Source organism: Gottfriedia luciferensis (assembly GCF_002156865.1).
Taxonomy (GTDB): Bacteria; Bacillota; Bacilli; order Bacillales; family Bacillaceae_G; genus Gottfriedia; species Gottfriedia luciferensis.
In genome coordinates this window covers 57,672-115,342 of the sequence record NZ_NCTA01000006.1, presented here as the reverse complement: position 1 = coordinate 115,342, position 57,671 = coordinate 57,672, and the positions used below count along the sequence as shown (strand labels likewise).

The window sequence follows — 57,671 nt, the reverse complement described above, 5'->3', positions numbered from 1 at the left end:
TTGAGTAATTAAAGCTATATAAATTGCAGGTGTTAAAAAAGCGATAAAAAAAGCTATAATTCTTAAGGTCCGTAGCAATGTACCTATTTCATATTTTTCAAAATAGTCTTCTGGTGATTGAAAGAACTGAAAAAAAGTAGTAGGTACTGTTAAAGCAAAGGGCGTACCATTTACTAATATGGCAACCCTACCTTCAAGAAGATTAGCAGATACTACATCTGGTCTTTCCGTGTTTAAAATCGTTGGAAATATTGAAAATTTTTTATCTTGAATAAATGACTCAATATATCCAGATTCAAGTACTCCATCTATTGAAATTGATTGTAATTTATTTTTTACATTTTGTACGGTTTCATTTTTCGCTATATTTTCTATGTAAAGAATGGCAATACTAGTATTAGATATTTCACCAATTGTAAGTGCATCGATTCGTAGTGATGGACTCGCAATTCGAGCCCTAATTAGTGAGGTATTCGTTCTAAGCGATTCTGTAAAAGAATCTTTTGGCCCTCTTATTAAGGTTTGTGTTGTTGGTTCAGTTACTGAGCGAGATTCCAAACTACGAGTACTTGCTACTAATGCCTTTAAGCTCCCATCAAGTAAAATAACTGTATCTCCAAATAATAGTGCCTGTACTAATTCATTCCAATCATCAACTTCATTTATATCTGAAATAGCAACATGTTTTTTAAACGTATTAGTCATTACTTCTAAATCTGTATTATTTTTTACCTCTTCAAATGAAATAGATTGAAGAGGACTTAGAATAAACTGAGATACAATTTTAGTATCTGATATCCCATCAATGTGAGCAATCACCCCTTTTTTTGGGGCAATTTTAAATTCACGTATTACTAAATCAGAACAATTTCCTAATTCTTGTTTTAATCGATCAACGTTAATTGTTATTCGTTTACTTATTAATTGGCTATCATTATTAATTTTTTCTTTATTTCTTCTATAACTTTTAAGATAACTAGTCTGCTTTTTGAAGCGCATTATCGATCATCACCTTTATAAAAAACAATTTTACCAATTTTTAATGGAAAACCTTTCTAATTATTATGATATTATCAACTAATTATTATGTATTTGATAATATTTGGTTGATAACAAGTGTCAGTTGCGTTAAAGATGATTTTCAACGAACAAGTACCTTTTTTATAATGACTCCAACCCACATAATAAAAAAAGAATAGTTGCTAGAAAACGACCATTGATAAGATCAAAATAAAAAAACTGGTGAGTATCTTTCACCAGTTTTTTTATCCATTTTATATACAGCATTATTTCAACAATTGATAAATCACTAGAAACTAAATCGTCCTTTTCATTAAATTCTCCCATAACTTTAAACATTTCTCCCAATGTTCTTGCTGGCTATCTTGTTTATACAAGTATTGCTCATAATACTTAGTTAATTCGGTCATTTCGTTTGTAGTAAAAATAGAATCAATGTATTTTGCATAGTTTCTTAGTGTATCGTTTTCGTTCCTTTTTAATCCATAACGAGCTAATTGGCTTAATAATGTAAGGTAGGCTGATTCAAGCTTATTTTCTTTTTTACTAAAACGGTAAATTAATATGAAATAGTATGGGAGCCATTTTCTACGATATAGATAAATGATACTTATAAGAGTTAGGGCAAATCCTAGATAAAGAAAAATCTTTACCCAAACACTTCTAATTGCCAGTTTAATTTTATTCCAGATACTAGCAAAGTAATTTGTTTTTTCGGTTTTCTTTGTCTCTTTACTTGTTACTTCTAGGTCAGGCTTCTGTTTATTTTTTATACCATTTATAGGTAAATCTTGTTGTTTGGTCGTTTGTGAATTTGCTGTGGTTGATGATTTTTCGCTTCTATTATTGATCGTTAGTTCATTTGAAAAGCCTTTAGTAGGTTCAAATGAAACCCAACCTTGATTTGGTAAAAATACCTCAACCCATGAGTGAGCATTGTTAACAGTTACTTCGTAAATTTGTTTTGATGAGTCTCCTTTACTGTTATTAACAAAATCACCGCCGTTGAATCCTTTAACCCAGCGTGTCGGTATGCCTAGCGTTCGAAGCATGACTGCCATTGATGTTGAAAAATTATTACAATAACCAGTTTTCGTTTCAAATAAAAATTGGTCTACATAATCAACATTCTGACCAGGAAAAGCAACATTTTTTTGACTATAAATGTAATCTTCCTTATCAAAGTAATTCTCTATTGCTTTCGCTTTGTCATACCAATTTGTTTTTCCTTTTGTTATTTGCTGCGCCAACTTAACAATTCTCTCAGGTAAATTTGCAGGTAATTGAGTATATTTTTGGTAAAAGTCACCATCAATTCTATTCGAATCAGGTTTTTCAGTTTTTCTTAAATCTTTTGCATCATATCTAGGTAACTCATATTCTACTTCAAAGCTAGTTGGAATTTCTGGAATACTACCTTTATTAAAATAGCTAATTCTGTTAATTGTTGTATCAACTTTGAAAGCATTAAGAGCGGATTTATAATGTAGAATGTTTATTATTTTATGAATTCCTTGAGGATACATAATATAGTTATATTGGTAGTTATCATCAATTTTAATTCTTGCTGTTTCAATTTTCGTTTCTATCGCATCTGGATAAGTATTTAACATGACAAAATCTTCTTTTTTCAAAGGAAGCTGTGTCGAACCAGAAGCTACCCAACCATGACCTGTATAGGTGTCTTTCGTTTCCATTATCCAATATGTACTTTGATTTGCTTCATATTGAAAAACAGGGTCATCATTATTTTTTATCGGACCACCTAATCTTGAATCATCTGTGTCGAACCCGACAGTTTTTGTTCCTCCACCGGAACCACTATTGTTAACATGTTTTGATCCTTGGAATGGCCAATTCTCGAAAGTCCAGATTGGTGAAGGTTTAGGGGCAAAAGATCCAATTAGAACAAATAGAATAATCATACTAACGAGCGGAATCATCCACTTTTTTACATATTCTGAATAATAATTTACTCTTCCCTTTTCTAGTAGATTGTCAAAAGTTAATAAACTCATGGCAATAAAAGAAAAAATAACGGTTCGAACAATAGCATATTTGGCACTGTAGTCGGTAAACGAATCTAATAGAGAAAGAAATAGAACAGTCAAAAGTAATAAGAAAAATAACCAATTACGGTTTAAAAAGTAATTAATCAAATAAACGAATACAGAAAGTGAAAGTAAGAATAAAAATGTCTTGAAATCATTCGTTAATTCATTTAAATGTCCAGTTAAAAGCCAAATCATGTTTTCAACTATATGCTTAATAAAAATGAATAGCCATTTAATATGAAAGAAACCTAATTCATAGTAGAAGCGATTTATGAAGACTAAAACTAAAAATATGTTAATAAGCCATTGTAGGACTCTTTTTGCTTTAAAAAAAGCTAGTGTAAAAACAATTAACATGTAAAACATGAAAACTTTCATATGATCGATAGTGTTCAAATGACCAATGGGTCTTACCCATTCCAATAACAATATACAGCTATATGTATATAACAAAAATAAGGTGAAATTACTTTTTTTCATCGTAGATTTCCCCCTGTAAAGGCTGCATTAAAATTACCTTCACGTACAATGATTGTTTTCACTCCGCGTGCATTGGCGGTTGAAATGAGTGATTTTTCACTTTCTGATACGACCATAGACTTTGCCTTAATAACAAATATTGTAAAAGAGCCTTCTCTATTTTTCATCAAACTAGCTTTTTCGAGCAAATTTTTTGATAAATCGGTGGTGATTAAGTTATAAGATACATTTTGTTGAATCAATCGAAGTTCATTTTCTAAAACCAGTTCAATTGGTGAAGTATGATTTGCTTCTATTTTCGCAAGATGGTATAAAAGCTCTTGAAAATGCCCCTCTCCCCCTCTAATAGGAAAAGAATCTCGGTTTTTGTTATTTGTTAAAAAGCCAACTTGAATACCACTTTTCAGTACAGTATGCAGAAAAGATGCTGTAAACGAGACAATTGATTCAAACAAATCATTTTGAGCACAATTCATTATGACAAATTGGTCATTTGATTGGATTACTTCAAATTCTTTTGTCATCATCTCATTTCGTTTTGCTGAAGCTTTCCAATTAATCCAGGAAAACCGATCTCCAGAGCGATATTCTCTTATACCAACAGCCATTGATCTATCTCGATGAAAGTGATGACTTGAAACTGTCGATCCGTGATTATTCTGATGCTCAAGTACACGATAAGAAAGTTCCGAATACTGAGGAAATACTACAAACCTATTCGTCATGTTGAACTTTCTTTTCGATTCAAAAATACCCAGTGGATCACCAATCTTTATTGTTAAGGGATTAATAAAGTACTCCCCTCGTGGTAATTTTGGAATGACATAGTCAAAGGAACATTCCTTTTTAAAGCCAGCTAATATAAGCTCCTTTGTAAATGTTTGCTTGTCAGTACTATGTAAATTATTTGAGAAATTTTCTTCAATTAAAAAATAAAATACTGGTAAAAAAAATGACTTTTTTACGGTTATAATAACTTTTATCGGATCACCGACCTTGAAAACGTTTTTAGGAAGCTCTCTAGTCACTTTAAGATTTTCCAAAGGATAAAATGATAATGCCGCACAGTATAAGATGATCGGTAAACAACTATAGAATAAAAACCAACTAACAAATCCTCCTTGAAACAAGGCATAAAAAAATAGTATTGGTATTAGACATAACAATAGGTATTTCCTGGCTTTATTGAGGATACGTAATTGCCTTTTCATTATAATTTCACTTTCCTTTGAACAGGTACTGAAATAGTTTTAACAATATTTTTAATAATTCTTTCAGCGGTAATTCCTTCAAATTTTGATTCTGAATTTAAGATAATTCGGTGGGACAGTACAAATGGTGCTAAATATTGAATATCATCCGGTAAAACATAATCACGTCCGTATATGAATGCATATGCTTGTCCCGCTTTCATTAGTGCGAGTGAACCTCTTGGGCTTGCACCCAAATAGACATTCTCGTCTTGTCTCGTACGATTTACGATACTAACGATATAATGTTTAATCGATTCATCGATAAAGACATTCTTCATTTCACTTTGAAGAAATAATAAACCGTCAATATCAATAACAGGTTTTAACTGATCAATTGGAGGGATCTTTTGGAACCTATTTAATATTTCTAATTCTTCATCGATAGTCGGATAACCCATTGAAATCTTTAACAAAAATCGATCTAGCTGTGCTTCAGGAAGTGGATATGTTCCTTCATATTCAATTGGATTTTGTGTCGCCATTACAAAAAATGGTTTTGGTAGTTCATAGGTTTTCCCATCAATCGTTATACTTGCTTCCTCCAAACCTTCTAATAGTGCAGACTGTGTTTTTGGAGATGTTCGGTTAATTTCATCAGCTAGGATAATATTTCCCATTAAAGGTCCTGGATGGAACTGAAACTCCATCTCTTTTTGATTATAAATAGATACTCCTGTTACATCTGAAGGCAACAAGTCTGGGGTGAATTGAATTCTACGAAAAGTTGCATTAACAGATTTGGCAAGTGATTTTACCATCATTGTCTTCCCTACACCCGGAACATCTTCCAATAAAACATGTCCCCCTGTAAGAAGGGCTACTAAACTTAGTTCGACTACGTTTCTCTTTCCAATCATTACATTTTCGATATTTTTAATGATATTTTCGATATCAGGATGCATTTTTTCGTTTCTCATTTTTTTAATCTCCTTAAACTCTATTAGTTTATTAAAATAATCATTAGATGTTTAAAAGCAAAATAATGACTTAACTTAATATTTTAATCGTTTCATTCTCAAAAACTGATCATGCTAACTATAGGAATCGTTATCAAAAGTATAGTATAATTTTAAAAAGATTTCGATAATTAAAAATACTTTTATGACAAATACTTCCAATTTAAATACTTTTAAAGTAGTAAAATGATTCAAATTCAAACAAAAAGAGCCAATTAAGGCTCATTTAAGATAAAGTCATTATTTAATTTTGCGAAAAGATTCCTTCGACGAATAAAGATTTTATTGATGTTCCAAAAATTCCTTTCCATATTCCCCATGCTCATTAATCGATGGGTGTTCAACCTGTATTGTTGCGTGTAAAAGGCCATATTTCTCTTTCAATAACTGGTTAATCGATGCAACAGTTAGAAAGGATTGGCAATCTTTACTTAAAAATATATGAGCTGTTATACAATAATGTTCTGTTGTAATACTCCATAGATGCATTTCGTGAACATCTTCGACACCTTCAATCAGTTTTATATCTTGTCGAATTAAATCAAGATCAAATTGATTTGGAACAGATTCCATTAAAATTTGATAGGATTCACGTGTAATTTTTAAACCACCAATAAAGATAACAACACTAATGACCATACTGATAATCGGATCAATAATTGTAAAGTTTGTATAATAAATGATTACTCCAGATATGATAACACCGATTGAGTTTAATAAATCACCAATAAAATGCCAAAGTGCACTTTTAACATTCAAATTGTTTTCTACTCTCATACTCCGAATTAGGATATAAGTAAGTATAATATTTATAAGTAACCCTATTGATGAAACAATTAACATGATATGTAAATCAATGTCAGTTGGATTGATTATTCGTTTGATTCCTTCAATACAAATTCCAATCGCAATAATGATTAAGGCAAGTCCATTTAGAAAGGACGCTATTATTTCAAATCTTAGATAACCATATGTATATTTCTTATTTGGGTTTTTCGTTGCTAAATAGATAGCAGTAATACTTAACCCTAAGGCGATTACGTCAGATAACATATGAGCAGAATCTGATAAAAGAGCCAAAGAATGCGACTTGATTCCCCCAACAATTTCAACAACTGTAAAAAATATGGTTAGAAAAAAAGTAGTCCATAGTGTTTTCTTTGATTTAAGTTGTTCCTTAACATGATTTAAATGGTGATAATCATAATTTTTCATTTAGTTTCGATCCTCGCTAAAATCTTTATAAAGTATTTTTTTCTATTCTTTCCAACATTCGTTTTATAATGATAAAATCCAATCGGCAATATCATTTATAACTTCTTTATCTACATGTTGAGCAACCTTATACACTTTTTTTGCTTTTAATAGTTCTCCATAAATAGAAGGCATAAACATATGATTCAAGTTAGAATAAAGTTTAAAAGTTGAATTAGGCTTATCATCCATTATTTTTTTGTATTCATTAAAATCTTTTTCTACTGTTGCTTGGAAATCTTTTTCACCTTGTAGGAATAAGATTGGTTTTTCGAATGAATTAAGATAATTTGTTGCTGGATGTTCACCCATTTCTTTAAAGTAATAAGCTTTTATGTTTCTCCCTAAAACTGATTTTAATTTTGCCTCTTCATCACTTAAGTTATAGATGTTTTCAAATTTTGATGATAAGGCTGCTATTTGTTTTTTAGCAATCCATCTTAAAAACTTGTTTAATGAGTTTAATATCATTTCATTTTGATCCATTATTATTTCTTCTAATTTACGAGGTGATCCAGCCATTATTACTAATCCTGCAAAATTTCCCCCTTCAGCATCAATTCTTGGAGCTAACATACCTCCTAAACTATGACCGATAATAAATATTTTGTTTGGATCGATACGCAAATCGTTTCGTAAGAAATTTGCAGCAAGAATTGCATCTTCAATGGTTTCTTCTTTTACAGATATACCTGCGTCCTTTTTCATTTCTTTACCATATACTAACGTTCTCTTATCATATCGTAGAACGGCAATTCCTTTGTCTGACAATCCATTAGAAATGTCTTTGTATGGGTGATTATTAAAAACTTTTCCATCCATATTACTTGGACCAGACCCATGAACTATTACTACAGCAGGAACTAATTCGCCAGTTAAACTTGGAAGGCTCAATACCCCTTTAAGTGGATAGTTTGTATTAGCACCTATCACAATTTTTTCATCTTTCAATGTTCTTTCCTCCATAACAATATCAAATAAATGTTTTATGCATTCTTTTCAACTAGTAATATATTACTATCCTAATTACTTTCGACAATAATTAACAATACCCTGCAAAATAACCGATCATGCTTTTCGCAAAACTGTAATAAAAAGAACCATCTCTACCAAAGATGGTTCTTTTCACGTTGTTAAAAAATAATCTTGTCAACTAATGACCAAATTTTTGTAAAGGAAGTTGAGTGTTGTTCATTTCCACTACAGGATTCTCGCTTTCCATGGGGCGAAACCTGAGCCTCCTCGGCAAGCCTGCGGGGTCTCAGCCTTTCCGCATCTCCCATAGGAGTCGAGCATCCTTTCGTTCCAATAAACTTATCCTTCAAAAAAATATTCATTTTAAAGGATCTAACCATCTTTTACTTAAAACAAATTATGAATCAGTTTGAACAACAAATTCAAAAAAAGCTTCATCTTTAAGAATATAATTCATTTTTCTAATGTTCTCTTAATGAGCTTTTTTCATATTGACCGATATATATTTCAACACTCTGAAAAGAACCATCTTAGTAAAGAGATGGTTCTTTAGTTTTATTACTTATAAGTTAATTAGAGGTATAGACAGTTGGCAAACAATTATTCTAACTCATTAATCATTTGTGCTAACTCAATAAAAAACGTCAATGATTCAGGATTAGCCATTGATCCTTGATTAACTACTTTTTCAGGTGAAAAGCCTAGTAGTATTTTTCGAATTGGTACTTCTAATTTCTTTCCGCTCAATGTTTTCGGAATTTGCTCTACTTCGTAAATTTCGTTTGGTACAAATCTTGGAGATACTTTTTGTTTAATTTCAGTTTTTATTTTTTCTTTTAATTCATTCGTCAAACTAAATCCTTCTTTTAACACGACAAAGATTGGCATAAATGATTTTCGTCCAAGAAGCTCTAAATCAATTACTAAGCTTTCCATTATTTCATCCAGTGATTCAACAACACGATAGATTTCACTGGTCCCTAGGCGAACTCCAAATCGATTGATTGTCGAGTCTGATCGTCCAAATATAATACAACTTCCTTTTTTATCAATTTTAATCCAATCTCCATGTCTCCAAATGCCTGGATATACTTCAAAATAACTTTCTAGATACCTTTCATTATTCGTATCTCCCCAGAAATAAAGCGGCATTGATGGCATAGGAGCAGTTATGACTAGTTCACCTACTTCATCAGTTACAGGTTTTCCTTCGTCATCAAAAGATTGAACATACGCACCTAAAGAACGTGCTTGAATCTCCCCAGCATATACAGGTAAGATCGGTGAACCACCAACGAATGCTGTACAAACATCTGTACCTCCACTTGTTGAAACAAGCCATATATCATCTCTTATATTTTCATACACCCACGAAAAACCTTCTACAGAAAGCGGTGAACCAGTAGAACAGATCGCTTTTAATTTCAAAAAATTATTTTTATCCTTTGGTTTTATCCCATATTTCTCACATGCACTCAAGAAACCTGCACTTGTACCAAAGAATGTCACACCTACAGCCTCGGCGAGATCCCATAATACATGTAAGCTAGGAAATGATGGACTACCATCATAAAGTAAGATTGTACTTCCAGATAAAAGACCACCGACTAACTGATTCCACATCATCCAGCCTGTAGTAGTAAACCAAAATATGACATCATCTTGATTAATTCCTTGTTCAATTACTAAGGTCTTAAGTTGTTCAATTAAAATCCCACCTTGACTTTGAACAATTGGCTTTGGTAATCCCGTTGTCCCAGAAGAGAACAATATCCAAAGTGGATGATCAAATGAAACACATTCAAAGGTTAACTCACTACTTCCCTCAAATAATCCGCTCCAAAGCATTGTTTGATCATCTAATTCGAATTCACAATCATCGCTAATATAAGGTACCAAAATTGTTTTCTTTAATGTAGGGAGTTCAGATTTCAGTTCATCTACACTTGTTAATTTATTTTGAACTTTTCCGTTATACGAATATCCATCAATAGCAAATAAAATCGTCGGTTCAATTTGCTTAAATCGATCAATTACACTACTTGTTCCAAAATCAGGAGAACAGCTTGACCAAATCGCACCTATACTTGCACAAGCTAAAAAGGCAATGATTGTTTCAGGGATATTAGGCATACAAGCAACTACACGATCACCAGGTTTTACACCTAATTTTTTTAATGAATTTGCAACATAGCCAGTTTTTTCCTTTAGTTCATCCCAACTAATTTCTGTTTTCGGAGTAATTTCTGATTGAAAAATTAACGCAGACTTATTGCTATTAAAATTTCGAAATACATGTTCAGCATAATTAATTTTGGATCCAGTGAACCATTTAGCACCAGGCATCTTTCTTGATTCAAGAACTTGCTCATATGGTGCATGAGAAATCACATTACAATAATTCCAAACACTTTCCCAGAAGGATTCAAGTTCTTCAACAGACCACTTCCATAATTCATTCTGCGTGGTCAAGACTAGATTTTTTTCTTTTTCTAGCCATTTAATAAACTGACTAACACCTGCGCTTTCAATTTGCTGTAAAGTCGGCTCCCATAATAATGCCCCTTCAGTAATCGCTTTCATTTTTACTCCTCCTAAACTAACATTCTCTATATTTTTAATAAACAGGAAATATGTATAGCTCAAGCCTTTAGATGAAAACTACTTAAAAAACTTTCTCTCTTATTATCACTCTTTTTAATAGACTAGCAGATAATATCTAAAAATACTTAATATTTGAAATTTATTTTTTATACTATAGCACGCGAAAATAACTGTCAATAAGGAAAATGAATATTGATTCATTTCGAAAGCTCTTTTTGATCTGTAAATAAAAAAACTTGAATTATTATTTCTTCTTCAAATGGATTCAATACTGAGTTGTTTTCAGTTTGTTTGAAATTCAATATTTTATATGTTGATAAAATAAGGGAATTAACAAAAAGAGGCCATCTTCTCCCATAGAAATTAGATGTATTTATTCAACGTTCCAAACGCTGACCTGGTTTGTCGTATCTTACTTTCAATACTATTTTTTAAGAATTTTTATAATTTTATAAGGTATTTGAATGTCTAGGTCATAAAAATACCCGAATAATAGATGCTTTTTTCAGTGTCTATTATTCGGGTACAATTTATTATTAGCTAGGTTTTCTTTTTTTATCTTTATATCTCCAAACATAGTAAACAATCCAAGCAAGGATTATAGGTAAATACAAAAAACGTCTATACTCATTGTCTAATATAAAAAGTAAACTGAAAACAATAATAGCTGTCGGCAACATAACGATTAAATACTTTTTATCTTTCACTTGTTTCACTCCAATCCATTTTATCAACTAAATGACAAGTAAATATCTCTTTTTTTTAGTAAATTTTATTCCAGACTCATGATCGAATTTTGTAATTCGAGTTTAATTAAAAAAATCCATTTTAATACTTTCCCTTTTCTACTTACAATAATCTTTAATGTTAATACTTATTATTACAATAAAATAATCAAGTAAAAAATTTGTATCAATATTAAATTTTTAAATTTCATTTTTGAAACTAAAATAGTTTATGAAATTAACATGATTATCCATATCAATGTTTTTAGGGTTTCTTTTTTACCTTTATATCTTCAAACCTTTCACGAATACCACTCACTTTTATTTCATGAATTAAATGACTAGTAAATTTTAAAAAATCATGATTATTTCTGACTTTTCCATTTTTAAATAAAATATAAAAGATTGAGCCTTGTTTTTTTCAAAAAAAAAAAGACCTAACTATTTTATTAATTAGGTCTTTTACTTTTATATCGTATACATTAAAGCATTAATTCAATTTAAATTTCTTAATCTCATTTTCTAGTTGTTCAGAAAGTGTTTGTAATCCACTAGCGTGACGACTAAATTCTTCCATTGTAGCTGATATTTCTTCAGCACTTGCAGAAACTTGTTCAGAACCAGCGGCAGCTTCTTGAGAAACGTCGGTAATACTTTCGATTGCATTCATTACCATTTCTTTGTTTTGTTGACTCTCTAAAACGGAATCCTTCACTTGATCTGACTTCATTACCATTTCTTTAATTGACTCAATAATTTCGTTAAAGATTACTTTCGTTTCATTTACAACTACCTCTTGTTCACCTACAACATGGTGAGTTTGTTCCATTGCGATTACTGCTTGTTTTACAACTGATTTGATATTATCAATTAGTTGTTTTATCTCTATAGCAGATGCTTTTGATTGCTCAGCTAACTTACGTACTTCATTTGCAACAACTGCAAATCCTCTTCCATGCTCACCAGCTCTAGCAGATTCAATTGAAGCGTTAAGAGATAGTAAATTTGTTTGATCCGTAATACCGGAAATTGTCTCAAGAATCGTATTAATATCTTCCATACGACTTTCAACTTCTTTAACGATGCTGTCAACTTTACTTGTTGAAACTTTTGTCTCAGACGATTTTTCAGTCAATAATTGTACTTGTTCTAAACCTTTATGACTTAATTCCGTTGATTGCTTAGACATTTCAAACATTTCATTTACTGAATTAGAAATACCATCTAATCGTTCTGATAATTGGCTTGTTTCAGCTTGAGAAGTTTGTGCATAATCTGCTTGTTGTGTTGCACCATTAGCGATTTCACTGATTGCTTGGGTAACCTCATAAACTGCTGTTGTCGTTTCAGAAGTCATCGCTGCAAGTGAACTAGATGTTTTTAATACAGTCATAGAAGATTTTTCAACTTCACCTAATGAAGTTGAAAGTTGTTCCATCATGTGATTGAAATCTGATTCTAAATCTTTGAATTCATCATTTGTTTTCACATGAACACGAGTTGTTAAATCACCTTCTGAAGCTTTTTTAAATGCTTTTTGAATTTGATTTACCTTATTTGCTATACTTCTTCCAAATAAATAAGCAACGCCAATTGAAAGTAAAGCAAAAATAATCATTAGAATACTAGAAATATAGGTAATAGGCTTTGTACTATCTTTAATCTCTTGTTCTTTTAAAGTCGAGACAATTTTCCATCCAGTACGTTTATTTGTTAAGAATGTAGAAAACTTCCCTTCGCCTTTATATGTATATTCACTATGTCCTTTCGTTTTATTTTTCATGTCTTGCCAAAGTTTGAGTTTAGTTTGCTCCTTTGTTCCGATAACTTTAGGATCGTTATATGTAAGTGCAGTACCATCTCTAGCTAATATAAACGCATAGCCCTTTTTACCGATAACAATCTTATTTATATCTTCAGTTAACTTAGAAATATCTAAATCAATCCCAATAACACCAGTAATGACACCATTATGAATAACTGCCTTTGATGCAGTTATAACCATCTTCTTTGTAGTTGCATCTTGATACGGTTCGGAAATTGTAACCTTTCCGTTAGCAGATACAGCATCTGTAAACCAAGGTCTTACTGTTGGATCATAACCAGCAGGTAATTCTTGTTTAGGTGATAAAAGAAAATCTTTTTGAGCTGAAGCAAAGTAGACAGATTGATAATTTTGCCTTGATTTTAAAGTTCCTTCAAGAAGATAAGACCCATATTCCGCGTTGTTAGGATTTTCCTTAAATTCTGTAAAATTTATATTGTCCGCTAATAGGTTAATTTGAGATTCTACCCCAAGAAAGAAATTATCAATCCCATGACTAACTTCTTCAGTAACTTGCAAAGTGTTTGCAGCTATATCTTTCTTCATTGCTTTTTGGGTGTATTGATTTGTAACAACTCCTAAGCTTGCCATTGGAACGATCGCCAATACAGTCATTGTCGCAATCAATTTCGTTTTAACACTATTAAACCGTTTTCTTGACTTTTGATATTCTTGTTGATTTCCCATTCATATCCCCTTACTCTCTCTATATTTAATCCTAACTAGTTTATTTTTCGGATAGTTTAGAGGATTATTGATGGTTAATTTGTACTAAGAATAATGGTAATTTTTGTATAAACTAACTAATTTGTATCATTTCAAAGGTCATTATAGAATGGATCGTAATGTTCATTCGAATAGCATGACTAATTTACATATTTTTATAATTGTGGATTACAAAAAAATGGCCGACAATCATGTCGAACCTATGATTTATACTAAACTTTACTGTTAACAATCACTTATGTTTTCCTGAACCGTCCCATTACTTCAAGGGTTTGTGATATGTTTACAAAAGCATTCCGATCAATCATTCTGATGGCATGTTTTGTTTCATTCAATTCGAATCTTGTAATGACAGTTGTTAGGACTTTTTTTGGCTTATGTGAATAGGCCCCTTCAGCATTATGTACTGTAATCCCTCTTAGATGTAAATGAATAAGCGCATCTATTAATTCGTCCCCCTTCTCAGTGACGATTCTTAAGGTTAATTTGTTTTGTGTTGTATATACCATATCGACTGCACGACCAGCTACATAGATAGTGATAATGGTATATAAAGTGATATTCCATCCAAATAGTAACCCAGAAGCACAGACTACCAATAGGTTCATGCATGCACTCAAAAATCCCACCTGCATATTCTTTTTTTTAGAAAGAGTTAAGCTAACGATATCTGTTCCCCCTGTTGAGCCGCCAATCCTTATAATGAGTCCGACAGATATTCCGTAAAGAGCGCCACCAATTATAGCAGAAAGAAGAATATCATTCGTTATTGCATGGATGGGAATTATTTTTAAACTAAAAGATAAAACAGCAACTGAATAAATGGTGAACAGGATAAATCTTTTTCCTAGATTTTTAATACCTAAAATGAATAAAGGAATATTGATAATGAAAACAATCACACCTGTATTTACTTGTATATAATGATGAATCAAAACTGCAATTCCGGTAACTCCACCGGATGCCAATTTATGAGGGATAAGAAAAGTGTTATAGCCAAATCCAAAAAGCATGGAACACAAACCAATTAAAATAACTTGATATATTATTCGAAACAAAATAAGCACCTCTAATAGTTTTTCTTATAATTAGTATGGTTAATTTAACTTTTTTAATTTTAGGTCTGTTAAAAAAGAATGTTAATGATTTCGGATATTTACAATAACAGAGCCAATTTAAAAAAACAGTAAGCATGTGCTTATTTTTTTCTTCTTATTAAATTAAATTGCTAAATACTTTAATAAAAAATAGCAACCATTGGATGCTATTTTTTTTAACTAAATCTATCTGTAAAGTTTCTATATGGTTGCGTAAGTCAATCTGATCCATATGAAAGAATGTTGAATGAAGTGACAATTGAATCAAATTAAATAATTTCTTTTACTTTTACTTTTCTTTTAGTACCTGTATATCTTTTATGAATAAAATTAGCGATTAACCGAGCTAAAAGGTTAAATAATAGGACCATAACGATCAATACCGCAGCCGACTTTGCAGCAATTTCTTTAGCATCTGGGACAATTCCTTCCGAATTTAGTTTCCATATATGAACTGCTAATGTTTCTGCAGGCCGAAAAATATTATACGGATTCATTTGGCTGTTAATTGGAGCAACAGAATTTAAAATTGGTGTTGTTAATCCCGCTGTATAGATTAGAGCAGCAGCTTCGCCAAAGATTCTGCCAGCTGAGAGAATAATCCCTGTGATAAGTTGTGGAATTGCAGTAGGAATACTAATTTTAACAATCGTTTGCCATTTTGTAGCTCCTAATCCAAAACTACCTTCTTTAATATTTTTCGGAACATCTAGAAGTGCTGTTTCAGATACACGGGTAAGACTAGGTAGATTTAGAATTGTAATCGCGAGAGAACCTCCAATTAAAGAATAGCCCCAACCAGTCATTGTCACAAATACAAGTAACCCGAATAATCCAACTACAATTGATGGTAATGATGCTAAAGTTTCTATACACAGTCGTACAAAACTTAGAAATTTCCCTGGCTTTGCATATTCTGCCAAATATATTCCTGATCCTAATCCTAAAGGAATAGAAATAGCCAATGTTAATACTAAAATATAAAATGAATTAAATAATTGGGGTCCAATTCCTCCTCCAGCTTGAGTATTACTAGGTAATCCAAATAAAAAGTTTGGATCCCAAAATCCCCAACCTTTTGAAATAATTTCCCATAGTAGATAAATAAGTAGTAAAACAATTAATAATGAAACGACATAGAGAATGATTGTCCATAATTTATCAATACTTCGAGCATTCATTATAAATGTCCCCCTTATCTTTTACTTATTAAACGGATAATTAAAATAAAGAAAAATGAAATGAGTAGTAAAATCATTGCTAAAGACCATAATGCATTGTTCCAAGAGGTTCCATTCATCGTATTAGCCATATCCATTGTTAAAATACCAGTCAGTGTGACAGTGGGATCAAAAATACTTTTAGGAAATTGAAGAGTATTCCCAATAACCATTTGAACTGCTAAAGCTTCGCCAAAAGCTCTAGCTAAACCAAGTACTACACCAGTCAAAACATTAGTGGTCGCAGCAGGAACAATTGCTTTACTAATTGCTTGCCATCGAGTAGATCCTAATCCATAAGAAGCCTCTAAATAATCTTTAGGTACTGCTCTAATTGCATCTGATGCGATACTTGCAATTGTTGGAAGAATCATGATACTCAATACAATTATTCCTGCGATTAAGCTAAAACCAACTCCACCTATATGATTACGAATAATCGGCACTAATATTGTTACACCTAGAAATCCATAAACAACTGAAGGAATACCTACAAGTATTTCTAAAACAGGTTTTAATATTTTATCTCCAAAGATAGGTGAAATATAATTCATAAAAATAGCTAAGGCGATTGCAATTGGTGCTGCAATAATGACTGCCCCAATTGATACCAAGATTGAACCAGTAATAAATTTTAGTGCTCCATACTTCGGATTTTGTGCGTCATTAGGGCTCCATTCAGGAGAAAATAGCATTTCAAATAATGAAATATTACTCTGAGTAAATGATTGAATTCCTTTACTAACAATAAAAATAATAATTAAAATTGTTGTAAGCACCATTAAAATACCGCAGAATGTTACTAATGTTCTTCCTAAGTATTCACTTGCAAAGTAATTTTTTTTTCTTATTTTCATAAATAACTCCTAATAAAAATTTAGTGCGAATAAAGGGTGCCTAATCAAATTTATTTGATATAGAACACCCTTTAGAATTAGAACATTATTTTAAATTACCCATTTTGGACATCGGAATATAGCCCATTTCTTCTACTTTCGCTGAAAAATCATCGCCTTTAACAAAATCTATATAACTTTTTACAGGGTCTTTTAAATCACCTTTTGTAATCATGTACTCATATGAGTAAAATGGATATTTTCCATTTGTTATATTATCAATTGAAGAATCATTTCCATTTATTTGAACCATTGTTAAAGCATTCTTTTTATCTCCAACAAGATATGAATTTGCTAAATAAGAAATCGTCCCTGGAGTACCATTAATTGCTTGCTCAACAGCTCCATTTGAATCTTGAACTGTACCAACTGAATCGTTTATTTTCACACCACTCATCACCGTTTTTTCGAATGCTGCTCTTGTCCCAGAAGCAGCTGGACGATTAATCACATTTATTTTCTCGTCCTTACCTCCAACATCTTTCCAATTAGTAATTGTCCCTGAGAAGATATCTTGGATCTGTTTTAACGTTAATGAAGTAACAGTCACATCTTTATTAACAACAATCGAATAACCAATGCCTGCTACTTTTGTTTCAACTAAATCCTTTGCAAGAGCTGGATCACTAAGTTTTTCAGCAGCTGGTACATCAGAATTCCCAATTTGAACTGCTCCTGATGTTACTTGGTTTACACCAGTTCCGCTTCCTCCACCTTGAATCGTAATCGAAACACTTGGGTTATTACTCATGAATTCTGTAGCTGCTTCATCAGCTAAAGGCTGTAATGCAGTTGAACCAGCTGCTGTAATGGTACCACTTAATTTTCCGCCACCAGTTTGGTTCTTTTTATTTGTATTTTTTTGAGTATTACAACCTACTAACACGACTGCTACTAATAAAAATGCAAATATCAGTTTAATACTTCGATTCATAAAATACCTCCAAATTAAAATTAGTTAATCTACAAATTATTGAACTTTAAATTTACCTAAATAGTTTGTGTTAAAAAAAAACTACTATGCAATCTAGATTCACTATTCCAATTCAATAATTTGGAATTAACTAATGCACGAAATAGATTTTAAATTTAGTTTTATTTTTATTGATTTAAGAAATAATGTTTACCTTTTACTAGATAATAGATATTCTCAGCTATATTTGTTGCGTAATCTGCAATTCTTTCAAGAAATCTGCATATAAATGCCATTTGCATTAAATTTGTAACATGATTAGGTGAATCGGCGATACTTTTCATTAAAAATTGAACTGTCTCTCCATATAAATCATCTACTTGATCATCGATTTCACCAATTTCTCTAGCCGCATATAAATCCTCTGTTCGATATGCATCTACTGCTCTAGATAACATATCAATGCCTAGCTCATGCATTTTTTCGATATTTTGCAATGGTAAATTTTCTTGTCGATCACGTATCCTAATTGTCGACTTCGCGATATTTACAGCGTAATCTCCAACTCGTTCAAGGTCATGTGAAATCTTAATAGCTGTCAAATTCCTTCTTAAGTCTACAGCTACAGGTTGCTGTCTAGTAATGATGACAACGATTAATTCATTTATCTCTTCTTCTAATTTATTGATACGATCATCTTCATCGATTACTTCTAATGCTTTTTCAATATTTTCTGTTCGAAATGCATCCATACTTTTAATAACAGCCTTTTTCGTTTTCTCAGCTAATTCGATGATTAATTCTTGTAAGGTTTTTAAATCTTCTTCAAATTTATGTCTCATCTTTGTTCACCCCATAATCCTTCCATTAACCGAAACGTCCAGTGATATAATCTTCAGTCCGTTTATCTTTTGGTGTAGAAAATAATTTATTTGTATTAGAGTATTCCACTACTTCACCACTTAAAAAAAACGCAGTTCGATCAGATACCCGTGCAGCCTGTTGCATATTGTGAGTAACGATAATAATACTAAATTCTTTTTTTAACTCATGAATAAGCTCTTCTACTTTTAATGTAGAAATAGGATCTAATGCAGATGTGGGCTCATCCATTAAAATAACGTCTGGTTCAATTGCTAAACATCGTGCTATACATAATCGTTGTTGCTGCCCCCCAGAAAGACCAAAAGCATTTTCATGGATACGATCCTTCACTTCTTCCCAAATTGCAGCACCTTTTAAACTTTTTTCAACGATTTGATTTAACTCTTTTTTATCTTTAATACCTTGAATTTTTGGACCATAAGCTACATTTTCCCAAATCGATTTTGGGAACACATTTGGTTTTTGAAACACCATACCAACATGGGTTCGTAACTCTTCAACGGGATAATTTTTATCAAAAATATTTTGATCACGATAGAATATACTCCCCTCGGTTCTAACGGTTGGAACTAATTCAACCATTCTATTTAAAGTTTTTAAATAGGTAGATTTACCACAGCCACTTGGTCCGATGATTGCGGTGACTTCATTTTCATAAATACTTAAATTGATATCTTTTAAAGCTTTATCTTGACCATACCAAAGAGATAAATTCTGTGTGTCATAGACAACTGATTTTTTAAAATCAGACTTCTCTTCAATCTTATCTTTTTTTCCATGTTCTTCTTTAATCTTTGTATTAGTCATTTATTTCGTAACCCTTCCATTTTGAAGTTTAATTACAATTCTTAATCCAACACTAGATTTTCAAATCGCCTCCATTACTCCAACTTATAAATTTTTTTGAATTTATCTTTCGTTCAATTCTACAAACCTATAAATATTAGTTAGATTCCCCAATTATCTAAGTATCATACTTACAGGAATCGCAAAAAGGCAGCGTCATAATAGAGCAAGCTGCCATTTTCATTCTTAAAAAATAGGTCTGTTAATGTTAATTGTTGATATTTACAAAACACATTTTTTAGAAAGATTTTATACAATTTAAAGACATTGATTGGAGTGGAAGGTGTTAAGAGCAGGTAAAGCAGGAAGGTCCTTATTGAAAGATATTTAAAAATAAACATTGATATATTAAGTCACGATTTATAAAAACTATCCCTAATCTTAAGACATGTTTTTAAATAATTACAACGACATATTCAAATACTAATAAAGTGAGGTGAGATTAATGAGTAAATGGAACGAACAAGCCGCAGCGAATAATAATTTGCCATCTAGCACGATCCGTTCATCTGAGCTTCTGTTGGGTAAAAAAGCGGACCATGAATTTTCAGAAGAACTATCTGATGGTGGAGAAAGAAATCAAAACATTGAATCGCTAAATAAAAATCCTAAAAATCCTAAAGTGAAATAATTGATGAAATGGTGGCGATGAATAAATCGCCACTATTCTTTTTGTGTCTGAAAAATATCATCTAATTACCACTTTTTACTTTATTAGTTAAATAATGAATAAAAAGTTAAATATAGAAAAAAGAACTTTAGTTAAAAAGCTCTTCTCTAAAAAAAATTTATTGAATCCAAAATTCATCTAATAATATTTCTTCTGTTTGTGGCATTGTTATCCCTATATGCCAGCACCCTAATCCAGCTAAACCAAATTCTTTTGCTAGATGAAATTTTGCAAGTAAACTTCTAGGGTCTTCAAACCATACCTCATGCTGTGTTCCATTTTTATCTAGATATCGAAACGCTGGTGCCGATGCTTCTTGATCATAATAGACTTGGCTTTCATATTTCTGATACATATTTATCGCGTTTTGTGTGGAGTAGGCGATCCCTGTTCGGATACCTGTTATTGGCCAATCATATGCATATTGAGGAATTCCAAGTAATAATTTTGAGTTTGGAACAACACTTACAGCGTATTGTAAAGATTTTCTCACATTTTGTATGGGGGCAATAGGACCTGAAGTACTGCTCGACCAATGCCAGTTATATGCCATTATAAACATCTTATCAACATATTTTCCTAATGTTTTATAATCGTAAGCATTATAGTAACTTGGAATATTATCTGCTTCTTTAGGAGGCATTGCTATTATTAGTTCCATTTTAGAACGATGCAACTTAACAGATAATTCTTTGAGAAATTGATTAAGGTTTTCACGGTCATTTGAGTTAACCATTTCTAAATCTAAATTGATTCCTTTAAGATCATTTCGATCTAATAAATTATAGATAGTTGAAATTAGTTTTTTACGTAAAGTTTTATTACTTATAAGAACATGAAATGAACTTGGATCAAAACCTTTATCGCTAATATTAGTAAAGGTCGCATATGGTGTTATATCCTTTTTCCAAGCTTGTTTAATGGAACCATTTTCTTTTACTTTTATCAAATTTCCTTGTTTAGTCGAATGATATTCAAAAATAAAAATACTTGTTAACGTTTTTTTATAATGGTCCAGCATCCAATTATTCGTTTTTTTATTTTTAGGTATAAAATAAGTACCTGTCCATATTTTCTTTTTTGAAATTGACGGAATAAACAATTTTTGTCCAGCAATTATTTTGTCATTTGTTAGGTTATTTTTGGATTTCAATAGCTCAACACTAATCGAATGTCTAAAAGCAATATCCCATAACGTTTCAGATCCTCTCACATAGTACGTTGTTCCTGGTATGATCATAGCTTGACCGATAACTAGTTTATCATTTTTTTCAAGTCCATTTAAATGAGCAAAAGTTTTAACATTTAATTTGTACTGTGCGGAAATTTTATTTAAACTATCTCCGGGTTTAACCTCAACTATTACGATTGCAAGTGATTTAATCGATGGAAGTAAGAATAAGAATAAAATAGTAAATAGTATGATTATAAATCTCTTATGCATGAATATCTCCTTACGTCTTCTAGAGTATAATTTCCATTTTTATCATTTGCATAATTTGGATATTTTACTTAGTGAATAGGTTGAATTTTAAAACATAACTATCGCTGGAAAATAGTAAAAAACCTGTTCAGTTATGTGAACAGGTTTTTTATAGTTGTTTTTCATTGACTAAATTAACGTTTAATTACTCATATTATTATTAGCATTTTTTGGATTATAAATTGAATAATGGTCTAAAATTAAATTTTTATTCTTTAAAGGAAATACAAATTTAAGCTTATATGATCCAATTAAATATGTTACTATTTTTTCGTTATTTGAAGTAGTAACATCTGAATTAGGTGATCCAAAATAATTTTTTATATTAGAAATAGATAAATTTTTTAACTGAGGATCAAAAGAGCGCAATTCAAATATTGGGTGACCTTTTTGATATCCAACTACTACGTTTTTCTTTGTATAAGTGTTAAATGTTCCTTTTGCAGATGCCACGTATACACTACTGTCTTCTTTTCCCCATTTTGCCCTTATTGAATCAATACTCGAATTCATTACATTAAATTCTGCATTTATTATTTTTCCTACCTTAGCATTCGTTGAAATATTTTTTAAAAGAGAGCTTTGTATATTACTAGTTTGATTGGAAGTAGAAATAGCTTGCATAATTTGTTTATTTAAATTTGTAACATTGACTGCTGGAACCTTATTATTATTAAGTCTATATTTTTGTTTCAACGACAAAATTTTATAAACACTTTTATTAATAGTGTCTTCTGAAATTTGACGATTATTAACTGCCGTATAGATACTGTTAAAAATAGTCTTTACATTGTTGTTTCCATGTCCAATTAAAATAATATTACTTCCCGCATTTATAGACCTCACAGCTGCATTACTTAAGCTATAATGTTTTGCAATAGCACCCATTGACATATCGTCAGTTATAACTACTCCATTATACCCGTATTGTTTTCGTAAAAGATCGGTTATCACAGTTTTTGACATTGAAGCTGGATAGTTGGAGTCTAATTTTTTCATTAAAATATGTGCCACCATCACCATATCCGCATGATTTTTGATTGCATTATCGAAAGGAATTAATTCAAATTTTTTTAAACTTGATAAATCTTTGTTTACGACAGGAAGCTCTAAATGTGAATCTACGGAAGTATCCCCGTGCCCTGGAAAATGTTTAATAACAGGAATCGTATTTCCTTTACGAATTCCCTCCATCATTCCTTCACCTATTTTTGAAACAATACTTGAATTTGTACCAAAAGAACGATCTCCTATTACGGTATTTTTAGGATTACTTTGAATATCTAAAACTGGTGAAAAATCAGTATTGAATCCAAAGGATGATAGCTCCTTTGAAATCACATTACCTATATTAAATGCATATTGGACATTATTTTTATTTCCAATTGACCTAGCAGATGGTGTATTTAAAACGGATGAGGGCATTCGATTTACCCTACCGCCTTCCTGATCAACGGAGATAAACAAAGGAACCTTATTGTTTTTATTGGCTGTTTTTATTTCATTTGTTAAGCTTACTAATTGACTTGGACTTTTTATATTTGTTCCAAAAAGAATTACGCCACCTAGTTTATAATTTTTAAGAAGAGTATTTGCATTGCTTGATGTTGTTCCATCAAAACCAGCGATAATCATTTGGCCAATTTTTTCTTTAAGAGTAAGTTTATTTAGTTCATCAAGAATTGGATCAGAGTTTATTAGATTGTTCTTTAGATTAGAAACTGTATTATGATTACTTTTGATGGCTGTACTATCATTTTTTTTAGCTTTAACCTCTATACAACCAGATAATAATATGAAACTACTAATGGCAATTACCGATAATTTTTTAAAATTGTTTTTCAAAATTTCACCTCTATTTTCAATAAGATTTAGATTTCAAAATTGTCTTCGAAAAAATCATAGCAAATAAATGTTTCAAAATTGTAAATATTTTGTATCAAATCAGCTATTTAATGAAAATATAATGTTTGATCATGAGTTTAAGGATATATTTATATAAACCATCCATTTGTTAAAATGTGCTATTTGAGAATATTTGTTCTAAACATGAGGAACTTCTCTAATTTCTCTACATAAAAGGATATCTCTATCTACTATACGCTATAATAAAGTAGAAAATGGTTTTTTATAATTTCATAAGATAGTCATAAAAAATAAGATTTAGAATGCCATTTGCCTTTAATAAACACTCTGTTAAAAAAGAATGTTGATGATTTCCGTTCCAGGATGATCGCTTTCCATGGGGCGTGAGGCTTTAGCCTCCTCGGCAAGCCTGCGGGGTCTCACCCTTCCCGCTACTCCCATAGGAGTCTCCCACCTTCCACTCCAATCAATGTCTTGGCAAAATCAATACTAGAGGCAACAGAAGCAGAATACAGTAGCAAATCTTTCTAAAAAATGTGTTTTGTAAATTATCAACAATTAACATGAACAGAGCCTAAATAAAAAAAGAGAGCAATATAGCCCTCTTTCCCATATAGTTTCAGATTCATTTTTAAATTGCTTAATAGTCTAATTGATATAAATTTTATAAGTGAATAAATCCCAATTCTATTTACTTTGCGGCAAATTATTACTAGTCAGGAAGAAATTACCACCGATTGAGGTGACACCTCCATTTTTACCTAATTTTTCAAGAGTAGTAGATCGTTCAATAACCACTTTATCCTTCTTCTTTAATACTCCATTAAATTTATCATTTTTTATAAATTCTCCATGCTTTCCGTATATCTCTTGTACTTTCTTCGTTTGATGAGTCGGATCAAAAACGAAATCAATGTGTTACACTTTTGAAGGATCCGGGTTTAAGTCAGCCCAATAAAACTCACCTTTACTGTTTACTTTTAAAACTACTTTGTAAATTGATTGATTACTATTTTCTTCTCGTATATCTAAATCAAACTTACTTCCACTAGGCATATTGGTTTCACCAAATACGCGTATAACACGCATATCATAAGTACCAGACGTCTTTAGCTTAATAATTTGTATTGGTTTTTTGATACTGCAACCAGTTAATAAAACTATTAATATTAGTGAGCCTAAATAGAAAAACTTTTTCCAAAGTAAATTTGAATATCTTCATATTAAAATCAGCTCACGACTTAGTATTCGTGAGCCCCTCCATTATTTTTTCGCTTCAACTACATTTGTAAAGTAAAAATAGTTAAATCGCTAATCTGATAAATAACCATCATTTGAAGTTGCATTCAACAATACGAAAAAACCTTCACTAATGAAGGTTTTTTCGTATTGTTGGTCCCCATGGAGCTTCTTCCTTAATTTCTTGGCTAACCTTTTGTTTTGTTAATCTTATTTTTTTCGCATAAAAGTTCAACATTTCAAAAACAGTGAATCTGTGAAATGTACCATTTGTAAAAGTTGGTTCATTCCGTCTTTTGGGATCGATGGCCCAAAGCGAAACAGATAGTCTCCCAGTATGATCGTTGAATTCATTAATTGGTACGTCAAAATCAATGTGTTCATTGTATCCATTTGCTAGAGTGATAACCGTAACTACAGCCATTTGTTTCATAGGAAATCTTGCGTCCCTATTGACTATCAAAGGAAGTTTGGCCTCACCTTTTGAATTCGTTAACGTAGTTCCAAGCGTAGTTCCTGAAGAATTTATTACAATAATTCGTGCACCTTTTATTGGTAGTCCATTTTCCCCTACCGGAACTGCTGGCTTAGATGATGGCCTTACTTGAACCTTAAGAGTAGCAGATACGAGTTCCGGACGATCAGCAAAGGATACTTGAGCTGTATTTGTAAAAATAATAAAAATTAATAAAATTAGTAAGCAAAATTTTTTCAATCTAACTACCCCTTTGAGATTAGTCTTTTATTGTTTGTATAATGCTACTAATTCATTCTTAGTTTTCTAGTAATTATTGAAAATTAAAAATATAATTAAAACGATTCTGTTCGATGTTCGTTTATAAGATGAGTAAATTAGACAAAAAAGCCGCTCTCCATATCTGGAAAGACGGCTTTTTTGACTAATTTATAGTACCGCTAATGATTATTTACGACGAATATCAAATTATAGTATTTCAATATACCCTTCTGTACCATGCAAACGAATTCGTTGCCCATCTTTTATGATTTTGGTAGCATTCTCCACACCGACGATTGCAGGTAAGCCATATTCACGTGCGATTACTGCACCATGGGTCATTAGACCACCAACTTCAGTAACTAGACCTTTAATCGATACAAATACAGGTGTCCAGCTAGGATCAGTAAAAGGGGTGACTAATATATCGCCATCTTCCAGTACAGCGTCTTCCAAGTTTAAGATGACACGTGCTCTTCCCTCTATCACTCCAGACGAAACAGGTAGACCAACAATCGCATCCGCAGGGATATTTTCACGTTTATATTTACCGACAATGATTTCACCATCAGACGTAATAACACGAGGTGGTGTTAGTCTCTCATATAATTTGTACTCATCTTTTCGTTTACTAATGATTTGATAATCCAGTTTGTTAGTTCGTACGACTTCGTGAAATTCTTCAAAAGTGAGATAGTATATATCTTCTTTTTCAGAAATTAATTTCGCTTGAACGAGTTTTTCTGCTTCTATTAGTAATGCTTTCTTATAGACAAAATAGCGATTAATCATCCCATATTTTGGATATTCACGATAACCGATGAAATTTTGGATTAGGCTAATTACTTCTTTTATCTCAGTAGCTTTTTCTTTACCATCTGGTAATTGCATCAATCTTTCTACTAACTCTTGTTCTTTTTTTATTGATTTCTGTCGCCCTTGCTCAAATTTCCGTGTACTAGCATTAGATTCAAATTTTTGGATGTTACTTAAAATCATCGGAATAAGCGTACTTGGTTTTTCACTCCAACGTGTTCTAGTAATGTCGATTTCTCCAGTACATCGCATTCCGTATTTGCTGAGATAATCAGAAATAGCATCTTTCGTTTTTTGGCCACCTTCAAACTGAATCAGTTCATTTAAAAAGTTTTCATCTTTTACATGTTGCAAATAATTTATTACTTCTGGATAAGGGCGAATAACATCTGCTACATCCATTAGCTCTAAGCCCATTTCCGAAGTGATATTGTTAGGTACAGATTGAGAAAGCGTATCTGCTACGTTTTTTTCCCCTAACAACTTATATATTTCTTCATTGATCCATGAAGTAGCATCCATAGCCGTCAAAAATACCTTCGAACTTCGCGGGTCAAATAATATTTCCTTTAATTCTTGCAAATCTTCAAGAATAAAATCAAATAATTCTAATCCCGATTTCGTTTGGATGTTGTGTTTTAATTGTTCAATAGATGTTTGATTACGATTTATCAAATCAGAAACAATAGTTGGATCGTTTTCGATTTGAGGCTGAAAACTTGAAGACGATTCATCTTTGTTGTTGTTTTGGATAGATCTCGGTATTTTATTATTTTCCGGTGATGGTTTTATGAAATCTTTTCGTTCTACGACGGTCATCAGTGCATCTTTTATTAACGGATCGGATTTCCCAGCAGCGTCTATTAGCATTTTACTACCGGCAGGTGAAGACAGATGTTGTATGATATCTACAAACAATCTACCACCAGCGGTTCGCATAGGTGCCCTAGTCGTTAACATGTAGAAAGACAAGCCCAATGGTTTCATTGGATCAGTCATCATTTGTTGATGTCCGACAGATAAATAGACGTGATTTTCTTGATCATTCGCTTCGGGAATCGGGAATAAAGTTGTGATTGGACGACTCTGTACAATAAAAAATGTCTCATCAACGAGACACCATTCGATATCTTGTGGGTAATCAAAGTATTCTTCAATTTGTCTTCCGATTCGTTCTAATTGTAAAATTTGTTGTTCAGTAAGTGTTTGAGTCTTTTGCTGATTAAGTTGGATCTCTAGTGATTCAGTTCCACCTTCATTTCGACTGTAAATAGCTAACTTTTTGGTTGCGATTGTCTTCTCTATGATTTCCCCTGACTGTACTTTATAACAGTCTGCCGATACCAAACCAGAGACAAGTGCTTCTCCAAGTCCAAAACTAGCATCGATTGATAGAATCTTTCGGTTAGAAGTAACTGGATCAGCAGTAAATAATATCCCTGATGCCTGTGGGAAAACCATTCTTTGAACGATTACGGATAAGTATACCTGCCTATGGTCAAATCCATTTTGCATTCTGTAGATCACTGCTCGATCTGTAAATAGAGAAGCCCAACATTTACTTATATGTTGTAAGATTGCTTCTTTGCCGATTATATTTAAATAAGTATCTTGTTGACCAGCAAAAGAAGCATGCGGTAAATCTTCGGCAGTTGCACTAGAACGCACTGCATAAGAATGGTCTTCACCATACTTGGAGAGATAATGAGAAACAGCTTTCACAACATCAGAAGGAATTTCTATTTCCATAATAATTTGTCTTATCTTTCTACTTAACTCTCTAATCTGTTCACGATCTTCTACATTTAACGTTGTAAGTTCATTCAACAACTTATTAAAAGTTTCATTTTGTTCAATGGCTTTTCGAAACCCTTCAGTTGTAATACAAAATCCTTTTGGTACTTGTATTCCTTGAATTTTTGATAATTCTCCCAAATTTAACCCTTTTCCACCAACCAGAAATAGTTGTGTTTTTTCTATCTCTTGAAATTCAAGAACCAAAGAACTCATTCCACATCTCTCCTTACCATTAATGTTCTATTGATTTTAGCAGTAGTAAATGCGAATAAAAAGTCTATAATTACCTTTTTTTAAATGATATAATTAAAGTAGGAGGAGAATAGAATTCAGTCACCTCATATATACTTTTAAACCTAATTACTATGATGATTTAAATTCCCTTAAAATATAATTTGGAAATTATATTACATAAATAAAAAAGCCACCGCAAAATACGATGACTAAATGAAAACGATGAAACATATTTTTTTCTTGTGATCGTTTTCTTCATTTTTACAAATTACTTACAATAAATGGTATTGTAATCACTGCAATTAACATTAAAACCCAATTATACTTTTTAAGATTTGCTTCAAATTTTTGTAGTTCATCTTCTGAACTCATTTTAAGGGGTTGCAATCAGTCCGCCTTCTTTCTCTATACTTTATGTTCAATGAATGAAGTCAGTATAATCTATCTATGTGAACTTTGGTAAAAAATTACTAAAAATATCTTACTAGCCTACTCCGTATTTATGAAGCCTAGGAATGAAATGAACAGATAACTAACAAACAAATATCACTTCTTTTCAAATTAAAGCTGCTAAATCATATTTTCTGGTCTGACAATACGATCAAATTCTTCTTCTGATAAATAGCCTGTTTTTAATGCAGCTTCCTTAAGGGTAGTGCCTTCCTTGTACGCTAATTTAGCAATTTCTGCTGCTTTTTCATAACCAATATGAGGGTTTAATGCAGTAACAAGCATTAATGATTGTTTTAAATTTCGTTCAATCACTTCTATATTCGCTTCTATGCCCTTTACACAATGAACATTAAATGAAGTAATAGCGTCTGAAAGTAATTCAACCGACTGTAGAAAATTGTATATTATTACAGGTTTAAAAACGTTCAATTCAAAGTTTCCTTGACTTGCAGCAAATCCAATTGTTACATCATTCCCCATAATTTGTGTAACAACCATCGTGAGTGCTTCAGATTGGGTAGGATTTACTTTTCCTGGCATAATTGAACTTCCTGGTTCATTTGAAGGAATGCTTATTTCACCAATGCCACTTCTTGGTCCACTCGCCATCCATCTTACATCATTTGCAATTTTCATTAAATCTGCTGCCAATGCTTTTAGTGCTCCATGAGTATAAGCGATTTCATCATGACTCGTTAATGCTTGGAATTTATTTACTGCTGAAGTAAAACGAAATCCAGTTAACGAACTAATTTCCTCTGCCATCATTGTCGCAAAACCTGGATGTGTATTAATTCCAGTTCCGACTGCAGTTCCTCCGATAGCTAGTTCAGAAATGAATTTTAAACTATCCACGATCATTTGCTCATTTTTTTCAAGCATTCGGTGCCAACCACTTATTTCTTGCCCTAAAGTTAATGGAGTAGCATCTTGTAAATGTGTTCGACCAATTTTAATAATATTTTTAAATTTATCGATTTTTTTGCTAAATGTGTTTTTTAAGCTATTAATAGCAGGTAATAATTGCTCATTTAATGAAATTGTACAAGCAATATGCATTGCAGTAGGAAACGTATCATTTGAACTTTGTGACATATTTACATCATCATTAGGATGGATTTTCTTTTTTATTCCATTGGCTTCTAATATTTGATTCCCCCGGTGTGCGATCACTTCATTCACATTCATATTTGTTTGTGTACCACTCCCCGTTTGCCAAACTACTAGTGGAAAATGTTCATCATGCCTTCTATCTAAAATTTCATTAACAGCCTCAATTATTGCATTCCCTTTATCATTATCCAATTTCCCTAATTTTTTATTTGTAATTGCAGCACTTTTTTTTATTAATGCTAAAGCATAAATTAATTGAATCGGCATTTTTTCAGAACCAATTTTAAAATTTTCAAAACTCCGCTGTGTTTGGGCTCCCCAAAGCTTATCGACTGGTACTTTGATTTCCCCAATTGAATCTTTTTCAATTCGATCATTCAATTTTTTGCCTCCTAATTAGTAAGTCTTATTTTGAGTATAGTTCAAGTACGCATTATCAATACTTTCATTATGAAAAAATTATCTATTTAAAAGGAAAATTACATTAGACTTTTTAAATTTTGATCACCGAAAGCGAGCACCCTAGAATGGAAATGAAAAGGTCGAATGCTGGGTAAAAATTGATTCTCTAAGTCTAGCGACAGAAAGAGTTTACATATAAATTCTTTACTAAGCGAATCCTTATGAAATAGAAAAATCCTGATACCCACTAACCGGAAATCAGGATTCTTTCTTTTTTTTATATCATTCTATTATTTCACACTTTTCTGCTTAAAATTAATCACTTTTTTAAAGTAATCTGATTCCAATTTGTTTATTTTTCTAAAATAAACCTTGTGCCAGTTAACATCTGCACTTGTAGCTAGTATTGCTCCCTCATTATTAAACCAAACTCTAGCATTTAATATTAAGGTACCTTGCCGTGGACTATTTATGAACAAATGTACATCAGGGAACTTAACGTTTACATTAGGATTGCTAATCGTTTCGGCACCCCAAAATATACTTTCAATAAAATCTACATCATTTTGATTTTTAAAATCTGTGATAACCTTCTTAAAATTAATTTGATCAGGATTATGAAAATAAGTATAACCAATTCGAATTTCTCTTGATGGGATGTTTTTTTCGCTATTTTTTGAACTGATTAGAAAATATCCTTCTAAAATAATAATGATCAAAAGAATAGGGATTATTAGTTTTTTCATTTTCTCCTCCTTAGATGATCAGGCAATTAATTTAGGAAAAGTTACTCTACCGTTATCCAAAAAAAGTAAATTAAAACGGCGATTCTTATTTCTAATGTAAGAAATATTAATTCAAATAGTGTAATAAAAAAGACTGCAAAACGCAGCCTAAACTGAATGATTTTTCTTATATTATCACTGTGGACCTACTAGAGAATGTAGTACATACGGTTCTTCTAAATAAGTAATTTCTTCGGTAGTTAGTTTGATAGAAAGTGCTGATACCGCTTCATCGAGGTGTGCTATTTTTGTAGCACCGATTATTGGAGCAGTTACAGGTACTTTATTTAGTAACCAAGCAAGAGCAATTTGCACACGTTGCACTTCATGTTTTTCCGCGAGTTCTGCAACTCGGTCAACAACTAATCGATCATTTTTTGCAGTAGCATCATACTTTTCTTTCGCTACTTGATCCGTTTCAGAACGGTATGTTGTTTCACTCCAATCACGTGTTAATCTACCTCCAGCTAGTGGACTATAAGGAATTACGCCGATTTTTTCTTCCTTACAAAGTGGAAGCATTTCCCGTTCTTCTTCTCGGTAAATTAAATTCAAATGATTTTGCATTGAGACAAACCGAGTCCAACCATTTTTGTCGGCAATGTGTAATGCTTTTAAAAATTGCCAAGCGTACATTGCTGAAGCTCCGATATATCTTGCTTTCCCGGCTTTTACAACATCATGCAATGCTTCCATTGTCTCCTCGATTGGAGTATTGTAATCCCATCTATGAATTTGATAGAGATCCACATAATCTGTTCCAAGTCGCATTAAGCTTTTATCAATTTCACTCATGATTGCTTTACGAGAAAGTCCAGAACCATTCGGACCTTTATGCATAGGAAAGTAGATTTTAGTCGCAAGGACAATTTCATCACGATTTGCATATTCTTTTAAGATTTTCCCAACAATCTCTTCACTCGTCCCGTCAGAATAAACATTTGCTGTATCAAAGAAATTAATCCCAAGATCAAGAGCTTTTTTAATAATTGGACGGCTGCGTTCTTCATTTAGTACCCATGGATGAATCCATCGGTCCGGTATGCCAAAGCTCATGCATCCAAGACACAGTCTCGATACGTCTAAACCGGTATTACCCAATTTTACATACTCCATTTTGTTTTCCTCACTTTTCGTAATGATTTAAACCTTGTCCTTATGTAATTACTCGTAGTTTTTTGAATAACTAGATATATATTTATTCTACAATTTATATTCAAAATCGTATGATTTATTCCAATTCCTATTTGTTTAGCATTCATTTAATGAAATCTTGTTTCGATTCCCTTATACGATTCCATATTATTTAAGATGTAAGCTTATAAAAAAGAGTCTAAAAGTTTAAAAAAACCTTTAGACTCACACTAAAAATTAATCACTATTATCTAAAACTTATTCATTCCTTTTCAATATGCTCTTTCATATGGTTTTGGCGTTAAAGGTTTATCCTCAAGAAGGAGCGATGCATTATTCGCCCAATAAGGATTTGCTAACATTCCACGACCAACTGCGATTAAATCAGCTTCTTTGTTACCAAGGACAGATTCTGCAAGAATTGCATTATCTAGATTTCCAACAGCAATGACAGGTGTACCTACTTCATGTTTAATGCGTTCAGCAAATTTAACTTGATAACCAGGATGAGATCCAGGTCTACCACCTGAACCAATTGGCCCTTCACCACCAGAAGAAATGTGGAAAATATCGACACCAGCATCTCTATATGCTTTCGCCATTTCGACAGCATAATCAAGGTCATAGCCACCATCTACGTATTCTACTGCAGAGATTCGCATAATAAGTGGCATGTCCTTTGGCATTACGCTTTTTGCAGATTCAATAATTTCTTTTCCAAATAAAAATTTATCCTGACCATATTCGTCTGTTCTATGGTTCGTATATGATGAAGAAAATTGATGAATTAAATACCCATGTGCTCCATGAAGTTCGACTGTGTCCACTCCTGCAAGAACAGCTCGTTCAATCCCTTTCTTGAACTTTTCAATTACTTCTTTAACTTCTATAGTAGATAACTCATGTGGAACCTTATATTTTTCATTAAAAGCGATTGGCGAACTGGATATTGGGTTTGGAGCATCCTCAGCTTTACGTCCAGCATGTGCAATCTGAATCGCAACTTTGGCACCATACTTATGACATTCATCAATAATTCTCTTGAATGCAGCGGTATGTTCGTCACTCCAAATTCCTAAACAATAATCAGAAATTCTTCCTCTGTCTTCAACATTCGTCATTTCAATGATGATTAAACCTGTTCCACCGATTGCCCGACTTGTATAATGAACAAAATGCCAATCAGTTGGAATACCATCTTTAAGATGAGCAGAATACTGACACATTGGTGGCATAACGACACGGTTTTTTAATTCTAATCCTTTGCAGATAAACGGTTTAAATAAATTAGACAAAGATAACATCCTTTCTCGCATTCTTTAATGATTCACTATTCCATATTATCCCAAAAATCAATGATTTTCTATCATATTGCTCGTGAGTTATAAAGTAATTAAAAAACCACCAGTAGCTGGTGGTTTTTAACGTGTTGAATGCTAAAAGGTGCTAAAAGGTTCTAAATCAAAAATTCCATATCGTCTTATAGGCCTTTTTCCAAGAAAAGAAAGTAATAATTAAAAGAAGTACTAAATAACCATACACTCCATATGGAATAAACGTTATTCCATAGTGAATTCCTGCCAATACTGCACCAATTATTAATGCAATAATGATTTTAACTCCTGAATTCTGCTGAGCATCCTCAAACGATTCAGAAAATGGAAGTGTACCTTTAAGATAATTTGAGCAAATAATTGTATATAAAATAGAGCTCACAAACGTTACGAATATGTCTGGTAAGATGTTAATGTCAAAAATGGCTATAAAAATTAAGCTTAAAATAAAAAAGACAGGTAAATATAAATTCGTAATAAATACTTTTAATGTTGCACTATATAATGGTGCCAGAGTTGAAACTGGTGCTGTTTTGTAGACCCAAGCTCCTTTATATTTCCCCGAATATCTTAACATTGCGATAGCATTAGGGATAATCAAGCAAGATGTATAGATCGTTAAATAACTTTTGCTATGAACAAGATGATCATATGAAGTTATTTGTAGTTGGTTAAATAAAAAGATGAATGGGAAAACAATTGAAAGCCCTAAAGATGGATACACCTTTAGCCTGAATTCCCTTTCGTTTCTCATCATATTATCTGCGAATCGAAAGAATAATTTCTCTTCATTATTCCGACAAATAACCCCTACTAACCAATTTTTTAGTTTACGATCTTTTTGTTTAACTGTACCTCCATGATTCGTTAACTTTTGAAGATTTTTCTCAAAAGATGGCATCATTCGGTTATAGATCAAAATTGCTAATACAGGTATTACTACAGCTAACACTGATAACCAGATGACGGTTTTATTTGTGTTACCATTTAGAACTAGTTCAAATGGGGCTCCAAACCAAATCGGAGGTATGAGGAAATGCCACCAACTTGGTGTAAAATGGATATTCAAATCAACGATACTAAAAGCTCTACTGACAACTTGATAGCCAATTGCAATTGTAATAGATAATCCTATTTGTACGTAATTGATAATATCCTTTAACTTTTCCCCGTCAAAAAATCGTAGGATGAAATAATAAATAATCGACGTTAAAACAACAATTAAAAAATTAACTAAAAATAGCTCAATAACTGCTATTATTAAAAATACAATTCCATTGTTAATCGTTCCAATAATAATTGGCAAACCAGTAATAGCCGAAGTGATTAAAAAAAGATAGATTGAGATATGAACAGTTTTTGCAGCATTAAGCGTCTTTTTTTCAATTGGCTTAGTGTGAAGAATTCCTTTGTCTTTAATATCTAGTAGAACATTTGAAAAATCTGATATCATCGAAGTCATTACTAGAAACATAACTACTCCAAATAATATACTCATTTGAAAGAAGTAGTTTTTCCCAAATAAAATTAAAGGAATGAGAAAAAGGCTAAGTAATGCATACATTCCCAAAGATTTTATGACACCGTTTTCTTCCTCATTATTCTTCTTGTTTTTTCGATTCTGATTAAAGATCGTTGGAGTTCTCCGACTATCCATTGTAAATTTTACGACTAATATTTTTCTCATCGTTGAATAGTCAACACCAAATAACTTAAAAAGTGATTTAAATAAATCTAATACTTTAAGCATTGGAAAATCCTTCACAGCTTACACTCCTTGAACAATTGATACAAATTCTTCAGCAAGTGACTGGTGTTCATTAAAACCAGTAAGTTGATTGAAAATTTGTTCCAATGATCCTTCTTTATTTTGTTCCTTTAATTCTTCGAAACTACCATCTGCGACGATTCTACCATCATTGATTAAAATAATTCGGTGACTGATTTTTTCAACAACATCCATTATATGAGAAGAATAAAAGATTGTTTTTCCATTCGCAGCAAGTACTGCTAATATTTCTTTAACGATCATGACACTATTCGCATCAAGCCCACTTAGTGGCTCATCTAAAAACAGTAAATCTGGGTTATGGATTAAACTTGAAATGATTAGAACTTTTTGGCGCATTCCTTTTGAAAAAGAAGCAATTCGTGAAAGATATACTTCTTCTAACCCAAAAACTTTCATTAGTTTTCGAGCTTTTTCATCGGCATCTGTGAAATCCATTCCGTATAACTCACCAACAAATGTTAAGTACTCTCTAGCAGTAAGATTATCATAAAGCTCAGCGATTTCCGGAACGTAGCCTATTCTTTTCTTATATTCGATATTCTTATCAGAGATTTCATCACCAAAAATCTCTACCTGACCAGAATACTCACCTTCAAGTCCTAGCAATATCTTAATAGTAGTGCTCTTACCTGCGCCGTTCGGTCCAATATAACCAATGATTTGACCGCGATTTACTACCAAATCAATTCCTTTTAAAACGATTTTTGGTCCATAAACCTTTTTTAAGTCTTTTAAACACAAAACAACTTCTTGATTTGATTCGATGACCTTCACCTTCTTTAATTTTATATTACAATATTAATAGACTAATATTGATGTTGAAAAGAGCTGTTATTACCATATTTTGGAATATTTTATGACAATTTTCGATTTTTTTTGTAGTTTAAATGAATATTTACCTTTCAGTTGGAAGATTATCAAACACAAAAAAAGAATTGATTAATAAGATCAATTCTTTTTTCACGCTGTTGAAAAATAATCTTGTCAAATAATGACCAAATTTTTGTAAAGGAAGTTGAGTGATGTTCATTTCCACTACAGGATTCTCGCTTTCCATGGGGCGAAACCTGAGCCTCCTCGGCAAGCCTGCGGGGTCTCAGCCTTTCCGCATCTCCCATAGGAGTCGAGTATCCTTTCGTTCCAATCAACTTATTCTTCAATAAAAGTATTCATAAAAAACTCTTTAAAAATCCTTTACTTAGAACAAAAAATAATCAGTTTTGAATGACAAAATCAGATAATAAGCATCGTCTTTTTAAGATTTGATTTCATTTCATTTTTTCTACAAATTAGTATTTATTAGTTTAAACTCTTAAATTGATTCAATGTTATGAATAAGTGGAGACTTGGTGCCAGTATAAAGCACAAGCAGATTGTGTAGTGCACGCGTACACCCAACATACAACAGTTTTGCATCTTGTTTTGTTTCTTTATAATGCATGTCATCAACATCGACTAATAATACTGCATCGAATTCAAGACCTTTCGAAAGATAAACTGGAACAACGGATATTCCACCTTCGTATTTACGCTGTTTAGCATGAATAAAAGTTGCAGAGAGACCAGCTTCAGATAATGCGTTATATAACATTTCACATTCGTCTTCGGTGCGACCAATAATTGCAATTGTATCCATCTTCTTTTTCTGTAACTGTTCAACTGAATGGATAATCGTTTGGATTCGGTTAGTCTGTTTCACTTCTATTAGTTTAACTGTTTCACCACTACGAAAAACTGGATTTGCTAAACTGACTGGAATATTTGCTTTTTCAATCACTTTATTAGCAAATTGAATAATTTCCATTGTCGAACGGTAGCTTCTATTTAATTCGTAATATGTGACTTCTTTTTCCTCAAAAACGTCTAAAAATTCGTCCCAAGTCGTTATACCCTGGTATTCGTGAATAGCTTGCGATAAATCACCTAGAATCGTAAACGAATTGCCAATCGTCATTTGCTTTAATAACGCAATTTGAAATGGAGAAAAATCTTGTGCTTCGTCTACAATTACATGATGAAACTTTTGTTTTGATTCAATACCGTAAAGTCGGTTATGGATATAGACTAACGGTGCTAAATCCTCTTGATCCATCTCTTTCTTTTTACAATTCAAAGAAGTAGTTTTTATAATTTCGGCTGGTATCATTTCTTCATTCATTTCGAAATTTTTTGCGACGAAAAGTGTTTTATAGAATGAAAGTGCAGAATGTTTTGGCCATTGTTTCATATAGGAAGTTAAATAGTGTGTTGCTTTTTTCTTACGCTCTTTTTTTATGTTCGTTTCTTCTATATTCTTTAACTCACCATCAATCCATTTCTTTATTCTTGCGACAATACGTTCCCTTCGTTTAGCAAGCGGGTAATGCTTATATTCAAAACTAAACCAATGATGAAGCGTTTCTTTTTTAATCATTAAATTGTCCCAAGGTTTAAAATCACTGTTAGGAACAGCTGAAGTTTCATAAAGATCCATACATTTATCAATATAGGACATAAAATGAGATGAGCCTTTCCATTTTCCAGGACTTGAATCATTTAGTTCGATGCGATCAGCGCCAATAGTAAACCATTTTAAAAGATTCACGGTTGAATCCTTAAGTTTTACTTCATAATCTAGAATCTCTAACGCCCAGTCAGTAAATGTAGTTTGTTGAATACCACCTACTCCTAACTCCGGAAGCACGTTTGAAATATAGTCAAGAAACATATTGTTTGGAGCAAAAATTATCATTTTATCTGCTCTTAATGTTTCACGGTATTGATAAATTAGAAATGCAAGTCGATGAAGGGCCACAGTAGTTTTCCCACTACCTGCTACTCCCTGTATAATTAATGGTGTGTTTTTAGATGAACGAATAATATCATTTTGTTCAGATTGAATAGTAGAAACGATATCCTTTAAGCGATTATCTTTGTTCTCGCTTAATCGGTAAAGAAGAAAATCATCAGTCACTGATTCATTTTGATCGCCTCTTACATATGTATCTACTACGCGTTGGAGAATTTTTTTGCGGATGACAATGTTTCTCTTTAGATGAATTAACCCTTCGATTATACCTTCAGGAGATTCGTAATATGTATGATCGTCTCCTCCGGTAAATGAGTAAAACATACTAGCAATTGGAGCACGCCAGTCAATTACCATAGGATCTTCTGTTGCTTGATCAGATAATCCTATTTTTCCAATGTAAATTGGTACCGATTCTTTATCATCTTCTTGAAAATCCATCCGACCAAAATACGGTTCATTTTTAGCGATACGGAGATTTCTTCGATTTGTTTCTCGTATACCTTCAAGTACTTGTTCAGTTACATCACTCCCAGAGTAAACAGGAATACTTTCAAGTTTAGTTAACTGCCGTTCCATTTCTTCTAAAATTGTATCCAGATATTTCAGTTCTTCTTCATATGCTAGTGTCGTCATGTTCCTAACCTCCTTATATGTAAATAGCCGAATTTTCAGACGGAAATATATTTTATCAAGAAGTTAAAGGTAAAGTAAAGAGATAATTTAAAGGAAATAAGTATTTTAGATGGATAAATTATGAATTATCATTCTAGATAATCCTATTATGTATTTTTAATGAAATACAAAAAATTAAAAGGCATGAGTCCGTTATTAGCTTGGATTCATGCCTATATAGCTAGCTAAATATTTTGAGGAATTTCTCTTTTTGTTGTAGGAATCAAAACTTTTCTACTTTTTACATCCAATAAACCACTCGGGGTCAATAGAATAAATGGTAAATGAGTTGCGGATAAGAATAATAGAGTGAATGCAGGATCGTTGTATTTATATCCTTTTTCCTTAAGCAAATTGATCATTTTTTTCTCATCCTTCATTAAATCGACCATATCTAAATTAGACATGCTGCCTTTTAATGGTAATGCAATTTCGTGAAGAATTTTGCTTTCTTCAACTAGGACGATCCCACCACCGATTTCTTTCATTCGCTCAAATGCTAGTAACATATCTTTTTTTCTTTTCCCTAAAATTAAAATGTCTCCAGTACCTGAATAAGAACTAGCAAATCCACCTATTTGTTGTGCGAATCCTTTTAATAGTGTATTTATTCTCCAAGATCCGTCTCTACTAATCATCATAAGGAAGCATTCATCATGTTCGTCTGACAAAACATCACTTTCAATATCAATTTCACTTTTGTACGGTTTAGTAATTACATTATTTACTAGATTTATGCCATCTGAGTTCTCAAGTTTCAAATCATTAGGGTATAAGCCCCACTTTATGTTTAGTTTGGAAAAATGATATTTTTCCCATTCGATCGAAATGAAATCATTTACAACTTTTCCGTCTTTCTTAATCCATTGACCTTTCGCTAAAACACTTATTGGTGTAGGACTTTCTTTACTTTCTAAAAAATTAATATTCGCAATTCTCCCTGTAGCAATTGAACCCTGTAAATGTTCCATATTATAATAGGTTGCTATATTATAGCTTGCCATTTTATAGGCCTCGATTAACGGAATACCTTGTCGGATTGCGATTTTTATTAATTCATCTGTCATTCCATTTTCATAAAAGTAAGGATGTGACCCGTCTGTCGTAAAGAAAAAGCGATCAAATTTTTGGATACCTAATTCAATTATTTCTTTTAAAAGAATTTCTAAATCAGGTCGAATAGATGAATTTCTTAAAGATACAGTATACCCTTGCATTAGACGCGTAACTGCTTCTTGCCCTGTCATGGCTTCATGATCACAATCTGCTCCTAATAACATAAGTTTAGCTAACGTTCGTTCAGATGCACCTGGAAAATGACCTTCCAGTTTTTTATTTAGCCTTTTTGTTTCTTGTATCCAGGATAGCATTTGATTATCCCCATTTAGTAACTTTGGCCATGCTGTTAGTTCTCCACCTTGTAAAACAAATTCATTTTCAAGCCAAGCTATAATATTTTCACTATTAAAAAGGTCGTTATTATTAGTAAATTCGGTTTGTCCATCAAAACGACACCACCAATACATGGTTGATGGAATATTTTTAAAATCATTTAATAACTCAAATGCAACATCATTAGGAAGTTCAAAAAATAATTTTAAATTATCATTTATTAATGTTGTTGTACCGAATTGTCCTGCATGTTTTGCTAATGTGAGTGGATTATATAACTGATAAGGATGGGCATGCGGTTCGATATACCCGGGTACTAAAAATTGTCCGGCACAATCAAATACTTCAATTTCATTTAAGTTATCGGGTAAATTTTCTCCAACATATACAATTCGATCTTCATAAATCCATATATTTGCATTTACCCATTGGTCTAAATAAGTATTTAAATAGGTTGAATTTTTTAAGATAATATGAGGCTTTAACACATCATTAAGAACATTTACCTGATTTCTAATCTGCTCATTACTCCATCTAAACTTAGTATTTTTCATCTTTTCACCCCTATGATCCAAAAGACAATCTTAGATATTAGTTTGTATTCCTTTATTTAAAGCGTGTGGAACTAATCTTTAAGTTATAATCAGTAATCTCAAATCCAAGTTGTTGGTAAAGATTCAATGCACCTTGATTATGACCAAAAACATGTAACCATACGTCTTCTACACCTAAGTTATGAATTTCTTTTATACATAAACTCATTGCTTCCTTACCAAACCCTTGTCCTCTATGCTCCGGATAAATAAGAATTTCAAATAGAAATGCATTGTGTGGCTCTTGTTTTGTATTAATCGAGTACCACAAATAACCAATCGTTTGTTCATTCAAAACGATATTTTTCAAAAAGTTATGTTCAGTATTTTCTCTTTCAGGTAATAAAGATTGAAATGCAGCCTTCGATTGTTCTAAAGCTGTTTGTTCTTTCCAACTTCCATTCTTCACTTTATCATTCGCAAAATTTACAGTTGCAATTTCTAGAAATCTTTGAAAATCTTCTTTATTCATTAAAGTTAAATTAAGAGACATGTATACTTTTCCTTTTCATAGTCTAATTTTTAGATAACTGTTCCATAGTGTTTATTCAATTTTATAAGTCATTAATCCTTCTCAATCAAATTAAAATTGGCAACTAAGTCGAGTTTTCTAAAACGCTACTATTTATGCTTTCTCATTGTAAAATAAAAACGAGCCACCAATTTGGTAACTCGTTTCCATCCTAGAATTCTATTTTTTCTTATATCGAATGACTATGACTTGCCGATATTTCCATTTCAATTGTATGCCTTGTTCTCCATAAAATAAAGAGAGAGACTAGCACAATTACTAAACAAAGCCAATTTACATTTCGAAAACCTGCATATTGGGCAAAAACCCCTCCACCAAGATTTCCTAGTAATCTTCCGATCGTTGATCCATTCGAATAGATTGATGCTGAATAACCTGGTGAATTAGGAAGGAGATCATTAAAATAACTTAATCCATTAGCCATAACAATTGCAATAAACGTTGCCTGTAGTAGTTGTGCAAGGATGATTTGCCAAGTCTGAGTTGAAATACTTAAAATAAAGTAATAAAAAATCGCAACAAAACATCCATAAATCATCAATGTATGATTTGAAATCTTTTTAGCAAGCGCTCCTAACAATAGCATGATTGGAATTTCCAACCCAGCACAGATACTGACTACTAAGCCGACATCGGTATGTGTACCATGAAGATTATTTACAATAAATAACGGTGTATTGATCCAGTTAATCGAACTGACTGCAAACAGTAAAATGAAAGCGATAAATGGCTGGATTAAATGTTTCCGGTTCATTAAATTACTTTCTTTACGATTATGTTTCTTACTATTATTTTGATTTGGTTTTTTTCTTTGTAGGAACACGTAAACAATTACTGTAATAAGCACATAAATTAAAGTTGTTCCCCAAAATAATCCATCATATCCGATTGCTTGCAAAATTAACGTCCCACCTAATGGGCCAATTAAAAATCCAAGTGATAAGAGTGATCGTAAAGTAGACATTGCAAATGTCTTATCAATCGATTTACTATCATTTGCTGATTCCTGCGCATACGCAAAAATTTGTGGCATTGAAGCAGCGCCGATTCCATTAAAAAGAGTGACGAAAATTAATAATAAGTAAAAGTTATGAAATAACAAAAACGAAGCGTATCCTAAAGCTGATGAAAGCATCGAAATGATGATAATCCACTTTCTGTCAAGCCCTCTATCAGATCGTTCAGCAATGAAAGAATTAACCACAACTCCACTCAATGAGCTGACTGCCATAAAAACCCCAAAAGCACCCGCACTCATCCCTATTATTTCAGTACAATACAGAGATAAATACGGCGTTGTAATTGAAAGTCCAATACCAACAAATAACATACAAATGACGAATAAACTATAACCTTTAATCGAAAACAGATTCTTTATCCGTCTAAACAACTTTTACCCCCCTAACAAATCTAAGTCCTTATTAAAAGGATCTATTTTAAGATAACTTCTCTATTATACTCGAAACCTAGTTATTTCTATTCAAAACATTTATTTTTTAAATTTTGGATTAAACGAATCCCCATATAATACGGTAGATTCTCTTAAAATATATTTTTCAATCGCATAAGCAACTCCATTTTCATCGTTGCTTAAAGTAACGACATCACTGTGTCTTTTTACTTCTTCTTCAGAATTCCCCATGGAAATTGATAAACCAGCTACATTGAACATTGGAATATCATTTTTTTCATCACCAATCGCAACTGTATTTTCTAATGGAATATTAAAATGACTTGCCATTACTTTTAAACCATATCCTTTATTCCCATTAATATGTGTTACTTCAAGGTTAAATGGGGAAGAACCAGTCACAAAGGTCTCATCAATTAAATTCAATCTTAACTGTAGACGTTTCTTCTGTTCTGGATCAAGACACAAAATTAGAAATTTTTGGACCGTAAATTCTTTGTCCTGAATAATTTCGTCAACATGGTCAAAAAATGAATGACCATATAAATGAGGCGATGTTGTAAACATCTTGTAGTGCCTATTTTCAAAATATTCTTCTGGTATTCTACCAGATGATATAACTCTTTCAAATCGTTCATTCCAGTCTCTTGGTGCAAAAATACCTTTATTAGTCGAAATATTATACGGTACAGATTCTTTTTCGATTTCTAAAGCCAATTTTTGAACTTGAGGACATCCTAGTGAATTTAATTCTAATAATTTACCATCTACAAATATTGCCGTACCGTTATGTCCGCCAATCGGACAATTTAATCCGTACTTATTCAATTCTGCATTGATTGAACTTGGTGCTCGCCCTGATAGAATCATGACAATATGACCCTGTTGTTGAGCTTTTTTGATGACTCGAATAGTTTCATTACTAATTTCTTTTTTCGTATCTAATGTCGTACCATCTAAATCAAGTGCGATAAGTTTCATAAGCTTTCTCTCCCTAATTCGATTTTTAGGAATCGTAGTATGTAGTAAGCATCTTGTCTAATGATAAAGTTATTGTTTTAAAACGATCTTTCATATACTTAATTATGCATTAAAATTAGCTACATACGTTATCTTATTTATCCCAAATGATTGCCTAATCTTATCACATAGAATAGTTTAATAGACAAAATTGAATGATGAAAACGGAATAAAAGGAGGACACTGTTAAATGACTGACCAAATTTATACTTTTCAAGATGAACTCGCCAGACTCATTGAAAGTTTTACAAATCAAGATGGTGTTCATGAAACTGAAATTCCCTCATTATTTTTAATCCGTGAGTCACATGTTACTGAACCAATTTACCGGGTTTACAAGCCTTGTATATGCATCATCGTACAGGGTGAAAAAGAGTTAATGCTTGCAAATGAACGATTTAAGTATGGTCCATCAAATTACTTGGTTGCATCCGTCGACTTACCCGTTTCAGGACAAATAATTACTGCTTCTCCTAACGCACCATATCTGTCTTTAAAGTTAGAATTTACCCCTAAACAAATTGTAGAAATTTTAAGTGAAGTTCAGATTGATATTCCGAAAGATGAACCGAAACGTGGTATTTTTGTAGGCCAGTTAGAGGAATCAATCGTAGACGCAATAATTAGGTTAGCACGATTATTGAAAAGTCCTAAAGATATACCGATTCTTGCTCCTATTTTCATAAAGGAAATCCTCTACAGAGTTTTGATCGGTCAGCATGGAGGAGTATTACAGCAAATTGCCATTGAGGGTAGTTCTACAAATCGAATAAGTGATGTTGTGGAACAAATCCGCAATAATTTTGATAAAACTTTACGAATTGAGAAACTTGCTGAAATCGCTAATATGAGTATTTCATCCCTACATAGGCATTTTAAAGCAGTTACCGCTATGAGTCCAATTCAATTTCAAAAACATTTAAGATTACAAGCAGCTCGACTACTATTATTATCTGAATCGACAGATGCTGCTGAAATCGCATTTCGTGTAGGTTATGAAAGTCCATCTCAATTCAGTCGAGAATATGCACGCATGTTTGGATTTCCTCCAAAAGAAGATATCAAACGTCTTAGTGTAAATTAATCTATAATAGCAATCAAGCAATCAATTCTAAAAGCAAAAAAACTAAGATAATTGTAATCTCAGTTTTTTTGCTTTTTATATTATTAATTACTTAATGCTTAATTTTAAGTCCTATAATCCAATCCGATTCCCTTTTTCGAGTTGCTCAATTTGCTTAGAACCGACATCAGCTAATTCCTGGAATTGCAAAATGGTTTGGCGCATCTTTGGCAATGCTTCTTGTTTAAACGTACTTATCGACTCAAAAGCTGAAATAACATTTGCAAAAGATGTTTTAAGCGTATCAACAGAAATTGCTGATCCCATTGCTTGTTTTTGGATTGCTACACCTTGTTCTTTTAATAATCTAGAAGTCCCTTCGATAATCATATTCGTTGTTTGATTGAGCGCAGTTATCTTTTGTAAAACGATTTTTTGATTATATAAAGCACTCGCAACAGTTACTGCGGTATTTAAAGCAGTAATCGTTACTGTTTTTGCTCGTTCAACTCCACGAATTAGTTCCCGATTATTTCTGATAACGACCTCATAGGTCATATCGCCTTGTTGATTTACAACTAACATTTGCTGCAAATCCATTACCCTCTGACGTAAAGGATAGAGTACTTCTTCAGTAATAAACTTAATCTTTTCCTGATCTTCTCCCTCAATTTTAGCTTTCTCAATCTGGCCCTCAATTGTTTCATCCATTAGCAATCCAAGCTGTATTTCTTTTTCTAACGTTTTTGAAAGTAACCGAAGTGAGAGTTGTTCATGTTCTAAAGTCGTATTATCGTTTTCTAGTATCTTTTTTCCTTTATCAAGTGATTTTACGATATCAGCTATTGCAATATCTGCCTTCTCATATTTTTGAAAATAGGACCTTAATGGATTAAATAACTTACCAAGAAATCCTTTTTTAGCAAAATCTACTACACTCGGATCTAAATCTTTTATTTGAATTTGTAAGTCAGCTAACCCTTTTGCGACTTGCCCTCCTTCATCACCACTTTTGGAAAGCTGACCGATTGATACTTTTAATAGTGAATTTTTACTGGCAGAAGATTTCATTGTTTGTAAACCAAATGATTCAATCGATTGCAGAATTTCTTTTCGTTTATCATATGTTTCTTTAGAAACAGTATCAATTTGCATGATCATCGCCACATTTGCTTCAGCTGTTTCTTTTAATTTTACCAATTCTTCTGGAATGGGCTTTACCTGTTCTTCAATTACTGCCTTAATTCCTTCTTCATTAACAACCTGCATAGAAAATGACATCTTAAAAATCCTCCTACATTTTTAAAGTTGAACATTAAAGAGATTTCGAATTTTATAGATTACATCATCTGAGTCTGCATTTATATTTGCTGCTTCATTAATACTCGATATACTTTCAAGTGCCTTAATATTAGCGTTATAACCAATTGTATAGATTGGCACCTTATATGCTTTTATGATCCCTTTAACGGTTTTCAACGAATGACCATGATTTGTCTCACCGTCAGTTAATACAAAAATCATTGGTCGAACATTTGGATTCTTTTTCATTTCATCTTTCAGCATATTGATTGCAACAAGAATACCGTCGTTCGTTGCAGTATCTCCACCTGAATCTAAGCTTGTAACTGCTCCTACAAACTTTGATTGTTGATTTGCGTCATATTTTGCTATTGGTAGATTGATTGTTACATCTGCGGAATAAGAGATTAGCCCGATACTATTGTCTCTGCCCAAATATTTTTGTCCTTTTAATAAGGATTCTTTTAACTCATTTAGTGGTTTTCCGTCCATACTTCCAGAAACGTCTGCTACAAACACAGCAGCAATTGGATTTGATGTATTTTTCTTGCCTTTCCATAGCTTTTGAGCAGCGGTTAGTGTATTTCCTTCAATCGAATTAAGCTCAGACTTATATTGATCTAGTCCGTTAAAACCATCATTTTTTGCAATTGATTGAAGTGAATTTTGATTTGCAAATTCAGCAAATTTTTTTAAAATATCCATTTTCTCTTTCGATAATTCCCCTAAAGCATATAGTGGACTATCATGACGTACACCAAAAGGAATGAACTTGTAACCATTTTTAAAATCAGAATTATTATAAGTCTGGTATTCTAATACAAATGCATCCAGTACACCCGATTTTGCTGCATCACTCATTTGAAGTGTTGTTGAAGCAATAAACGGTACATTTGCTTGGAAACTTTGAAATCCTTTTACAGCAGTATCACTAAGTAAGTTCTTTGAATCGAAAGAATTTAATGCAGTGACTAAAAAGTTTAATCCTGTTGAACTAGTGAACGGATCTGTATATCCCATTGAAAGCTCGTTTTTCGTCATCGCTTCAACAATAGTCTTTGTATCAACTTTACCGTAAGACTTATTTAATGCATCGTATTTAGCTTTTGAAATTACAATCCCTGGTACGTTTCCAACTAATCGCTTCGATACTATTTCAGTTTTCAGCCCATCTGCAGCAATCATTTGACCCCAAAGTTCGTTTGAAGGTGTAAATGCGTCAGGTACATATTTTCCTGATTTAATAAAATCCGTCGCAGTTCCTGATGCAATATTACGGATTTTTACTGATACTTGCTTGCCGTTTACATTTAACTTTTCATTATTAAATTCATTTGCTACAGTATTTAACCAGCCATTTTTCCCATCACTGGACTTTTCTGTTGAAGAAAATATTTCTACAAAGCTATCACTCGTGTTTTTAACTGATATTGGAAATTTAGAAATATCAGGTAGTTCGCTTGCCACATCAGGTGTAGTTAAGTCGATTTGCCCTTTTATTGGCTTTGCCTTTGTAATACTGATGTCAGAAATCATTTTAGCTAATTTCTCATTTTTATTTTTGTCAGTTATTTTTACAACTTTTTTTGCTGAAGTAAAATAAACGCCAAGATAAACAAGAAGAAAAACAATTACAACGATCGAAATAGAAGCAATAAGAAACTTTTTCATTCATTTCATCCTTTCATTCATTGCTTATAATATTTTGTTTGTTGAATTAAGGCATCGATTTCTTTCATGCAATCCATTTCCTCAATCTCATCTATTCCAACAACATCTAATCTTGAAATTTCGAGAATTAATTTATCAATATTAACAAGTATCTCTTCATTCATTTCAATCGATTTTCTTACGAAGTCAAAATATTCATTATATAAATCTGTTTTTTCTTTTAATAATGTCTTAGAATAACGAGAAGCATCTTTCCCTTTCATATTTTTATACTCTGATTCATCAAATGTACTGATTTTATTTAAAATGTTTTTAATTGTTAAATAAAATAATGTTTCAACCTCGTCCACAACAGAAGCAAATTTGTTGAACGTAATCTCAGTTGGCGAAAATTTATCTGTTAATAACTGATGAAAAACTACTTTTTTCTTTTTCATTCGTTCAATCTGTTCAATCGTCGTGTTTATATCTTCCTTTAATACACTACTGCCTTTAAACCGACTTAAAGCGAGAACAAAATCTTCTTTTGTTTTTAACTTCTTAATCGATTTCTCCTCTTTTGGTTTAAAAAATAATTGATACATTGTAAATAAAAGCATAATCAAACTCGCTATTATGAAGGCAACTCCAAAAGCAGTTTTCAGTGCATTCGTACGACTCAATTGGATTCCAATCAAACCAGGAGAAAAGACAATCACGTTCAAAACACTAATGAAAATGACCATCCCTACTAATTTCAACCCTTTTGACATCCACTACTCCTCCACTATATTCTTATTATCAATTACTTATTTATATTTACGTACGTGATATTTTAGTTTAATAAATTAACAGAAAATAAGACGAACTTATGAAAAAATACAATTTATTAGCTAAAAATATCAAAAGATGACTTTTTTTCAATACAAAAAAAACGCAATGGTATTTTTCCACTGCGTTTTTGAAATATTTGATATTATTGTGGTTTTTGGGGATTAGGCACAATTGGATTTGGAATACCTGATTCATTACCAGTGCCACCTTGGCCATTTCCTTGTCCATGATTACCCTGCCCTTGATTACCTTGTCCTTGACCATTATTTCCTTGACCCTGTCCATTTTCACCCGCTGGTGGTGTAGTAGGTTGTTCAATTGAAGATAAATCAACCGTAACCGTTACGGGAGCACTCTTTCCATCTACACTAGTAGCGATAATCGTAATTTTCACAAGGTTTCCAGGAACGATTCCATTAATGCTTGTTGCAGTACCTTGGATCTTTTGAGCTTGTCCCGGCGCACCGTTAACGGTATAACTTACTTCAAAAGTAGTTTTTTGAATTAAGCTTGCAGGATAATTCCAATTAATCGAAATATTACTCGTAACAGGATCATAATTTGCTTTTACGTTTCTAGCAGGTTCTATAATGATATCTTTCGGAAGATCATCAACTTTTTCTCCTCGAATGTATAATTCATTTCTTATTTTTTCAACTGAAGGTGGTTTAATAAATACGGCGCTCTGATCTCCACTAGATGCTAACATATCTCTTGCAATAACTTTTGCAATATTCGTTGATCCTTTACTTAAAAAGTTATTTTTTTTATTTTTTTCATAACCAGTCCAAACTGCCATTGTTACGTCTGAAGTATAGCCTATGAACCAGCTGTCGCGAGTTGCATCGGACGGAAACCCGTATTTTTGTTTTACTTCTTCAGAATAGTTTGTCGTACCAGTTTTCCCAGCCATATCGAGTCCAGGAACGTTTGCTCTTTTACCAGTACCAAGCGGAGATTTAACAACATCACGAAGCATATCAGTAACCATGTATGCAGTATAATCACTCATAGCTTGTTTAGGCTGTATCTTAAAAATTTGCTCTGTTTTATCTGGATAAACGATTTTTTTTACAGAATGAGGTTTATTATAAATACCTCCATTCCCAAACGCTGCATATGCACCAGCCATTTCCATAGCTGATACGCCAGTAAATCCACCTATTGCGTATGATTCATAAAAACTATTTTTAGAAAAATTAAATCCTAAACCATTCCCAAATTCCCTTGATCTTTCCATTCCTACAGCTTGGAATGTTTTTAATGCAGGAATATTTCTTGAATCTACTAATGCAAGTCGGATCGATATATCACCTTTATATTTTCGATCCCAGTTTCGAATAGGAGTACCATTAGAATATGAATAAGGTTCGTCTAAAATTTGGTGATAGGTCGACCATTTTAAATATTGGATTGCAGGACCATAATCTAATATTGCTTTAATGGATGAACCTGGCTGTCTTTTAATATCTGTTGCAAAATTTAATCCACCGGTTGATGTATTTCTGCCAGAGCCAACAGCTCGAATCTCTCCTGTTTTCGTATCAATTAATACAAAACCTGTTTGAAATTCATCACTAGGATAAAACCCTTTACCTCTATCTAGTATTTCATCAGCTTTATCTTGAGCTTTAGGATCTAATGTTGTTTCAATGGTTAACCCATCTGTAAAAACATTTGCATCACTATTTTTTTCGACCTCATTTACTACTACATCAATAAATGATTGATATTTCGTCCCACCTGTTTCATGTACTTTTACTAATGATTTCATTGGAATTGCTTTCGCATCGTTATATTGCTCACTTGTAATATATCCATATTTCTTCATTTGACTTAATACAGTATTTCTTCTATTTTGTGATTCAATTGGATGTCTCGCTGGATTATAATGGTTTGGACTTTTTACCATTCCAGCTAAGGTTGCGGCTTCCGGTAAAGTAATCTTGGATAAATCTTTACTAAAATACGTTTCACAAGCTTTTGCTACACCATACACGCCACGACCTTTTAAGCCATTAGAAAAGTAAACTTTATTCAAATACATTTCTAATATTTGGTGCTTTGAATATTTTTGTTCAAGCTTAAAAGCTAAGTACCATTCCTGTACTTTACGCTTAATTGTTTTTTGAGAAGATAAAAAAGAGTTTTTTACTACTTGCTGTGTAATTGTACTTCCACCTTGGGAACCGAATCCTCCGGTGATATTTGCTAAAATCGCCCCAAAAACACGACGAATATCTACACCCTTATGATGATAAAATCGTACATCTTCAGTCGCAATGAAAGCATCCTCTACTACTTTTGGAATCTCATTATATGATACCTTCGTCCTTTGTTCCCTTCCTAATTCCGCGACAACTTTTCCATCTTTATCTACAATAGTTGATGATATAGGAACTTTAAGTTTTGATTCGTCTAATGCTGGCGCACCACTAACTAAATAATAAAATATTCCTACTCCTACTAGTATTAAAACGACGACAATCGTTAATAATGATACGGTGATTTTTTTCCATAATCCTTCAGGTCTTTTTTCAGTATCCTTTGAAGGTTTTTCTAAACGTTTACGTTCTTCTCGAGAACGATATTCATTTGACATCTTAGTTCTCCTGCCTTTTCAATAAAATTGAGCTATTTGGAGCAACATTTTATTCTCTTTAATACTTAATTTATAATTAGTAGTATTTTCTACTGACTCTACTTTCATGTACTCTTTAACTCTTTATCATTTAAAAAAGTACTTAAAATAACGATGGTTGATTTTAAGTAAAAGGACCTGTTAAAAATGAATGTTGATTTCCGTTAAAATTCAACAATTATCCTTAACAGGCCATAGTAAAAATAATATATACTGTTCAAGTAAAATTTCACTTAAATTAAAGCAAAAAAAGCAGATAAAACTAAGATTTAGTTTATCTGCTTATTCATTAAAATTAATGATTTTCCTTTGACGTAAATGTTTGTTCAAGAAATTCTAAGACTTTTTTCGTGTAAGGTTCCGGTTCTTCAATGAACGAAGTAATATGTCCGTGTTCAGTTAACCACAATGTTTTCAAATTACTATTTGGTATTTGTTCGAAAATGATTTCACTACTACTGAAGGGTACTTTTTCATCATTCTTTCCATGAATCAATAAATAATCTGTGGAAGTACCATTTTGAACAGATTCTGCAGGTGAAACTTTTTTCGGATCAATTTTTAATAAATGTTTCATAGAACGGAGAATAATTGAAGTAAATGGTTTTTTAGGAAGTTTTGACCAAACACTTAAATTTTCCTCTAAATAAGTTTGTAAATCATGAAATGGACTATCTGCAATAACTCCTTTAATTTGAGGATGTATACTTCCTACTAATAAACATGTGGCCGCTCCCATGCTCCATCCAAGTAATACAATATCCGATTGCTTTCTTTCATTTGTTACATAATCAACTGCTGAGAATAAGTCATGCTGTTCATAAAATCCAATACCTGTTCGACGTCCACCCGATTTACCACTATTTCTAAAATCAAACATGAGCACATTGTATCCTTTTTCATGTAAAGAACGTACAATTCTGAGACCATTAATTGTTTTTTGACTGCGCTCATCTGTATAACCATGTGCAGTTATAATTGTTTTTGTGGTTGGTATGTCTGATGGTACCCACCAACCTCTTAAAGTGATATGATCAAGTCTACTTTGAAACTCGACATCTTCGTATTCTAGTTGATAGTCGGCAGGTGTTTCTTCCGTTTTTCTCCTAAATGGATGAGTTAAAATCAATCCAATGATTACAGGTAGTAAGATGAAAATAATCGGTGATAAAATGATTAACCAAATACTAATTTTTTTTATTTTATTCCGATCCATATTTCATATCCCCTTTATTAATGTTAATGTCAATTTATCAACTCTTCTAATTTAAATTATGTAAAGAAAAGAACTTTGTTAGTCAATTAAATGGGTTGAATATTAAAAGGAACAATAATTAAAAACCCATCTACATTATTGTAAATGGGTTATTAGTAAAACAAAATAAAAATCGTTAAAAATAAGAGCAAAATAATAAAATGATCATACTTTCTAAATTTAATTTTGTATTTTAGTTACTTCTAATTTACGATCTTGCATACCTTGATTTAAAGTTAAAATAAATAATGTAGTGATACCTACTAAGTAAAATAAAAGCATCGTGCAGAATCCGATTACTAAGAACATAATGATTACCACCTTTAACTTTTAATTGACTTTTTTAATTGATTTTACATCTTCAATTTAACATATAAAAATCTTAATATTTAACTACTTCGTGAATATTTTGTGACATCTTTCACAAACTATACTATTTTTACTCAATATGCTTTAAATGTTTTTCATTTTTTAATCAAAAATAAAAGACCCATCATTTTACTTTGAAGGATCTAATTTATGTAACCTATTTATTCACTATCAATTTGAATTGACAATTTTCCATCTTTTAAAGATGTAATTACTATTGTATCTCCTATTTTTAATTGTTGTTGATGTTCTTTTGGATTATTTTTATCAATATAACCTTCAATTTCATCTTCATTAAAATCAAATTTTTCTCCATCTTTGGAAACGGCTTGATAGCGCTTCTTATTTTTGTCATTCGAAACTTCCACAATTTCACATACATAAGTTTGTATACTTCTACTTGCTGTTAACAATTCTTTATTCTGATCTTTGCTTTTGTTTACGCTTGAATTTGTATTACTTAATGATTGTACTTTTGCAGCTACGGTATGTTTGTCGATATGATAGTAGTTGAAAGTAAGAATGGAGAAAATTACTCCTAGGGAAAATATATATGTAGCAAAAATTATTCCGGCCAATTTCATTTATTCAAAAATCTCCCTTCGTAAAGTGAATGGATTTTTTCATTATGTAGTGTATTCCCTATAAATGAATAATTTCCTTCTTTAGAGTAGGATCAAGGAAAAGCATGTTTAAGGTGCTAGGAAATCAATAAAAAACTTTAAAGCTATGAATTGGGAAATCATTCAAAATAGCAGAGCTAATTGATTCTGAAAATGGTATAATTAAAGTACTACATAACTTGGGAATGCGGCTGACCTACCCTTCATAGAAAGGGGGTGATGCCTATGACGGAGCATGATACGATTAGTTTAATGCTAGAAAGTGTAATGGCAACGATTGCGCTAATTAGCTTAATCGTTGCCATCATCAATATTACTTCAAATAAGAAGTAACCGTCCTTCCCCAAGGACATATTTTGTCAGCCGTATCACTACGGGTGTAGTACTGAGTATGGTGTTACCAGCACCATACTCTTTTTTATTATATCCATAGTATAGCATAGTTTATAATAAATTCTATCAACATATTATGCGAAAATTTAGCAAAATAGTATGATAAATAGACATGTAGTTTCATGAACTTATACGATTCGAAGATTAAATATGTAATGAATTACTAAATCTTATATTGAATATTGTTCCATTTACACTAGTTGAAAAATCAATTGTAGCATTATTTCGTTTAGCAATCGCAAAGCAAATAGCTAATCCTAATCCAGTCCCATTTTCTTTTGACGTAACAAATGGAGTTGAAATTCTTTCGATTATCTCTGAAGGAATTCCATTCCCTTCATCATTAATCGACATGACTATTTTATCATTTTCAATAAAAGTATTAATATGTACTGTTTTTCTAGGTTCCATTGCATCTAAAGAGTTATTTACCATATTTAATAGTAATTGTCTGATTTCGTCTTGATCTATCATTAAATTAGGGATATCACCTAAATTTCTTACAATTTGTTTATCTTCTTGTAATGCTTTCGTTTCGAGTAAAGGGTAAAGTGAATTAATGATATGATTTAAGTTATGTATTTCTAGTTTATTTGGTTTTTTCTTCCCTATATCTAAAAATTCCGTAATCATTGAATTAACGCGATTAATTTCATCAATCATTAATTCAAATATTTTTTTATGGTTCACGAAATCTTTATTATGTAATCCTAATTGTAAAAATCCTTTTACTGTTGTTAAAGGGTTTCTGATTTCATGAGCAACTCCTGCTGCCATTTCACCGATTAATTTTATTTTTTCATAATACCTTTGTTCTTCTTCATGTTTTTTTTGTTCAGTTATATCACTTAGAATAACTAGAATACCTTTTTGGTCAGGAACTACTTTAACTTCAAAGTATTTATTAGAGTAATTAGATAACACTTCAAATGATTGTATTTTTTGCTCATCAAAAGCTTGTAAGAATTTTGAATACGTTTCTGTATTTTTATAACTAGGTAAGGCATCCCACAAACAGACACCAATTAATTCGTCTTTCGATTTTACAATCATTGTTTCCGCTGCTTTATTAATAAATACAAATTCCATTTTCGGATTTAAATAATAGCAACCTTCCGCCATATTGTTTAATACTTCATACAGATCTACGTGTTTAATTAATTTACTATCATTTTTATTAGCAGATTTCTTTTTAAGTGCAATAACAGAACCCTCCTCCCATAGGCCATTAGCGGTAATAGAATAAGAAGAATAGTAAACTTAAGTCAAATTTCCTACAATCATTATAACATAATTCTGAATTTTCTAAAATAATAGCCGATAATTAACGATTAAAAAGTTAACATCGTACGCTAACTTTTTTAAGTACTTACTAGGGAACTTATAACAATAACTCTTTGAAATATATTTTTTTATAAGTCATCATTATCTTTACTTTGCGCAATTCGTTTTGCCATAACATACGCTTCTTTTGTATCAATATCAAAAAAATCGATTTTATCTTCAAAATCGATTAGAAAATCGTCTAGCGTTTTATGCATGCGAACGATTTTCCTTGCTCCTTCATCTCCTGTTAGTTTTAATAAACTTGGAATAGAAATAGGTGAAAAAATGATGGGAGGCCTAGGTATCCCTTGAAAACTTGCAGCCAAAAATGGAATAGTAGAATCCTTTTTTAGGAGCTCTAAGTAATTGAAATGTAATGTATTAATTGTTTCAATGGATAGAAACGGTTGATCTGCTAAGAGTATCATTATTCCTTTAGAATCAAATTTAAGAGCTTCATTTAATCCACAATTCAATGAATGCGATTGACCATGATTGGCATTTATACATGGTACATGAGTCCAATATTTTTTATATGGTAACTGAAAAAGATCTCGATCAATCCAATCTAGAGAATCATTTACTTTTGTTACAACAAAAATATGGTTTATATTTGATTGTATAAATCTTCTTAATCCAAAACTTCCAATTGTTGTTGATCCAAGTGGTAGAGAAATTTTATTTTCATCCATCCTTTTACTATTACCTGCAGCAAGAAATATGGCATTGATCTGACAATTTTTCATAGTGTTATTCTTTCCTACATCTCTGAATCTGAATCAATTCTGCAACTATACTGATCGCAATTTCTTCAGGTCCTTCAGCGCCAATTTTTAAACCCGCGGGACTATTAATTTCCTGTTGAAAATTTAATCCATTAAGGAGACGTTTCGTACGTAATTTACCACCTAATACACCTAAAAACGTAAGATTTTTATTTTCTAAAAAATTCAAAATTTCCCTATCCTTTTGAAATTGATGTGTAATAATCATGACCGAATCAGATTCCGTTAACTGTAACTTTGGTATTACTTCATTAGGAAAACCTACTATTAATTGATCAGCTTCTTGGAATAATTCTTCCGAGCATAATTCATCGCGCCAATCTGTAACTATTACGTGAAAGCCCGCAATAGAAGCAAACTTTACTAGGGAAATCGAATCCTTACCTGCTCCAAAAACAATTAAACGCGGTTTTGGTTTATACGTATGGAAATAGACAGTACCCCCAAGTTGTTCAATAAATGTAACGCCACTTTTCAAAAAATACCTCTCTTTTTGAATCATTATATTTTTTACCGGTTCCAATTTTTTCTCATCATAATTTCCAAAAATAGTTCTTCCATTTACTACAAAAATATTTTCAATAACAGCATTTTCGTCAGATATTATTTTCATCATTGACACATTATTTCCATTCAATAGATGTCTTTTTAGTTCATTAAGATATTCAAAAAGTGATAAATTAACTGGTTCTAAAATTACTGTGATGATACCGTTACAGCCTGCACCTTGTCCCCAAGAATAATCGTCTTCTGAACTCATATCGTATACTATTGTTTGTGGAGTTCCTTTTTCACTAATTTCTTTTATTCTATAAGACAGATCTATCTCAAGACAGCCAGCGCTTAGCATACCAATCTGTTCACCATTACTTTTAAATAACATTGAAGTACCTTCTTTTCGATAAGCTGATCCTTCTACATGAATAATTGTAGCTAGTACATTACCTTCAGAATACGATGTAATTGATTCCAAAATTTCATGGATACTTTCCATTAGGACCCTCCCGAAAGACTTTATCGATTAATATCCTTATATTTATATCAAGGTTATTATATAAATATTAATATAAAGTTGATCATCATTATTTGTAGAGGCATTCAAACAGTTGCATTTTTTATCCAAATGAGAATCTAATTTCAACAACAAAAAAAGATTAACCAATGAAAACGGTTAATCTTTCAGTGTGTAGACAAAGTCCTATTTATCTGATTTTCAGACTGATTGAAAACGCTTGTCTTTCGAGGCACGAAGCCAGGCGAGGAGCGGAGTTACCTTAGACGGTAATGAGCACCACAGGCAGGCGAAGTAACGAAGAAAGCTAGCGTTTGTCAACAGTCTGAAAGATTAACCAATGAATATCGGTTAATCTTTTTTTACATTCATACCATAAATTTTAATGAAATTGTTTTTAGGGACCAAAATACATTTTTCAATT

Annotated in this window: 42 protein-coding genes and 2 pseudogenes (1 of these 44 only partly in view); 2 read left to right on the top strand and 42 right to left on the bottom strand. The window is 31.9% G+C overall.

Features of this window, described 5'->3' with window-relative positions:
• The 15 genes from B7R67_RS07175 to pstB form a co-directional block, all read right to left on the bottom strand.
• Window positions 1-999 carry the 5' portion of a spore germination protein gene (locus B7R67_RS07175; RefSeq protein ID WP_088068954.1) on the bottom strand. It extends 567 nt beyond the left edge of the window, so the window shows 999 of its 1,566 coding nt (coding positions 1-999); the start codon lies at window positions 997-999; its stop codon lies off the left edge, out of view.
• Window positions 1,000-1,316: 317 nt separating this feature from the next.
• On the bottom strand, window positions 1,317-3,554 hold the full coding sequence (locus B7R67_RS07165; protein ID WP_088068951.1) for a transglutaminase TgpA family protein: 2,238 nt from the start codon (window positions 3,552-3,554) through the stop codon (window positions 1,317-1,319).
• Window positions 3,551-4,582 carry a DUF58 domain-containing protein gene (locus B7R67_RS07160; RefSeq protein WP_235822110.1) on the bottom strand — a complete coding sequence of 344 codons (1,032 nt, stop codon included), beginning with the start codon at window positions 4,580-4,582 and terminating at the stop codon, window positions 3,551-3,553. Before B7R67_RS07160 ends, B7R67_RS07165 begins: the two co-directional genes overlap by 4 nt.
• 182 nt (window positions 4,583-4,764) lie before the next feature.
• Window positions 4,765-5,724 carry an AAA family ATPase gene (locus B7R67_RS07155; RefSeq protein WP_088068946.1) on the bottom strand — a complete coding sequence of 320 codons (960 nt, stop codon included), beginning with the start codon at window positions 5,722-5,724 and terminating at the stop codon, window positions 4,765-4,767.
• A gap of 321 nt (window positions 5,725-6,045) precedes the next feature.
• Window positions 6,046-6,978 carry a cation diffusion facilitator family transporter gene (locus B7R67_RS07150; protein ID WP_088068945.1) on the bottom strand — a complete coding sequence of 311 codons (933 nt, stop codon included), beginning with the start codon at window positions 6,976-6,978 and terminating at the stop codon, window positions 6,046-6,048.
• 63 nt (window positions 6,979-7,041) lie between these two features.
• Complete coding sequence (locus B7R67_RS07145; protein WP_208615633.1) at window positions 7,042-7,968, bottom strand: alpha/beta hydrolase family protein; 927 nt, start codon at window positions 7,966-7,968, stop codon at window positions 7,042-7,044.
• Window positions 7,969-8,592: 624 nt separating this feature from the next.
• Entirely contained in the window at window positions 8,593-10,575 is a 1,983-nt protein-coding gene (locus B7R67_RS07140; protein ID WP_088068941.1) for an acetoacetate--CoA ligase, read from the bottom strand.
• Between the two features lie 557 nt (window positions 10,576-11,132).
• Window positions 11,133-11,303 (bottom strand): hypothetical protein, encoded by a 171-nt coding sequence (locus tag B7R67_RS22060; protein ID WP_158095045.1) that lies wholly within the window; start codon window positions 11,301-11,303, stop codon window positions 11,133-11,135.
• A 508-nt stretch (window positions 11,304-11,811) separates the two neighbouring features.
• Window positions 11,812-13,833: a methyl-accepting chemotaxis protein gene (locus B7R67_RS07135; RefSeq protein ID WP_088068939.1), complete on the bottom strand. Its 2,022-nt coding sequence runs from the start codon at window positions 13,831-13,833 to the stop codon at window positions 11,812-11,814.
• 275 nt (window positions 13,834-14,108) lie between these two features.
• Complete coding sequence (locus B7R67_RS07130) at window positions 14,109-14,930, bottom strand: YitT family protein (protein ID WP_088068937.1); 822 nt, start codon at window positions 14,928-14,930, stop codon at window positions 14,109-14,111.
• Between the two features lie 308 nt (window positions 14,931-15,238).
• Window positions 15,239-16,150 carry a phosphate ABC transporter permease PstA gene (pstA, locus tag B7R67_RS07125; RefSeq protein WP_088068935.1) on the bottom strand — a complete coding sequence of 304 codons (912 nt, stop codon included), beginning with the start codon at window positions 16,148-16,150 and terminating at the stop codon, window positions 15,239-15,241.
• Window positions 16,151-16,164: 14 nt separating this feature from the next.
• Window positions 16,165-17,046, bottom strand: coding sequence for a phosphate ABC transporter permease subunit PstC (gene pstC, locus B7R67_RS07120; RefSeq protein ID WP_088068933.1), 882 nt, complete (start codon window positions 17,044-17,046; stop codon window positions 16,165-16,167).
• An 85-nt stretch (window positions 17,047-17,131) separates the two neighbouring features.
• On the bottom strand, window positions 17,132-18,019 hold the full coding sequence (locus B7R67_RS07115) for a phosphate ABC transporter substrate-binding protein PstS family protein (protein WP_088068932.1): 888 nt from the start codon (window positions 18,017-18,019) through the stop codon (window positions 17,132-17,134).
• 167 nt (window positions 18,020-18,186) lie between these two features.
• Window positions 18,187-18,840 (bottom strand): phosphate signaling complex protein PhoU, encoded by a 654-nt coding sequence (gene phoU, locus B7R67_RS07110; RefSeq protein WP_088068930.1) that lies wholly within the window; start codon window positions 18,838-18,840, stop codon window positions 18,187-18,189.
• Window positions 18,841-18,865: 25 nt separating this feature from the next.
• Window positions 18,866-19,690: a phosphate ABC transporter ATP-binding protein PstB gene (gene pstB, locus B7R67_RS07105; protein WP_088068928.1), complete on the bottom strand. Its 825-nt coding sequence runs from the start codon at window positions 19,688-19,690 to the stop codon at window positions 18,866-18,868.
• A 484-nt stretch (window positions 19,691-20,174) separates the two neighbouring features.
• Here pstB and B7R67_RS07100 point away from each other — a divergent pair, with 484 nt between their 5' ends.
• Window positions 20,175-20,360 carry a hypothetical protein gene (locus tag B7R67_RS07100; protein ID WP_088068926.1) on the top strand — a complete coding sequence of 62 codons (186 nt, stop codon included), beginning with the start codon at window positions 20,175-20,177 and terminating at the stop codon, window positions 20,358-20,360.
• A 157-nt stretch (window positions 20,361-20,517) separates the two neighbouring features.
• Here the strand turns inward: B7R67_RS07100 and B7R67_RS07095 are convergent, their stop codons facing one another.
• The 17 genes and pseudogenes from B7R67_RS07095 to B7R67_RS07025 all read right to left on the bottom strand — a co-directional run bounded on the left by B7R67_RS07095 (window position 20,518) and on the right by B7R67_RS07025 (window position 43,955).
• Window positions 20,518-21,843, bottom strand: coding sequence for a glycosyl hydrolase family 18 protein (locus tag B7R67_RS07095; protein WP_088068924.1), 1,326 nt, complete (start codon window positions 21,841-21,843; stop codon window positions 20,518-20,520).
• Window positions 21,844-22,023: 180 nt separating this feature from the next.
• Window positions 22,024-23,727 (bottom strand): beta-N-acetylhexosaminidase, encoded by a 1,704-nt coding sequence (nagZ, locus tag B7R67_RS07090; protein ID WP_088068922.1) that lies wholly within the window; start codon window positions 23,725-23,727, stop codon window positions 22,024-22,026.
• A 939-nt stretch (window positions 23,728-24,666) separates the two neighbouring features.
• A complete protein-coding gene (locus B7R67_RS22055; protein ID WP_158095044.1) occupies window positions 24,667-24,804 on the bottom strand; it encodes a hypothetical protein in 138 nt (45 codons plus the stop codon).
• A 313-nt stretch (window positions 24,805-25,117) separates the two neighbouring features.
• Window positions 25,118-25,702, bottom strand: coding sequence for a hypothetical protein (locus tag B7R67_RS07085; RefSeq protein WP_088068920.1), 585 nt, complete (start codon window positions 25,700-25,702; stop codon window positions 25,118-25,120).
• Between the two features lie 228 nt (window positions 25,703-25,930).
• A complete protein-coding gene (gene ppsA / locus B7R67_RS07080; protein WP_088068918.1) occupies window positions 25,931-28,549 on the bottom strand; it encodes a phosphoenolpyruvate synthase in 2,619 nt (872 codons plus the stop codon).
• Between the two features lie 591 nt (window positions 28,550-29,140).
• Window positions 29,141-30,517 carry a class II fumarate hydratase gene (gene fumC / locus B7R67_RS07075; protein WP_088068916.1) on the bottom strand — a complete coding sequence of 459 codons (1,377 nt, stop codon included), beginning with the start codon at window positions 30,515-30,517 and terminating at the stop codon, window positions 29,141-29,143.
• Between the two features lie 311 nt (window positions 30,518-30,828).
• On the bottom strand, window positions 30,829-31,284 hold the full coding sequence (locus B7R67_RS07070) for a hypothetical protein (RefSeq protein ID WP_088068914.1): 456 nt from the start codon (window positions 31,282-31,284) through the stop codon (window positions 30,829-30,831).
• 174 nt (window positions 31,285-31,458) lie between these two features.
• A complete protein-coding gene (locus B7R67_RS07065; protein WP_088068913.1) occupies window positions 31,459-32,439 on the bottom strand; it encodes an aldo/keto reductase in 981 nt (326 codons plus the stop codon).
• Window positions 32,440-32,729: 290 nt separating this feature from the next.
• Window positions 32,730-33,752, bottom strand: coding sequence for an NADH:flavin oxidoreductase/NADH oxidase (locus tag B7R67_RS07060; protein WP_088068911.1), 1,023 nt, complete (start codon window positions 33,750-33,752; stop codon window positions 32,730-32,732).
• Window positions 33,753-33,918: 166 nt separating this feature from the next.
• Window positions 33,919-35,556, bottom strand: coding sequence for a hypothetical protein (locus B7R67_RS07055; protein ID WP_088068910.1), 1,638 nt, complete (start codon window positions 35,554-35,556; stop codon window positions 33,919-33,921).
• A 3-nt stretch (window positions 35,557-35,559) separates the two neighbouring features.
• Window positions 35,560-36,357 (bottom strand): ABC transporter ATP-binding protein, encoded by a 798-nt coding sequence (locus B7R67_RS07050; RefSeq protein WP_407920382.1) that lies wholly within the window; start codon window positions 36,355-36,357, stop codon window positions 35,560-35,562.
• 538 nt (window positions 36,358-36,895) lie between these two features.
• On the bottom strand, window positions 36,896-39,007 hold the full coding sequence (locus B7R67_RS07045; RefSeq protein WP_088068908.1) for a HelD family protein: 2,112 nt from the start codon (window positions 39,005-39,007) through the stop codon (window positions 36,896-36,898).
• A gap of 224 nt (window positions 39,008-39,231) precedes the next feature.
• Window positions 39,232-39,795 (bottom strand): annotated as a pseudogene (locus B7R67_RS22840) (adenine deaminase C-terminal domain-containing protein); the annotation flags it as partial.
• Between the two features lie 98 nt (window positions 39,796-39,893).
• Window positions 39,894-40,992: pseudogene (locus tag B7R67_RS22835) on the bottom strand (amidohydrolase family protein); the annotation flags it as partial.
• 52 nt (window positions 40,993-41,044) lie between these two features.
• Entirely contained in the window at window positions 41,045-41,524 is a 480-nt protein-coding gene (locus B7R67_RS07035; protein ID WP_088068905.1) for a GNAT family N-acetyltransferase, read from the bottom strand.
• 208 nt (window positions 41,525-41,732) lie between these two features.
• On the bottom strand, window positions 41,733-42,953 hold the full coding sequence (locus B7R67_RS07030) for a sugar efflux transporter (RefSeq protein WP_088068903.1): 1,221 nt from the start codon (window positions 42,951-42,953) through the stop codon (window positions 41,733-41,735).
• Between the two features lie 99 nt (window positions 42,954-43,052).
• Window positions 43,053-43,955 carry a Cof-type HAD-IIB family hydrolase gene (locus tag B7R67_RS07025; protein ID WP_088068901.1) on the bottom strand — a complete coding sequence of 301 codons (903 nt, stop codon included), beginning with the start codon at window positions 43,953-43,955 and terminating at the stop codon, window positions 43,053-43,055.
• 229 nt (window positions 43,956-44,184) lie between these two features.
• Between B7R67_RS07025 and B7R67_RS07020 the strand changes: the two genes are divergently transcribed.
• Window positions 44,185-45,078: an AraC family transcriptional regulator gene (locus B7R67_RS07020; protein WP_088068899.1), complete on the top strand. Its 894-nt coding sequence runs from the start codon at window positions 44,185-44,187 to the stop codon at window positions 45,076-45,078.
• A gap of 111 nt (window positions 45,079-45,189) precedes the next feature.
• Here the strand turns inward: B7R67_RS07020 and B7R67_RS07015 are convergent, their stop codons facing one another.
• The 10 genes from B7R67_RS07015 to B7R67_RS06975 all read right to left on the bottom strand — a co-directional run bounded on the left by B7R67_RS07015 (window position 45,190) and on the right by B7R67_RS06975 (window position 57,229).
• A complete protein-coding gene (locus B7R67_RS07015; protein WP_088068897.1) occupies window positions 45,190-46,338 on the bottom strand; it encodes a toxic anion resistance protein in 1,149 nt (382 codons plus the stop codon).
• Between the two features lie 21 nt (window positions 46,339-46,359).
• Window positions 46,360-48,030, bottom strand: coding sequence for a vWA domain-containing protein (locus B7R67_RS07010; protein ID WP_088068895.1), 1,671 nt, complete (start codon window positions 48,028-48,030; stop codon window positions 46,360-46,362).
• 17 nt (window positions 48,031-48,047) lie between these two features.
• Window positions 48,048-48,782 carry a hypothetical protein gene (locus tag B7R67_RS07005; RefSeq protein WP_088068893.1) on the bottom strand — a complete coding sequence of 245 codons (735 nt, stop codon included), beginning with the start codon at window positions 48,780-48,782 and terminating at the stop codon, window positions 48,048-48,050.
• 203 nt (window positions 48,783-48,985) lie between these two features.
• Window positions 48,986-51,445, bottom strand: a complete 2,460-nt coding sequence (locus B7R67_RS07000) for a transglycosylase domain-containing protein (RefSeq protein ID WP_088068891.1) — start codon at window positions 51,443-51,445, stop codon at window positions 48,986-48,988.
• Between the two features lie 334 nt (window positions 51,446-51,779).
• A complete protein-coding gene (locus B7R67_RS06995; protein WP_088068889.1) occupies window positions 51,780-52,700 on the bottom strand; it encodes an alpha/beta hydrolase in 921 nt (306 codons plus the stop codon).
• A gap of 219 nt (window positions 52,701-52,919) precedes the next feature.
• Entirely contained in the window at window positions 52,920-53,048 is a 129-nt protein-coding gene (locus B7R67_RS22660; RefSeq protein ID WP_268876006.1) for a hypothetical protein, read from the bottom strand.
• Window positions 53,049-53,269: 221 nt separating this feature from the next.
• On the bottom strand, window positions 53,270-53,692 hold the full coding sequence (locus B7R67_RS06990) for a hypothetical protein (RefSeq protein WP_088068887.1): 423 nt from the start codon (window positions 53,690-53,692) through the stop codon (window positions 53,270-53,272).
• Between the two features lie 576 nt (window positions 53,693-54,268).
• Complete coding sequence (locus B7R67_RS06985) at window positions 54,269-55,246, bottom strand: two-component system sensor histidine kinase NtrB (protein ID WP_088068885.1); 978 nt, start codon at window positions 55,244-55,246, stop codon at window positions 54,269-54,271.
• A gap of 290 nt (window positions 55,247-55,536) precedes the next feature.
• Entirely contained in the window at window positions 55,537-56,196 is a 660-nt protein-coding gene (locus tag B7R67_RS06980) for an NTP transferase domain-containing protein (RefSeq protein ID WP_088068883.1), read from the bottom strand.
• 4 nt (window positions 56,197-56,200) lie between these two features.
• On the bottom strand, window positions 56,201-57,229 hold the full coding sequence (locus tag B7R67_RS06975) for an XdhC family protein (RefSeq protein WP_088068881.1): 1,029 nt from the start codon (window positions 57,227-57,229) through the stop codon (window positions 56,201-56,203).
• Window positions 57,230-57,671 lie beyond the last annotated feature (442 nt).

Coding starts and splice junctions, on each gene's coding strand:
- B7R67_RS07165 (WP_088068951.1), bottom strand. CDS start 3,554: ATGAAAAAAAGTAATTTCACCTTATTTTTGTTATATACATATAGCTGT.
- B7R67_RS07155 (WP_088068946.1), bottom strand. CDS start 5,724: ATGAGAAACGAAAAAATGCATCCTGATATCGAAAATATCATTAAAAAT.
- B7R67_RS07150 (WP_088068945.1), bottom strand. CDS start 6,978: ATGAAAAATTATGATTATCACCATTTAAATCATGTTAAGGAACAACTT.
- B7R67_RS07140 (WP_088068941.1), bottom strand. CDS start 10,575: ATGAAAGCGATTACTGAAGGGGCATTATTATGGGAGCCGACTTTACAG.
- B7R67_RS07135 (WP_088068939.1), bottom strand. CDS start 13,833: ATGGGAAATCAACAAGAATATCAAAAGTCAAGAAAACGGTTTAATAGT.
- pstA (WP_088068935.1), bottom strand. CDS start 16,150: ATGAATGCTCGAAGTATTGATAAATTATGGACAATCATTCTCTATGTC.
- pstC (WP_088068933.1), bottom strand. CDS start 17,046: ATGAAAATAAGAAAAAAAAATTACTTTGCAAGTGAATACTTAGGAAGA.
- B7R67_RS07115 (WP_088068932.1), bottom strand. CDS start 18,019: ATGAATCGAAGTATTAAACTGATATTTGCATTTTTATTAGTAGCAGTC.
- phoU (WP_088068930.1), bottom strand. CDS start 18,840: ATGAGACATAAATTTGAAGAAGATTTAAAAACCTTACAAGAATTAATC.
- pstB (WP_088068928.1), bottom strand. CDS start 19,690: ATGACTAATACAAAGATTAAAGAAGAACATGGAAAAAAAGATAAGATT.
- B7R67_RS07100 (WP_088068926.1), top strand. CDS start 20,175: ATGAGTAAATGGAACGAACAAGCCGCAGCGAATAATAATTTGCCATCT.
- B7R67_RS07095 (WP_088068924.1), bottom strand. CDS start 21,843: ATGCATAAGAGATTTATAATCATACTATTTACTATTTTATTCTTATTC.
- B7R67_RS22055 (WP_158095044.1), bottom strand. CDS start 24,804: ATGCCTAGTGGAAGTAAGTTTGATTTAGATATACGAGAAGAAAATAGT.
- ppsA (WP_088068918.1), bottom strand. CDS start 28,549: ATGAGTTCTTTGGTTCTTGAATTTCAAGAGATAGAAAAAACACAACTA.
- B7R67_RS07070 (WP_088068914.1), bottom strand. CDS start 31,284: ATGAAAAAACTAATAATCCCTATTCTTTTGATCATTATTATTTTAGAA.
- B7R67_RS07065 (WP_088068913.1), bottom strand. CDS start 32,439: ATGGAGTATGTAAAATTGGGTAATACCGGTTTAGACGTATCGAGACTG.
- B7R67_RS07045 (WP_088068908.1), bottom strand. CDS start 39,007: ATGACGACACTAGCATATGAAGAAGAACTGAAATATCTGGATACAATT.
- B7R67_RS07035 (WP_088068905.1), bottom strand. CDS start 41,524: ATGTCTCTTAATTTAACTTTAATGAATAAAGAAGATTTTCAAAGATTT.
- B7R67_RS07025 (WP_088068901.1), bottom strand. CDS start 43,955: ATGAAACTTATCGCACTTGATTTAGATGGTACGACATTAGATACGAAA.
- B7R67_RS07020 (WP_088068899.1), top strand. CDS start 44,185: ATGACTGACCAAATTTATACTTTTCAAGATGAACTCGCCAGACTCATT.
- B7R67_RS07015 (WP_088068897.1), bottom strand. CDS start 46,338: ATGTCATTTTCTATGCAGGTTGTTAATGAAGAAGGAATTAAGGCAGTA.
- B7R67_RS07010 (WP_088068895.1), bottom strand. CDS start 48,030: ATGAAAAAGTTTCTTATTGCTTCTATTTCGATCGTTGTAATTGTTTTT.
- B7R67_RS07005 (WP_088068893.1), bottom strand. CDS start 48,782: ATGTCAAAAGGGTTGAAATTAGTAGGGATGGTCATTTTCATTAGTGTT.
- B7R67_RS07000 (WP_088068891.1), bottom strand. CDS start 51,445: ATGTCAAATGAATATCGTTCTCGAGAAGAACGTAAACGTTTAGAAAAA.
- B7R67_RS06995 (WP_088068889.1), bottom strand. CDS start 52,700: ATGGATCGGAATAAAATAAAAAAAATTAGTATTTGGTTAATCATTTTA.
- B7R67_RS22660 (WP_268876006.1), bottom strand. CDS start 53,048: ATGTTCTTAGTAATCGGATTCTGCACGATGCTTTTATTTTACTTAGTA.
- B7R67_RS06990 (WP_088068887.1), bottom strand. CDS start 53,692: ATGAAATTGGCCGGAATAATTTTTGCTACATATATATTTTCCCTAGGA.
- B7R67_RS06985 (WP_088068885.1), bottom strand. CDS start 55,246: ATGGCGGAAGGTTGCTATTATTTAAATCCGAAAATGGAATTTGTATTT.
- B7R67_RS06980 (WP_088068883.1), bottom strand. CDS start 56,196: ATGAAAAATTGTCAGATCAATGCCATATTTCTTGCTGCAGGTAATAGT.
- B7R67_RS06975 (WP_088068881.1), bottom strand. CDS start 57,229: ATGGAAAGTATCCATGAAATTTTGGAATCAATTACATCGTATTCTGAA.